Here is a 57671-nt window from a genome sequence, read left to right as displayed (position 1 = left end):
TATAGCCGTTAACAACATTGGTACTACCATAAAAGGAGATGCTTCTTCATTATGTCCATCTTCTTCAGCTTTATTAAAATATGCTCTGATAAATATCGGAACGAAATAACCAGCATTCAACAGAGCACTCACCAACAACACTATCAGAATCCATAAATTTCCACTTTCCACACCACCGTTTGCGATATACCATTTACTGACAAATCCACCCATTGGAGGAAAACCGATCATTGAAATGGCACCTATTGTAAAAGCAAACATCGTAAGAGGCATACTTTTGGCAATACCATTCAGTTCACTTACCTTAGTTTTATGGGAAGCAACATAAATAGCTCCTGCCCAGAAGAAAAGTGTAATCTTGGCAAAACCATGGGCAACAATGTGCATAATGGAACCTATGACAGCTTTATCGGATAAAAGAGAAACCGCCAGTACTATGTATGAAAGCTGACTGATTGTGGAATAGGCAAGCCTTGACTTTATATTGTCCTGCCTCAAAGCCACCATTGATGCAACAATAATCGTAAAAGCAGCCAAAATTGAAACAACTTCTGAATAAGAAAAGTTCTTTAAAAAATCTACCCCAAAAATATGTAGAAAAACTCTAATTACAACGAATACTCCTGTTTTAACAACCGCCACCGCATGCAGCAAAGCACTTACAGGTGTAGGAGCCACCATTGCGGAAGGCAACCATAGATGAAATGGCATTACTGCGGCTTTTGCTGAACCAAATACAAACATCAAAAGAACAGATGTAATCACAAGCTTACCGCCAATGTAATTTGTAAATAACCCCAATGACGAAAATTCCAGACTTCCAGTCTTGAGATACACATATATCATTGCTGGCATAAAAAATAGAACCGATGTTATAAGTAGATAAGCAAGATACCTATGAGCACCTTCTATAGCTTCTTTAGTTTGCTTATGTGCCACAAGAGGGTAGGTGGAAAAGGTGATTATTTCATAAAAAATGTATAGCGTTAATAAATTACCTGAAAAAGCCGCCCCAACTGTCGCTGACATGGATAATGCAAAAAAAGCATAAAATCGAGTTTGATTTTTCTCACCCCCATCCCTCATGTATCCAATAGAATAAAATGTTGTCAGAATCCACAAAAATGATGCCATAAGAGCAAAGAATATTCCAAGAGTATCCACCTTAAACTTAATAGACAAGCCTGGAAAAAACTCAACAATTTGATATTCTATTATTTTCCCATCCTTCACCAGGAAGTAGATATTTACTATGATCAAAAATTTTATGACGGCTGCCAAAATGGAGAAAAACTCCCTCAAGTTGGGTCTTTTATCATTTAAAACGATAGGGATAATAGCTATAAGCGATACCAATACAGCATAAACCGGAAGGGATGATGATACTTTATCGATCATTTTCCTATCTCCATCAGAATCTTAGACACCTTCTCCAGATAATCGATCACCTGATATGGATAAACACCAAAAATAAATGTAGCAAATGCTAATGCATACGTTGGTATCATAAGTGACAGCGGCTCTTTAAGTCTTTCTATGTTACCTTCAGGTTTATAGAAAAAGATATTATCAACTACACGCCAGAAATAGATGGCTGTAAGTAATGAGCTTAATAAAATACCCACCGCACCCACAATCTTACCTGTCTCTAGAGCCCCTTTCACCAGATACCATTTGCTAATAAATCCTGCCGTTGTGGGGATACCTATCATTCCGAGAGCAAAAATTAAAAAGGCAAATGATGTAAAAGGCATCTTTTTATAAAGACCTTTCAAATCTACAATTTTTACAGTAGTCATGTTGTAAAAAATGACACCCACAACTAAAAACAACCCACCCTTTAATATAGCATGGGTCATAAAATGGTACAATCCACCTATCATACCAGCAGAAGATTGCATAGTGGCACCCATTACAATATACCCTATCTGCCCCACCGATGAGTAGGCAAGCATTTTTTTGATATTATCCTGCCCTATTGCCAAAAAAGATCCTGATATAACCGCAGCTATTGACATATAAAAAAGGATATCCATCACTGGCAAAACTTTTATATCAAAACTTGTGGTAAACACAGAATACATAAATCTAACCATTACATAAGCCATTACCTTTGTACTTGTGGCTGACATCAGTGCGCTCACAGGGGAAGGGGAATCGGCATAAGCCCCCGGAAGCCAGCTATGAAGAGGAAAAAGAGCCATCTTCATACTCAATCCAACAAAAATAAAAGCAGCACCAACCATAACAATTTTCGAATCATACATAGGTACAAGTCTCTGCTGCATATCAAGCAGATTCAAGGTACCTGTGGCCATATAAAGATAACCTATCCCCAATACCACAAATGAGGCACCGATCGTACCTAAGACTAAATAATTGAAGCTTGACACGTAAGACTCTTTTTTCCCACCGATTGCAATTAGAGCATAGGCGGTAATGGAAGCTATCTCCATAAAAACGTATATGTTAAAGAGGTCCCCTGTTATCGTTATCCCCAAAAGACCAGTCATAAACAAAGTGGTGACGGCATAGAAGATGTGAGATTTCTCTTTTGGTATCTCCTTTATCACAACTTTAGGAAAATAAAAACTCATAACTGCAAAGATTAAAGACAAAACCAATATACAAAAAGCATTAAACATATCGACATGGTATTCAATACCAATAGGTGCAGCCCAATTACCAAAAAAATATCTAATTGCCCCCTCATTATAAACTTTCAGAATCAGGTGATATGAAAAAATAGCAGTCAAAATCGCCACCAATTGAAAAATATATGAAACCAGCTTTCTATTGAAAATTCCCACCAATACCATTATCATTGAGCTTACTAAGGGTACCACAATGACAAGCGCCGGAAGATTGAGATTGTAATTAAAACTCATTTTCTTCTCTATCCTTTACAGATCTCTGATTATAATTTACAATTTCATCCTCTTCAACAGTACCATAAAATTCGTTGATTTTAATAATGATAGAAAGAGCAACCGCTGTAACGGCAACCCCCACAACTATAGCAGTAAGCATCAAAACATGTGGTAACGGATTGTCATATCTAATAACATTTTCAGAGTATATCGGAGCAGATCCATCTTTGACCTTGGATATAGATATGTAAAATAGAATTATAGAGGTTGACAATATATTAAGACCCACAACTTTTTTGAAAAGATTGCCATTTACAATCGTAGTATAAAGACCTATCAACATCAGGATAATAGCAATAATGTAGTTGTATTTGCCCACAATAAAATTGATAATATCAACCATCTTTTTTTCCCACTTCAAAGAAGAGTAACAACATAACACTAAAAACCGTTATGAAAACACCTATTTCTATTAAAAGTAATCCGATGGAATTACCTGTTTTCATATCCAACCCAGGCAGTTTTGCATACTCAAGATATGTTCCCCCATTAAACATCGAAACATACCCCACCAATGTGTATATCATCACACCGATTGCAGTAAATGCCAAAAGCATATTTCTGCTTATTCTCCTATAAAACTCTTCCTTTCCAAAAACCATGGAATACAGAATCCATCCGGCGGCAAAAATTACTCCTCCCTGAAAACCTCCTCCAGGACTTATCTCCCCATGAGCAAGGACATACAAAGAAAAGATAAGTATAAATGGAACCATAATCCTGGTGGCCATCACCAAAACGATATGTCTTTTCATTTCGACTCTCTCCCCAAGATCATATATACACAAAGTCCTGCTATGAAAATTACCGTTGTTTCACCATTTGTATCATATCCTCTGTAGCTACCTAAAATTGCTGTAACAATATTAGGTGCCCCCGTTTCCCTAAAAGTCCTTTCAATATAATCTGGTATAAGATATCTGTTTGTCACCCAGCCTGGATCCCCGAAATTTGGCATATCCTGTGTGGCGAGTAGTAAAAGATATCCCGTGATAAATATAACTGTTAAAGCAATTATCTTTCTATCTTTAGTAATCTGATTTTTTTCCACTCTATCGATTTTAGATAAAACCGCCAGGAGCAGTACTGTACTTACTCCAGCACCAACGGCAACCTCTGTAAAGGCAACATCCACGGCATTCAAAGTAGTCCACAAAACTGCAACAAAAAAGGAATAAGCACTTAAGGAAATCGTAGAATTCAGTAAATCCTTAAAATAAACAGATAAAAATGCCGAAATAATTAGAAATGTCAAAAAAAGTATATCAATTATCACTGTCATACTTTTTTCTCCACCATGGTACTCCCATACGATAAGCAGCCTGGGCAAGGGCATGAGTTGCTGTAGGATTTGCTATGAATACAAAAGCCAATATAAACAAAAGTTTAACAGAGATAAGAGAAAACCCCTTATACAAAATAAGACCAAGAAGTATTAAAATCTGACCAAGAGTATCTGTCTTACCTGCTGCATGTATCCTTGTATAAAAAACAGGCATCCTAATGAGTCCTAATGATGAAATGAATATCAAAATCGACCCAGTTATCAACAATACACCTGTAACAACTATCAATCCAGCCTCCCTTTCTCCTTTAGCTTTAAAATGGCGATTGTACCAACAAAATTTATCAAAACATAAGCAAGAGAAATATCCACAAACTCAGGCCTATCGTATAGAAAGTCTATAAGTACAAGTAAAACAACCACTTTTGTTCCTATAAGATTTACGGTCAATACCCTATCAAAAAAAGTAGGACCTTTTATCAGCCTGTACAAACTAAAAAATGATGCCAACAAAATTATAACCATGCTAATTTTCAACACTATAGATATTTTTCAATTTCCAAAATCTTTTTCTCCATCTCACCACCACTTAATCCCTCGGCAAATTGAGGTCCAAGCGCATGAACAAAAAAATGATCCCTATCTGCAAATATTGTAACTGTACCAGGTGTCAGTGTGATAGAATTAGCAAGTAAAGTAATACCGATATCCGACTTGACCATCGGCTCAAATTCCACCATACTGGGGTCTATATCAAGTTTTGGCTTTATCAATATCTTAAACACCTCAATATTAGCAAGGACTATCTGCCAAAATAACCAAGGAACATATAAAAATATTTTGAAAATAAGTTTTATATTTACCTTTTCCGGGAAAAAAAGATCTTTGGTTAGAGAAGAAACGATAATGCTTGAAATTATTGCCAGAACAATCAGAATAGGTGTAAACTCTCCTGAGAGTAAAAACCAGTATCCAAGAAGTATAACTAATGTAGCAAAAAATCTCATTTCTACACCTTCAAACAATGTTTTATATTGTATATAATGATTAAATTAACATGTCAAGATATTTATTAAAAGTTAGATCTAATGTAACCTATTGCTAAAAAGTAGTAACACTCAGAAAATTTCACATATGAAATATTTTTTAATTTTATTTTAACCAGCTTATAATAAAATCAACCCTTCTGAAACCTAAATAAATTTAACTAATTCTTATTTTAACAAATAGTATCTTACATAAATATAAATTGAAGATACAATAACCGTCAATAACATCGTGGGCATGCCATATTTTAAAAATTTCAAGAATGTAATCTTCTCTCCAGCCTTGTTGGCGATACCCACAACTATGACATTGGCTGAAGCACCTATCATAGTGCCGTTTCCCCCAAGACATGCTCCTAATGCAAGGGACCACCATAAAGGTAAAAGTTCTGGATGGTGCAATAGGGCGACCCCTTTTTCATCTGGCCATAATTGGGCAGCCATATTTATGATCAATGGATTCATTGTGGCCACATAAGGGATATTGTCAATAAATGCAGAGGCAAAAGCCGAAAACCAAATGATTAACATGCTCGTTGCCATAAGATTTCCCTGAGTAATTTCGAGTATTTTGATAGATATTAATTTTATAAGTCCAACTTTCACAACACCACCAATGATAATAAAGAGCCCAATGAAAAAGAATATGGTAGACCATTCAATCTCACTAAAAATATGTTGAGGATCGTGAATCCCAGCTAATAATAAAAGTAATCCTGCTCCAAATAATGCTATAGTGGCAGGTTCATAATGCAAGATACCATGTATTACAAACCCTAACAGTACAAGCCCAAGAACAAATAACGATTTACTAAGTAGTACAGGATCTTTTATCGCTTTGCTCTCATCCATAGATAAAATTCTCTGTTTTTTCTCATCACTTATCTTCAATTTTTCTTTAAATACAAACTTTAATATAAAAAGAAAGATGATCATAGTTATCAACACAACAGGAGTAAGGTGTATCAAGAAATCCACAAAACTCAATTTAGCCTTTGACCCTATCATGATATTAGGTGGGTCACCTATGAGAGTAGCTGTACCACCTATGTTAGAAGAGAGGGCCTCCACAATAAGAAAAGGTATTGGTGAAATCTCTAATGCATTAGCAATTAAAAGTGATACAGGTGCAATCAATAACACTGTGGTAACATTATCCAGAAAAGCACTCAGTACAGACGTAACCACAGCAAAAATTAACATAATTTTAATTGGATCACCCTTACCAAACTTAGCACTTTTTATGGCAATATATTCAAAAAAACCTGTAGGCTTCATAATATTTATTATTATCATCATAGAAATCAGAAGAAAAATCACATTCCAGTCAACTCCAAGCTCTTCAAAATAAAAAGCCTCTTTTTGGTCTACAAGATGTAGTATTATCATCAAACTTGCACCAAAAATTGATACTATCGTTTTATTGATCTTTTCTGAAATTATTATTATGTATGTAATAATTAATATGGCTGTTGCTGCCCAAAACTTAATATTTATCACCACATCCGTCTGTATTTCCATTCAATCACCCCAAAATATTATTTATCACAACATTATACAAATCCCTGATTAAAATAATTCCTACAACTTTTCCTTTTTCAACCACAGGTAGTCTCTGCAAATTATATTTTACAAGCTTTTCAGCACATTCCATTAAAGAGTCATCTGGTTCCGCAAATATTAAATTTTTATTCATTATATCTTTGACTTTTTTATTACACATTCTGGAAGCCATATTCAAAAGCATCCCCTCCCATGTAAAATCACTCAAAAGAGGGTTTATATAAAAAGTATAACTGATCTTAAAACATCTTCCATAGAAAGAGTTCCCACAACTTTATCTCCACTCATCACCAGCATCCCTTTCACACCAACCGTTCCATCATTCTTCCAATAAAAGTTCATAAACTCCACTGCTTCCTTTAACCACATTTCCGGATCTAATGCTATTCCATTAAATGGTGACATTATATCTTTAGCTTTCATATTACCTAATTAACTATGTTATTTCATTCTTTTATATCATAATAATTAAAAAGTCAAGTGATAATGTTAATTATCTATTTTTTTTGTTTTGATAACATCGATAAACCTTTCGCAATTTTCCTGACCCGGGCAATTTCCAATTTCACATGGGTCTATATGGATAATTACATCAAGATCAGATATCTTCTCCTTTAAATCCTTTTCTATAAAGTCAGCAATATGATGAGCATCATTTAAACTCATATTTTTACACAAGGTTATATGCATATCCACAAACTTTGTTTTTCCAGAACTTCTTGTCCTCATTTTATGATAATCTACAAAGCTGTTATCATAATCTTTAAGTATATCTCTAATTTTTGTTTGATCTTCCTCAGACATCTCTCTATCCAATAAAATGGATGAGACGTCGCGGGCAAGATCAAATGCAGAATATATTATATATACGGATATTAAAGACGAAACTATGAAATCTATCTGATAAAACCCGGTATATCTTACTAAAAATAATGTCACTAAAACACCAGTATTTGTAATAAGATCTATCTCATAGTGCATAGCATCGGTAAGTATTATTGTAGAATTATATTTTTTAGCATAATATCTTAGAGAAATTGTTAAAAGAAGGGTCATAAACATAGAGAACAACATTATGTATATTCCGGTATTAAGGTCCGTCAAATCTTTTTTATCTATTAATCCCATAATAGACCTATAAAACAAATAAACACCTGTAGCCATAATAATAAGAGCCTGAACAAAAGCAGCAAGCGACTCAAACTTACCATGGCCATAGGGGTGTGCTTTGTCTGGAGGCTCCTCCGAGGCTTTTAGTGCAAAATAATTTACTCCAGATGCAACTATATCAAGGATAGAATCGAGTGCAGAAGATAAAATAGCCATAGACCCTGTATACAAAGCCACAATCAGTTTAGATAAGGCAAGAATGGCGGCCATAGTTATCGAGAGTATTGGGATTTTAGTTTTTTTGATCATCTTCAGCCACCGATGCAAAATTAAACCAATTATCGAATAGACCTATGAATGCTATTGCAATAATAATATACGGATGTATCAAAAGAAGTATCAAAATAATTACTCTAAGCCAGATTAATTTTTTCCTTGTCAAAATTATCGAAATGAGGTTACTACCCTGTATAAAAAAAAGATATGTAAATATAATGAATGTATTATAAGATATTGCTTTAATCTCCAGCCTATCGCTCAAAAATGTGAAGCCACCTAATATAAGTAACCAAACCATATGGAAAGGCACCCTGAACACCTCAGAAAACCTCCCAAGCTTAAAAAGTATCGCCCTTTTGGCTATTAATGTCATAAACGAAATATATACATAACTTACTGCAGGGATGATATAGAGTATTATAGATGCAAATTCCTCTTTACGTTTTATTAGCTGCTCCGGATTTATATTGACTTCACTATTAGGAATATTTTTCAAAGAATTTATAACTATATCTAAATTGCCTAATATATATTTGTAAAAGCTCTCCCGAATCTCCCCCACAAACAATAAAATAAAAACTGTAACTATAAATGCAGGTAATGGTGCGAAAATCACAGGTTCAAGCTTTATTTTATTTTTAATATATCTAAAATAGATAGATATAGCCGGAATTCCAGCCATTAGAAAAATATTAATTGCCACCTTGTAACTGTATATCGACAGAATGAAAAATGATATCATAAAAATTAAGAACTTCTTTTTGTCGGATAAGGTGTTATCTGAATCATAAAAAAATAATACAAAAAACAGAGGGATAAATAGATTTACCAAAAACGCTAACTGAGGATACAACAGATTCAAAGAGTAAAGCAGATAAGAAAAAACGAGATAAACGATACTTTTCATAATAAGAAAAAGGGGGTTATTGCCCCCCAAAAATCTATTTTGTTATGGAAAATGGAAGCAAAGCTATAATTCTTGCTGTTTTGATTGCTGTGGCAAGTCTTCTCTGATGCTTTGTGCAGGTACCTGTAAGCCTTCTGGGAAGAATTTTTCCTCTTTCTGTGATAAACTGCCTCAAGAGAACTGAATCTTTATAGTCTATTTCTATCTTATCTGTGCAGAATCTACAGCTTTTCTTTTTCTGAAATTTTTTTCTTGCATTAAGCATTTATAACCCCCTAAAATGGTATATCTTCTTCGTTTATTTCTGCAGAGTCGTATGACCCCTCAACAATATCGTTCACATCACTACGATCTTTTTTCCATACGAGCTGAATATTTTCAGCAACTACCTCATGCTTGCTTTTCTTAACACCATCCTGTTCCCAGGTCCTATAAGACAATCTCCCTTCCACCAAAACCGAAAGACCTTTTGTGAGAAATTCCCCACAAAACTCACCCAACTTAGAAAAAGCAACAATGTCAATATAGCAGACCTCATCCTTTGTTTCATTACCAGATTTGTACCTTCTATTTACAGCTAATCCAAATCTTCCAACTGCAGTTCCATTGCCTGGAATGTATCTAACTTCCGGATTCCTGGTTACATTCCCCAAGAGGATGACTTTGTTAAAAAATCCCATAATATGCTCCCAGCTTTAAGCCTTCTCCTGAGTTGAATTTTCTTCAGCCTCAGCATTCTGATCCACAACGGCTCCATCGGCATTAACTTCCGTTTGCGGTTTTTCTTCATACCTTCTACTTCTTGGCTTGGTCATTTCATCTCTTTTCCTGAGTTTGTAGGTCTTACCATCAAGCTTCACCACCACAAACCTTAATACATTTTCGTCATACTTGAATCTGGTCTCAAGCTCACTATTAAACTTTCCGTCAGCCTTGTATTGGATAAGATAGTAGCACCCATCTTTATGCTTGTTTATGGGGTATGCCATCTTTAATTTTCCCCAGTACTCACTATTTAATATTTCTCCACCATTTGCGGAGATCAGATCTTTGAATTTTTCAAAGATAGCGTTAGCATCATCTAGCGGTATTGCAGGGGACACTATAAAAACGGTTTCGTAGGTATTCATTTTTCCTCCTTATGGTTTTTTAGCCCATAGACCTACACTGCTATGAGCAAGGATTGAATCATCTAATACATAATCAACTATTTGTCAAATATTTTTTACAAAAACCTGTTTTTAAATATTAAATACCTATTCTTTAAAAATCTGTTGAAAAAAAATTTAATCTAAGATAATTTAACGGAAATTTAAAAAAGGAGTATGTGAATGTCTGAAAAGAAGTTGCCATTTACAAAAGATCAGATTGAAAATATAATCGAGAAATACCCTACCCCTTTTCACATCTATGATGAAAAAGGGATAAGGGAAAATGCCAGAAAATTAAAAAATGCCTTCTCCTGGAATAAAGGTTTCAAAGAATTCTTTGCTGTAAAGGCATGCCCAAATCCGTATATATTAAAGATATTGAAAGAGGAAGGATTTGGAGCAGACTGTAGTTCACTACCAGAGCTTGTTTTATCGGAAAAGGTTGGTATCGTTGGGGAAGAGATCATGTTTACCTCAAATGAGACCCCAGCCCATGAGTATAAAAAAGCATATGAACTTGGAGCTATTATCAATCTGGATGATATTACACATATCAGCTATCTTGAAAATACCCTTGGGAAACTACCGGAGCTTCTCTGCTTTAGATACAACCCCGGCCCTTTAAGAGAAGGAAATGCAATAATAGGAAAACCTGAAGAGGCAAAATATGGCTTTACAAAAGCACAGCTTTTTGAAGGATATAAAATTATCAAAGAAAAAGGTGTTAAGAGATTTGGTCTACATACGATGGTGGCATCAAATGAGCTAAATCCTGATTATTTTATCGAAACTGTAAGGATGCTTCTGGAGCTGGTACTCGAGATTAACAGAGAACTCGGAATTAAATTCGAATTCATAAATATGGGTGGTGGCATAGGGATTCCATATCGTCCCGGTCAGAAAGCTGTTGATTTACAGTACGTTTCAAGCGGCATAAAAGTTCTTTTTGAAACAATGTTAAAAGGTTCTGGAATGGAAGATCTAAAGCTATATATGGAAAATGGCAGAATGATCACAGGACCTTATGGCTATCTAGTAACAAAAGCAATTCACAGAAAAAATATCTACAAAAATTATATAGGTGTAGATGCCTGCATGGCAAACCTTATGAGACCCGGCATGTATGGCGCATACCATCATATAACCATCATGGGTAAAGAGAATGCAAAGCATGACAAAGTTTACGATGTCGTTGGTTCCCTCTGTGAAAACAATGATAAATTCGCAATAGATAGGAATTTGCCGGAAATAGAAATTGGGGATATTGTCGTAATTCACGATACAGGCGCCCATGGATACGCAATGGGATTTAACTACAACGGTAAGCTTAGATCAGCAGAGCTTCTATTAAGAGAAGATGGAACGGTTGAACAGATCAGAAGAGCTGAAACAATAGATGATTATTTTGCCACCCTTGACTTTTCGAAGTTATAAGAATTAACATGGCGGGTAACCCCGCCTTTTAAATCTTATGCAAAATTTCAGTATAGCCATATTGGCAGGAGGAATGTCCAGAAGATTTGGTAGTGACAAATCACTTGCCACCATCTACGGTCAACCTTTCTATAAGCTATGCTTTGAAAAAGCCTCACGGATCACCAATGATGTCATGTTGGTGACAAAAGATATTTCAAAATATCCAGATTTAATAGGTTTAAAGAAAGTTGAAGATTTCAGTCAAAAGATACAAACACCTCTTATGGGTATCTATTCCTCTCTTTTAAATGCACTATACGATAAGGTATTCATATGGTCCGTAGATGCACCATTATTAAAAACTGAGATAATAAAAACAATCGTGGAAAAAATTGAAGGCTACGACGCTTCAGTACCAGAAATATCAGGGAAAGTACACCCATTGCTGGCTTGTTATAAAAAAGATACTGCATACAGATTACAACATTTTTTAGAAAGTGGTAACCCTAAAGTAATGACTTTTCTGGAGATGATTAAAACGAAATATATTGATGAACAATATTTTATTTGTACTGACCCAGAGTTGATATCTTTTTCAAATATTAATACAAAAGAAGATCTGTTACATCTTGAAAACAAAATCTCTATTGAAAAATGATATTTTTAAAATTATAATCTACCAATGAAATATATCCAGATTGTATCAGATGATCAAACAGTTATATAAGAGACTAAACCCATTTGAGATATTTTTGATATTATCATTACTCCTTGTTCTACTTATTACACTACTTATATATATCGACAAAAAAAGTAGCGAGAAACTAAACTTTTATGTATTCAAAACACAGGAAAAATCAATACTCAGGCTCATTACTGCTATGGAAGAAGAGCTTGCAAATCTCAATTTATTACTAAATAAGACTATACAGGATGAGACCAATATATCAAAAATTACAGACAAATTGATAATTATCAGTAATAACAAAACAATTCTGAAAAATTTTTCAGAACAATACGAAATCCATGAATCTTTCTTTCAAAAATCTGAAGATATTTTTATAGATAACATTGCAGATGTTGGTTATCTGGGTTTATACATAAAAAGAGATGATAAAATTTACATAGCCTTTTCAAATCTCGAAAAAATTATAAGTGAAAATTTATTCAGCGAAAATATCTTCATCACCTACAAAAGCGATAGAATTGTATATGCCTCTGAGTACAAAGATTTTTTTAACAAAGTCAAAGATGTAAAATCAAAATCTCAGTTTTCTATTATAAGTAACGAAGAAAAATTTGCCATAACCTCAGCGTCCTTCTACAGAGATTACAAGATATTTATTTATGCCCCCTTCAAATATTACTACACAGGATTTACAGATAAAGATGTAAAAATAGGTTTGTCAGCTTTCATATTAGGGACGATAATATTGGTGCTTCTGTTTTTGATAAAAAACTCAATAAATAGATTTATTTATGAAAAAGAGAAATTCGAAAAACTATTCCAGCTGGAGCATGAAAAATTTCAAAGAATCGTTGAGTCGATTGAAGAAGGGGTTGCCCTAATTGATAGGAATTACAACCTCATCTGGGCTAATAGCTATTTAATTAGAAAGATACCAGGTATTAAAAGCGGATTATGTTTTCTGGAGATCACAGGAAAGGGTTCAAAATGTGAGTTTTGCATGTTTGAAAAAGTTTTTGAACAAAAAAGTAGCTTCAGCATATCTACAACAAACTTTTTAAAAGAATCAAAAGGTCACTTTGAGGTAGTCTGGGCACCTCTTTTTGATGAAAAAGGTGAAGTTACCGCATGTGTAGAATTAATAAGAGATATAAGCAAAATAAAAGACCTTGAGGCACAACTTATTCAGTCAGAAAAGCTTTCTGCCCTTGGGCTTTTAGCCGGTGGTGTAGCCCACGAAATAAACAACCCACTTGTTGGGATATTGAATATTTCACAGCTTTTAGCCAGAAGATTTGATAAAAATTCAAAAGAGATGCAAATGCTAAATGTCATCATAGAAGCAGGTAAAGAAACCAAAAATATCGTTCAAAATCTCCTGGATTATGCAAGGCAAGGTATAGAAAAGCATGAAGAATTTGATATAAGAGAGTCTATAGAATTCGCCACAAAAATCTTTGGAAGTAGATTAAAAGCTAAAAAGATAACTCTAGAAAATAGATTATCCCAGCAGATAAAAGTAAAAGCAAGTAAAGGAAAAATTCACCAGGTATTTCTGAATCTTATGTCCAATGCCATTGATGCGATAACAGATAATGGTGTCATCACCATCGATAGCCTTGAAAAAGATGGCATAAAAACAATCATATTCAAAGATAACGGTACCGGAATCAAACCTGAGCATATCGATAAGATCTTTGATCCATTCTTCACTACAAAAGACATTGGCAAAGGTACAGGGCTTGGATTAGCCGTCATAAGTGGAATTATTCACGACATCGGCTGGGATATTAAAGTATATTCCAAATTTGGAGAGGGAACAGAGTTTCATATTATCATAAACCAATAAATATATTATAAATAAAGATTAAATAAAAAAATATTGTTTATTTTATCTAATTTCATTAATATATTAAGATTTCAACTTATGGAGGTAATTTTATGATACAGATGTTAGATATAAAAAGAGAATTGGCAGATATAGGTGATGAAATTAAAAAAGAGATAGATAAAAGCCTGAATGCCACCCAATTTATTCTGGGCCCAAATGTAAAAGAGTTTGAAGAAAGTGCTGCCAAATACCTCGGATGTAAATATGCCATAGGTGTTGCAAGTGGCACAGATGCCCTACATCTTGCACTAAAAGCGATAGGTATTAAAGATGGTGATGAAGTGATTACTACTCCATTTACCTTTATAGCCACAGCCGAATCTATAGTTTACTGCGGTGGCAAACCTGTATTTGTGGATGTGGACGAAGAAACTATGAATATAGACGTAAATCAGATAGAATCAAAAATCACAGATAGGACAAAGGCAATAATTCCAGTACACCTTTTTGGTAATCCATGTAATATGGATAAAATTAAGGAAATAGCAAAAAAATATAATCTTAAAATCGTTGAAGATTGTGCCCAGTCATTCGGTGCCACATACAGAGGAGTAAAAACAGGTAACATAGGGGACGTGGGGTGTTTCAGCTTTTTCCCAAGCAAGAATCTCGGATGTTATGGTGACGGTGGAATGATTACCACAAATGATGAAAATATTTACAAGACTGTTTTAGCCCTAAGAAATCATGGATCTTACGTAAGATACTACCATGAGATGATTGGATTCAACTCAAGACTGGATGATATGCAAGCTGCTATTCTCAAAGTAAAATTGAAATATATAGACAGGTTTAACAATGAAAGAAGATCTGTAGCAAAACTTTACCAGAAAACAATTGGAAACTGTGTGGGTTATCAGAAAGAGACAGCAAACGGGATAAACGTATTTCACCAGTACACCATCACAAGCGATAAAAGAGATAAAGCAATCGAAGCTTTGAAGCAGGCTGAGATTGCATCAGCAATCTATTACCCCGTTCCTCTACATCTCCAGAATGCCTTCAAATATTTAGGTTATGTAGAAGGGGATTTTCCTGTGAGTGAAAAGCTTGCAAAGACAGTTTTTTCCTTACCAATAAATCCATATCTTGAAGAATCTGAAGTGATTATAATAGGAGAAATTGTTAAAAAAGCAATTCAATAATGAAAAGTTTATTGGTGTACATATTTGTTTTAATAACAAAGTTGATATTAAAGACTATAAAATATGAGGTAATTGGTCTAGACAGATATCAGGAATTAAAAGCCAGCGGTAAGCGCGTCGTATTTGCTATATGGCACGGCCAGCTGGCGCTTTTTTATCCTATGGCACACTACTCAAAATCGTGTGGAATAGTTTCCCGCAGCAGGGATGGTGAGCTTGCCGCATCAGTAATAAAGCACTTCGGTTTTGCGTCCGTAAGGGGATCATCCTCAAAGGCTGGTGCCATAGCTATAATTGAGGCAGAAAAGTACATTAAAAATGGGTATGACATAGTGGTGACTGTAGATGGCCCAAAAGGACCACGCTTTTCTGTCAAAAATGGTGCAATATACATTTCAAGGAGATTCAATTGTCCAATAATTCCTGTAATAGTCTACATAAATAGGTATAAAATGTTTAAAAGCTGGGATAGATTTACCTTTCCTCTACCTTTTGCCAATATAAAAATTTTCCTTGGTGATCCAATAATACCAAATCCCGATATAAAAAAAGATGAGATAAAAAAAGAGACTGAATCATTAAGAAAAATAATGTTAGAGATGACAGAAAAGTATGCTAAGTTTTATTTATAATGTAATTTTACTATTACTAATTCCGATAATCATCCCATTAGGGTATATAATAGCTTACAGAAAAGGGGAATATAAAGACTATTTTGAGCGCATTGGTTTTATCAAAATAGATAAAACCATAAAAAAATCGATATGGATTCATTGTGCAAGCGTAGGTGAAGTTAGAAGCATAAAGACTCTATATACTACCATAAGAAGAGAATTTCCGGATCTTTCGATCATAATCTCCACCACCACAGCTACGGGAAAAAGAATAGCTATAGAGGAACTTCAACCTGATCTATCCATTCTTCTACCTATAGAGAATAGATGGGCTATTTCATACCTACTGGACATTTTACAATGTAAATTATTTATAATAGTTGACACAGAGATATGGCCAAACCTTATTAATACGGTACACAAAAAAATCCCCTTAATATTGATAAATGGTAGGATTTCCGATAGAAGTTTCAAAAGATATAAAATGCTAAAATTTATCTTTAAGCCATTACTAAACAAATTTACAAAAATCTTCACTAAAAGTCCTGAAGACACTGATAAATTTAAAGAGCTTTTAAACTCAGAATATAAACTGGTAACGTTAGGAAACATCAAATTTTTGAACTTTTCCCGCCCCCAAGATCTTGGGATAATACCTCCAAACAAAAGAATATTAGTGGCTGCAAGTACCCATGAGGGTGAAGAGGAACTGGTAATTGATGCATTTCTGGATATCATCGATTTAGATATATTCGACCAACTAATAATAGCCCCAAGACATCTAAACAGGATAGACTCAGTAAAAGATTTATGCACCAAAAAAGGCTTAAAAATATGTACCCTTACAAAATACAACTCTGATGTAGATGCCGTAATAGTGGATAGATTTGGCTCACTTGAGTATTTGTATTCTCTATCTTTAAAAATCTTTGTTGGTGGTTCGATTGTTAATATAGGTGGTCATAATATTTTTGAAGCTCTTCAATTTAAGAAAGTTATTGCCATAGGGCCTCATATGCAAAACTTTCAAGAAATCTTTACCCTTGCATTAAAATACAATGTCGTAAAAGTAATAGAAAACAAGAAAGAACTTATTGACTATCTAAAATCCCAATACAATAATGCTGATTTTGAAAATTTTTTCAAAGCACTTGACTTCTCTTCAAGAGAAAAACTAAAACCGATAATTGAGGAGATAAGAGATGCTATTGATTAAAATAATAGTTTTTTTATTAACCAGATGCAATCTTAAAACTCTCCATACGATCGGAAGTTTTTTAGGCATAACTATATATTACCTTCTACCCGGAAGAAGAAGAATTGCCAGAAAAAATCTTAGAATAGCATTGGGGGAAAATTTCAATGAAAAGATTCTGAAGGAAAGTTTTAAAAATAGCTTTAAATCTATGATGGAGATATTTTATACCAACAGAATAGATGAATCATTTATTGCTAAAAATATCAGATTAAACGATCTAACGTATCTAAAAGAAGCATTAGAAAAAGGTAAACCTATCTTTTTGATAACAGGCCATATAGGCTCATGGGAGTTTTTGCCAGCAGTATATTCATCAATCACAAAAGGTAAAATAGCGATTGTTGGAAAATCCACTAGGAGCAAAAAGATAGATGACATCCTCCACAGACTGAGAACTAGGGAAAATATACATTTTATTTCCCATTCAAACGCAATTGTAAGCATTCAGAGATTTTTCAAAAAAGGGATCCCGGTGGGGGCTTTACTTGATCAGGGTGGACTGGAAAAAAACTGTTTTTTTATAGATTTTTTTGGTATAAAAACCACCTTTGTAAAAGGACTACCTATTTATGCATCAAAAATCGGTGCAGTGATACTTATCGGTTTTCTCATAAGGGAAGATGATAAATATACCATCAAGATATACCCACCGATTGAACCTGCCGAAACATTGGATCAGGTGGCAGCGGCAGAAAAATTGGCGTACCAGATAAATCAAATTTATGAAGACATTATAAGGAAATACCCAGAACAATGGTTTACATTAAACAAAAGATTTAAAAGAGTTTTGGAGAATGAAAATGGAAAGATCGGTAGTATTTATTGATAGAGACGGCACTATAAATGAAGAGGCAGGCTACATCAATCATATTGATAGCTTTAGAATCTTCGATTTTGTACCCCAGGCGATAAGACTTTTGAATATCCACAACATATTAGCAATCATTGTAACCAACCAGGGGGGAATAGCAAGGAACTATTTTTCTGAAGACCTTGTAAAAGAGATACACAAAAAAATGGCTAATGACTTAAACAATAAAGGTGCAATTTTAGATGGAATCTATTACTGCCCCCACTATCCTAAAGCCAAACATCCATTATATGGGATAGATTGTGATTGCAGAAAGCCAAAAGATGGACTGATAAAACAGGCTTTTAGAGATTTTCAGATCGATAAAAATCGAATGTTTGTCGTTGGAGACAAATGGACTGATGTGGAACTTGGAGAAAAGATAGGTGCAAAAAAGATACTTGTAAGAACAGGTTATGGAAAAGGTGAGATTTTATCCAATCAAAATAATCCCATCCAACCAGACATAATAACTGAAAACCTACTTTATGCTGTGTATGAAATCTTAAGCATCTTAAAGAATAATTAAAAAATTCTCTTTTTAGAGCATAAAAAATATTTCAAATTTAAATAAAAAAACTTTTATTTCTTAACTTTTATTTATAGTTAATTAAAGAAACTTAAAATCACCTTACAAGGAGGACTTAATGTCAAAAATATTAAAAGCTTCTTTAGTGATAATCATATCTTTTTTTCTTTCCCTCGAGCTATATGCAACCACAGGAAAAGATATTATGCAAACGCAGAAAGACAGACAAAAAACAAAAAATGAATACTCTTATGAGCAAATGGTTTTGGTCAATTCTGATGAAAGTAAAGAAGTAAGGCAGGTTATACGCAAAGTTAAAGAAGTTGGCAACGATTTGCATAAAGCAATTGTTACTTTTCTTTCTCCAGCTGATATAAAAGGAACAGCCCTACTCACCTGGGAACAAAAAGACAGAGATGATGATCAATGGCTTTACATGCCCAATTTAGGAAAAATGCAAAGAATTGCAAAAGGGAGCAAGAAAAACTACTTTATGGGTACTGATTTCACATACGAAGATATGACTAGTGAAGATATTAATAATTTTAACTATACAATATTAAGAGAAGAGAATAAACAAGGTAAAGACTGTTGGGTAATTGAGGCAACTCCAGTTGCAAATTATTCAAAAGATACCGCCTATTCAAAAAGAATCTTATGGGTTTCAAAAGATGTATATGTTACTGTTCAAATAGAATTTTATGATAGAAAGGGAGAACTAATTAAAACTCAGATGTCATCTGATTTTAAAAATATCGGAGGAACTATCTGGAGGGCAGAAAAAACTATAATGAATAACTTTAAAGAAAAACATAAGACTCTTATAAAAACTATTAAAATAGATGCCTCAACAAACATTGATGAAGAAAGTTTTACAGAAAGATTTATTTTGAAAGGATTACATACTGAGCTAAAGTAGGCAAAAGATGAAAAAACTTCTGATATTTGCCAAAAATAATTACATAGCTGTATTAATAGTCATTTTTATAATCACTTTGCTCTTTGCTTCTCAGATTCCAAAAGTTGTCATAGACCCTTCATCAGATGGATTCATGATTAAAGGGGATCCAGAAAAAACTTATTACGAAAAAATAATAAAAGAATTCGGATCAGACAACAGGATGATAATTTTTTTAAAAGATAAAAATCTTTTCAGTGAAGATAAAATCAATGCAATATCAAAAGTTTTAGAAAAGCTTGAAAAATATAAATATATTTCTAAAATCGAAACTGTATATAATCAAAAAAATATAAAGTGGAGGGATGGGGGACTTATTACTGAGGATTTCTTGGACCCTTTTAACCTCCCTTCAAAAGAAGAAATATTGCAAGCCAAGCGGGATGCAATTGAAAATCCTATACTGAACAGCAATCTTATAAACAAAGATGGCACTGCAATGGCCATAAACATCATCATAGAAAAACACCCAGAAATTAAAAGTTATGACACAATTGTATCTAAAGAAATAGAATCCTATCTTAAACCACTAAATGGTGTAATCGAAGAGTATTTTCAGATAGGTGGTCCTTATTTCAAGAAAAGTTTGGTGGAATATATTATTAAAGATCAAATAAAACTCGTACCATTAGCAGTTTTAGTATTATTTATAGTAGTGATTATAAGTCTACGATCTCTTTATGGAGCTTTATCACCCTTAGTAACGGCTGGTTTAAGCGTGGTTTGGACATTTGGTTTTATGGGTTTGATTGGTATACCTATAAATATAATCACAGTTATCATTCCAGCTCTTGTTATAGTTATTGGTTCAACAGAAGACATACATATGATCTCAGAATACTTTGAAGGACTTGAACATAAACAAGATAGGCATTTTGCAATAGAATTTATGGCAAATAAGATGGGGATCGCTATATTTCTTACAGCTTTTACTACTATTGCTGGATTCTCATCAATAATAACAAATGATATTACAGTTTTAAAACAATTTGGTATAGTAACGACATTTGGTTTAATAGCAAACTTCATAATAACAGTTTTTTATACACCGGCAATGTTAAGATTAAGGGGACCATTGGAAGCTCCAACTCATTCTGATAGATCAGATTCAAATATATTTCAAAAAATAGCTAATCTTGCATTAAAAATTATATATTTTAACAGAGGTTTTGTTTTTGGAGTTGTAGTTGTAATCACAGTAGCAATAGGTTTTGGGATGAATTTTTTAAGGATTAATAACGATACCATAAGCTATTTTAAAAAAACCTCAGAGATTAGACTTAGATCAGATATAGTAAAAGAACATTTGGCTGGGGCACAAAATTTTTACATAGTTGTTGATGCTGGTAAACCTGGTGCATTTAAAAATCCACATTACCTCAAAGAAATATACAAAATAGTAAACCACCTAAATGAAACTAAATATTTTTCTAAGTCTATAGGTATAAGTGATTTTATTGCATTAGTGAACCAGGAGATGAATGAAGGTAATAAAAAGTTTTATGTAATTCCAGAAAGCAAAGAACTTATCGCTCAATATTATCTTCTGTTTCATAGAAAAGATATTGAAAACAACGTAAACGCAGATTTTAGTAAAGCTAATATTATCGTCAAACATAATTTAACTTCATCTTATGAACTTAAAAATGCTATTCAAGAAGTTCAGAATTATATAAAAAACAACGTAGACTCTTCACTAAAAATCAAGTTTACAGGTGAAAATGTACTTGTTAACGCTGCGGCAGACACAATTGCCATAGGACAGCCATGGTCTATCACTCTAATACTTTTTATAATATTTTTTATCATGTCTATATTGTTTTTAAATTTAAAAGCTGGGTTACTAAGTCTTATCCCAAATATCATACCTATATTTTTTGCTTTTGGCACAATGGGATACCTCGGCATAGATCTAAATGTAGGAACAGCAATGATAGCAGCCATATCTATAGGCATAGCAGTCGATGATACTATCCATTTGATGGTTAGATATAATTCAGAACTAAAAAGAATGAATGATCAAGATTTAGCAATTCAAGAAACAATGCATAGTGAGGTTAGAGCAGTTGTATCAACTTCTATAGCTTTAACACTTGGTTTTAGTGTACTTGTTTTATCGAATTTTTTACCCGTAATACATTTTGGGTGGCTAAGTGCAATGGTCATGGTAATTGCACTTTTAGCAGATCTAATAATAACACCTCTGCTTTTATCAAAAACAAGATTAATTACCCTTTGGGATATGCTAAACATCAAGTTGAAACAAAGTGTTTTCAATTCAGTCCTTTTTGAAGGGATGAAAAAATGGCAGATAAAAAAGCTTGTATTGTCATCGAAAATGAAAGAATTTAAAGAAGGGGAATATATTATAAGACAGGGGGATAAAGAAAGAACTTTTTATCTATTACTTGATGGAAAAGCAGATGTTTTTAGAAACATAGAAAATGGCGAGAGTATAAAAATAACAACTTTTGAAGATGGACAGTTTTTTGGTGAAATTGCCCTTTGTGGAGATATTGAGAGAACAGCAAATGTCATAGCAAAAACAAATTGTCTTACATTAGAATTTGACTGGGAATCACTGGAAAGGATTAGAAAATTTTTACCCAACATTACAGCAAAATTCTTTATGAATCTTTCTAAGGTAATGAGTATAAGGCTCAAAGAAACAACAGAAAAAATTACCAAAGGAGTATAAGTATGATGAAATACTTTTTGCCAATATTTTTATTATTTTTTGTAACTATATCATTTGCAGACGATTTTGATATCTTTAATGAAATTGAGGTAAAAGAACCAAAGACTGTTGAAACAAAAGATAAAAAATTCACAGATATTTTATTCTCAGGTATGGATTTTAACCTAGTTTTTAAATATTACCATTTCCTCAGTAATTTTGAGGATTTTCAAATTTTACAATAAAAATACAAAAAATTTTAAAGATGATATAATTATTAGCTAAATACAATAAAATTTAAAAAAATAAAACCCTCCCCCTGATATTATAATAATACTACTCTACCACTTCATACCCTGCTTCGTCGATAGCCTCTTTTATCTTTTCTAAATCAGCTTTTGTTTCGTCGAATTCAACTTCCACCATATTCTCTTTTGGAAATGCCACAACGGATATTACTCCATCAACATTTCCCACCTCTTTTTCCACTGCCATTTTACAATGATGGCATGTCATTCCTGTAACTTTCAATACTTTTTTCATTTTACACCCCTTTTTTTAATATATTAGCTTCATTTTTCGCAACCTTAAGGCATTGGAAACAACAGAAACAGAGCTAAAAGCCATTGCGGTACCTGCTATTATGGGATTTAAGAACCCAAAAGCAGCAAGAGGAATACCCAAACTATTATAAAACAATGCCCAGAATAGATTTTGCTTAATATTTTTTAAGGTATATTCCCCTATTTTAAATGCATTATAAACTGCTCCTAAGTCACCTCTCATTACCACCACAGATGCAGATTCTATAGCAATATCTGTCCCATTACCCATTGCTATAGCTATATCCGCTGTAGCAAGTGCTGGAGCATCGTTTATTCCATCACCTACCATCGCCACAAATTCTTTTTTCTCTCTTATTTTACTTACATATTCAGCTTTTTCTGAAGGTAGCACTTCGCTTATGACGTTATTTCTATCAAGACCTATCTTTTCCGCAAAAAAATCGGCAGTTTTTCTATTATCTCCCGTTAGCAGAAATACTTCCACACCATCTTTCATAAATCTACCAACCACATCTGCTGCATCATCTTTTAATTGATCCTGCAAAAGAAAGTATCCTTCAAGTCTACCTTCTATATAAATCGCCACGATACTACCAGGCTCCTCTTCAATCGGAGTGTAAGGTTTACCCACAAAAAGCTCTTTTCCAAACCAATATCCCCTCATACCAGATCCACTCTTTTCCTCTATATCTAAAACATCAATATCATCCATTAATAAGCTTGATTTATTCGAAATATATTCAACAATAGCTGAAGCCAGAGGATGGGATGAATGCGATTCTACTTTTTTTACCAGAGAAAATAAGAGATTTTCATCTAAAACACCTGTACTTTGAAATTTTTTAACATATATTTTCCCTGTAGTGATAGTACCGGTCTTATCAAAAATTATCGCCTTAATCTTGTTTATATTTTCAATGGCAGCTGCATCTTTAAAAAGAATCCCTTTTTTTGCACTTACACCGCTTGATACCATTATAGATGTGGGTGTAGCAAGTCCCAGAGCACATGGGCAGGAGATTACAAGAACCGCCACAGCATTTATCAGAGCAGTACTCAAATTGTGTGAATAGGTATACCATCCCAAAAATGTTAAAATAGATACCCCCACAACAGAAGGAACGAAAATATTTGACACCTTATCGGCAAAGCGCTGTATAGGTGCTTTTGAAGTCTGCACATTTTCTATTAATCTGATTATCTGGCTTAATATTGTCCCTTCAGAAGTGGTGGAGGCAATCATTTTAAAAATATAATGTTTATTTATCGTGCCACCTATTACCCTATCCCCTACTGTTTTATCTATAGGAAGAGATTCACCAGTAATCATAGACTCATCAATCAATCCTTTACCCTCAACGATCTCACCATCAACCGGGACTTTATCACCACTACCCACCAACAATAAATCACCCACTTTAATATCCTTTATATCAATTTCATAAATAATACCATCTTTTATAACTTTAGCTTTTTTAGGAGCATAATCAATCAACTTCTTTATTGCATCAGATGCCTTTCCGGTGGCTTTTGCTTCCATATACTTACCGAATAAAACGAGTGTTATCAGTATGGCAGATGTTTCAAAATATAGATCCCCACCTTTAAAGATATTAAATACACTAAATATATAGGCTGTACTCGTACCAAGCGCCACCAGAAGATCCATATTGGCTCCACCAGTTTTTAAGTTGTGATATGCACCTTTATAAAATTGAAAACCACAATAAAACTGCACTGGTGTAGCAAGTATCAATTGAACATATGGGTTCATAAGAAATTCAGCAGAACTTATATGTAATAGGTGAAAAATCATTCCAAGAAAGAGAGGTGTACTAAAAATAAAACCCACAATAATTTTTATTAAAATCCACTTTTCAAAGCTTTCTTCATTGAGATTTTTGTTAAAAAGTTTAGCGCCGTAACCAAGATCTTCAATAATTTTTATAATTTTATCAAGCTGAATTTTCGTTTCATCAAATACTACTTCCCCCGTTTGCAAAGGAAGGTTTACACTGACATTTAAAACTCCATCAGTTCTTTTGAGTTTTTTTTCTATCCTTCCGGAGCATGCAGCACATGTCATTCCTGAAATCGACAATTTCACATTCTTCACCACTCTACCTCCTGGCTTTGCTAATTTATAATTTTAGCTGAAAAAAACAAGATTTTTTAAAATAGGTTATAAAAAAGTCCCCAATTAATTAGGGGACTTTTTAATTTATCGTGTATCTATTGATTAATTCTTTTTATCTAAAAACATTTCAGGCGTCAATCCCACCCTTACTGCCCCCCAATGCTTATCATTGACATAAATAGGCATTGAAAGGTCTGCTATTATCTCTCCGGTGTCCCTGAGATAGATCTGTAATAAGAATTTCTTTTCATTCTTAGCTGCTTTAATACCTGTACTATCATTAAATATCCTCTTATCTCTGCTATAAATCAAATCAGTCTGATAATCCCCTGTAGGTTTTTTGGAGTATTTACTGCAATGGGTGGGGGCATATCCATTTGTATCAACGGCAAGGGCAAATATGGAACCTGGTAACTCACTCATAAATCTATCGTATATATATTGAATGTCGGTTTCAAAGTATTTATCATAATCTGTTTTATATTTTTGAGGGTTTGTATTCGGAATCTTTTTATAATTTTTATCAAAAACATTAATACCCTTATTTGCAAGATTTTTTATGGCATTTGTAACCTCATTCCGGAAGGAGTCAACTTTTCCCAATACCTCTTCAAACATTCCAGAACCAGTTTTAAACCTTGTGACTAATTCCTGCATATTTTGTGTTTGATCATTAAGTATAATCGAATACTCTGTGGAATTCCTGGCATTTTTCAATGTTTCTTCACTTAAATGGCCGACTTCCCCAATACTGTTATTTATATTTTCATTCGTTGAAGACAGCTCCTCTATTGCAGAGGCCATAGATATAAGCTTTTCTCCAATCCTCTCAAAATCCTGGATAAAAAGGTTAAATTTACTCGCTGTATCTGCAACCGTCTCTTTAGCATTAGTTACATTTTCGTAAATCTGTTCAGTTTCTTCTTTTGTTTCATTCACATTCTTAATCATAACTTTTATACTTGAATTTATATCCTGGGCAGCATCTTTTACCTTTTCAGCCAACTTACGGACTTCGTCAGCCACCACTGCAAATCCCCTACCATGCTCACCAGCTCTGGCAGCCTCTATTGCGGCATTGAGGGCAAGAAGGTTTGTCTGATCAGAAATGTCGGTAATTAGATTTATTACTTCCATTATCTTTTGAGAATTTTCAGCAAGCATATTTGTTGTATTTACAAAATTACTTATTTTCTCATTTATCACTTCTACACTATTTATTATTTCATTCATCTGATCTCTTGATTGTCTTGCAAATACTAGATTTTTGTTTGTGGCGTCGGAGATGTTGTTTGTATTTTGAGATATCTCATGAAGGGCTAAGTTGCTCTCATTACTCGCAATAACAATTGTATTGACAAGTTCACTCTGTCTCTGGGCTGCGTTGGTCGTAACCTCCAAATTCTTTCTAACTTTGGCAGCCTCAGTAGCCACAAATATGGTGGATTCTCTTATTTTCGTCATCATATCTCTAAATTTACCAAGAAAACAGTTGAAACTTTCAGCAAGGGTCTTAAATTCATCATATGTACTGACCTGTAGCTCTTTGGAAAGATCCCCTTCCCCTGTACACGCATCATTAAAAAAGAAGACAAGGTGTTTTACTGGAATAACTATTAAATACCTCAAAAATAAAACGACAAAAACTGAAACTAAAAAAGAGATTATTGTCAAAATGATAAAAAATATATATGCCAAATCGATATCAGAATATATATGTTTCATCTGATCTAAAGGAAGATTCAGTGAATGCAGTTTTTCTTTTAGATTTTGCACAAATCCTAAAAAAACAAATATCGCCATTGCCTGAAAAAACACAAAAACCAAAACATTTCCAACTAATTTCTTCGTTAGAGAATTAAAATACTTTCTTTCAAGAAATATGTATATATTTTTAAAAAATTCCATAAAACAACCCCCAACTTTTTTTATTTGTATATATCGGCAAAATACAGCATTTATTTAGTAAAATCAAGAAAATATTTTTTATTTAAAAATACCTTATAATTAGAATATATAAATTTTCATATCATTTTAAGCAGTTTTATCTTCCTACCTTCCATCTCAATGATACCATCATCTTTCAGTTTCTTAAGCATTCTTGAAAAAGCCTCAGGTGTAGCCCCTAAAAGAATAGCCAGATCACCCTTTTTCACTGGCAAAACGATCTCATCACTTTTTTTCTGCTCGGCAAGTGTTTTTATATAATTTAGAAACCTTGTTGAAAGATCTGATAATGTAAGATTTTCGAGCATATTTATAAGATATTTGATTCTTTTTGATAGGGCACCAATCAGTTTCATCGCAAACTTAGATTTTTTACTAATTAATTCTTCAATCTTCTTTGAATCTATTGAAAGAGCAATACAATCTTCCAGAGCAACGGAAGTTACAGGGTATCTATTCTGTAAAAAAAATAATATCTCAGCAAAGATCTCACCACTTTTGACGAAATGGATAATCGCCTCTTTACCCTCATCATTTGTTTTGTATAGCTTTATAAGACCTGATATCAAAAAAAACACATTAGATCCATGCTCACCTTCAATAAAAAAAATTTCCCCTTTCTTTTTAGTAACTACTGCAGTGACAGTTTCCATCATACTACAAAGTTCTTCATCAATTCCACCAAGAAAAGTGTTACAGAATATTCTTATGGCATCTATCTTTTTCATAGTTTAAAAATATAATTTTTTTTTGACCTAAGTCAATTCTTTTTAAGATAAAATGAGTATTATTACCATCAGAACAAAAAAACAAGGAGGACAAGATGAGTATGTTTTGTTATCAATGTTCCGAAGCTGCAAAAAATATTGCATGTACCACCAGAGGTGTATGCGGAAAAGATGATAAGGTGGCCAAACTGGAGGATATGTTAGTTTATAACCTTAAAGGACTTGCTTATTGGACAAAACTTGCCAGAGAAAAAGGTGTCACAGATGAAGAAGCAGATCTTTTTCTCCTGGAAGGGCTTTTTTCCACCATCACAAACGTAAACTTTGATCCACAAAGATTCGTAGAATACAACAATAAGGCAATTGACCTGAGAAACAGGATGAAAGATTTAGCAGTATCAAAAGGAGCCAATGCTAATGCCCCTTACGATGCAGCCACCTGGAAACCGGAGAGAACAGAGGCAGATTACCTCGCCAAAGCAGCAGCCGCATCAATCTTAGCTGAAGAAAATGAAGATATAAGATCCCTCAAAGAACTCCTTACCTATGGATTAAAAGGGATAGCTGCTTATGCAGACCACGCTTATGTGTTGAAATTTAAATCTGAAGAGATATTTAAATTTACAGAAGATGCTTTAGTAGAAACACTGAGAAAGGATATAACCGTAAATGAGCTTATCTCACTTGTCTTAAAAGCTGGCGAAATTGCTGTCAAAACCATGGAGCTTTTGGACAGAGCAAACACATCCACATATGGAAAACCTGAAATTACTCAGGTTTTTACAGGTTTAGTTGATGGGCCCGGAATACTTGTATCTGGTCACGATCTTTTAGATCTGGAAGAGCTACTCAAACAAACAGAAGGCAAAGGAGTAAACATTTATACCCATGGTGAAATGTTGCCTGCACACGCATATCCGGAGCTAAAAAAATACAAACACCTGATAGGAAACTTTGGGACAGCCTGGTACAATCAGAGGGAAGAGTTTGAACAATTTAATGGTGCTATATTATTCACCACAAACTGCATTGTACCTCCGAAAGATAGCTATAAAGATAGAGTATTCACAACAGAGCTCGTTGGATGGCCTGGTATAAAACACATTCCAAATGCAACTAATGGAAAGATGAAAGATTTCTCACCTGTGATTCAAAAAGCTATAGAATGCGGTGGTTTGAAAGCAAAAGATGGTAAAAAAATCACCATAGGTTTTGCCCACGATCAGGTGATGGCTCTGGCGGATAAAGTAATCGATGCCGTAAATAAAGGTGCAATAAAAAGATTTGTGGTTATGGCTGGTTGTGATGGCAGAGCTAAAGAAAGGGAATACTATACAGATGTGGCCAAAAATCTACCAAAAGATACCGTAATACTCACAGCTGGTTGTGCTAAATATAGATACAACATGCTTGATCTTGGGGATATAGGTGGAATACCAAGAGTTTTGGATGCTGGCCAGTGCAATGACTCTTACTCACTTGCTTACATTGCATTAAAACTGAAAGAGGCTTTTGGACTGGACGATATAAATAAACTACCAATATCATACGATATAGCATGGTATGAGCAGAAAGCTGTTTGTGTATTACTTGCCCTTTTATATTTAGGTGTTAAAGGGATCAGGCTTGGGCCAGTCCTTCCTGCCTTTCTATCACCAAATGTTGCAAAAGTGTTAGTAGAAAATTTCAATATTAAACCTATATCATCAGTAAAAGAAGATATAGAAGCAATGATGGCTGGAAAATAAGAACCAAATATTTCAAAATGCTAGGGGGTGGTCATCCACCCCTTTTTTTATTATAAAAAAAATAAACCACAAAAAATAATATATTAAAAATCATATAGACTCTTTTTGTGTTTGAGTTGCTTCTTATTATAGATTATATCTATCAATAAATACAATAATTGACACTCTTTCTACATTTACAAATAAATCAATTAAATAAATCTACAAATGATGTGACTAACAAAAAAATGTGTTCAATCATGGAATACATTATCTATATTTATAAATTATTTACTAAAACATATTGACAATTACCTTATTCTATAATAATAAACTTTAGAAATAAAACGGGGGTTGATATGAAAATAAAAAAACTTATGTGTGCAAATAGAGGCGAAATAGCAATTAGAGTTTTTCGCGCCTGTACCGAGCTCGGCATTAGAACAGTTGCGATATATTCCGAGGAAGATAAATACTCTTTACACAGATACAAGGCGGATGAGGCTTATTTAGTGGGAAAAGGATTAGATCCAATCTCTGCCTATATGAATATAGACGAATTAATTGATCTGGCAATAAGACGAGGTATAGATGCCATCCACCCCGGGTATGGATTTTTAGCCGAATCATACGAATTTGCAGAAGCTTGTGAAAAGGCTGGGATAATATTTATTGGACCAAAGCCAGAGGTAATGAAAATTTTCGGAGATAAAAAATTAGCAAAAGATATTGCAAAAAAATGCAAAGTCCCAATTATTGAAGGTTCTGAAGATATAGTTGCAGATTTAGAGGATGCAAAAAAGATATCTAAATCAATAGGTTACCCAGTGCTTTTAAAAGCCACGGCAGGTGGAGGTGGAAGAGGAATAAGAATATGCCACAATGAAAAGGAACTTGAAGAAAATTTTGATTCTGCTTCAAGGGAAGCAATCAAAGCATTTGGTAAAGGTGATATAATAATTGAAAAATATATAGAAAATCCAAAACATATTGAAATTCAGCTTCTGGGAGATAAACATGGAAATATAGTCCATCTTTATGAAAGGGACTGTTCCATACAGAGGAGACATCAAAAACTAATTGAAATAGCTCCTTCAATCAATATTCCGGAAAAAACTCTCCAGAAACTTTACCAGAATTCTGTGGACATAGGAAAAGCCACCGGCCTTTATTGTGCTGCCACTGCGGAATTCCTTGTAGATTCAAAAGGTAACCATTATTTTCTTGAAGTAAACCCCAGAATACAGGTGGAACATACTGTTACTGAGTTGATCACTGGTATCGATATAGTACAGGCTCAAATATTGGTATCAGAAGGTAAGGCACTCTCAGATCAGGAAGTAGGGATAAAAAATCAGTCAGAAATATATAAACATGGCTTTGCGATTCAATGCCGTGTAACAACTGAGGATCCAGAAAACGGTTTTCTGCCTGACACTGGAGAAATAGAGGCGTACCGAATTGCAACTGGTTTTGGAATAAGGCTTGATGCTGGCAACGGCTTTGCTGGTGCCAAAATCACCCCTCATTACGACTCTCTATTAGTGAAGGTCTGTAGCTGGGCAACATCTTTTGAGCAGGCAACAAAGAAGATGAATAGAGCCTTAAGTGAATTCAGGATACGTGGAGTAAAGACAAACATCCCATTTTTACAGAATGTTATTACCAATAACAACTTCATCTCAGGCAATTTTAATACAAACTTCATCGATACTAACCCAGATTTATTAAAATTTCCAAAACCACAGGACAGAGCAACAAAAGTACTAAAATTTTTGGCAAACAATATAGTAAACAACCCTTCCGGCGTTAAGCTTGAAGACAATACGGTTCTTCCTCCCATCAGGATCCCGGTTGTAAAATATGGGGAGCATATTCCCGCCGGAACTAAAGATATCCTGAACAGACATGGTGTAAAAGGTGTCATAGACTATATCAAACAGAGTAAAGAGGTACTTTTCACAGACACCACAATGAGAGATGCCCATCAGTCCCTCCTTGCAACAAGGCTCAGAACAAAGGATATGCTGGCCATTGCCGACGCCTATGCCCATCATCTAAACGGATTATTCTCTCTTGAAATGTGGGGTGGTGCAACATTTGATGTATCATATAGATTCTTAAAGGAGTCCCCATGGGAAAGGCTCAGGTTATTGAGAGAGAAAATTCCAAATATTCTATTTCAAATGCTTTTAAGAGGCTCCAATGCTGTGGGATATACAAATTACCCGGATAATGTAATAAAAGAGTTCATCAGATTAGCATCTAAAAATGGTATAGATATCTTCAGGATATTCGATTGTTTCAATTGGGTGGATCAGATGACCCTTGCCATAGAAGAGGTAAAAAAGAACGATAAAATTGCCGAGGCAGCCATCTGCTACACTGGAGACATACTAGATCCCAAAAAGGTCAAGTACAGCCTGAAATATTATATAAATCTTGCCAGAGAGCTTGCAAATGCTGGTACAGATATAATAGGGATAAAAGATATGGCAGGGTTACTCAAGCCGTATGCCGCAAAGATTTTAGTAAAAGCCATAAAAGAGGAGACGGGGCTACCACTTCATTTCCACACCCACGACACCAGCGGTAACGGAGAGGCTTCGGTATTAATGGCTATTGAAGCAGGAGCTGACATAGTAGACTGTGCAATATCTTCAATGAGTGGACTGACCAGTCAACCGAATTTAAATTCTATACTCTACGCCATAGAATCTACAGAAAGGCATTCTTCGATAGATAAAAAATGGGCACAAAATGTTTCAGATTATTTCGAAAGGGTAAGAAGATATTACTTCCCATTTGAAAGCGGTTTAAAATCAGCCACAGCAGAGGTATATGAACATGAGATACCAGGAGGACAGTATTCCAACCTTGTTGTGCAGGTGGAGGCAACTGGTTTAATTGATCGCTGGGAAGATGTAAGAAAAATGTACGCAAAAGTTAACAAAGAACTTGGTGACATTATAAAAGTTACCCCTTCGTCAAAAGTGGTGGGTGATCTGGCCATATTCTTAGTGAGAAACAATCTTGATATTGAAGATCTCTATGAAAAAGGGGATCAGTTATCTTTACCCGAATCTGTGATATCTTTCTTTAAAGGGATGCTTGGCCAGCCTTACGGTGGATTCCCGGATAAGCTACAAAGCATAATTTTAAAAGGTGACAACCCTTTAAAAGTTAGACCTGGAGAAATGCTTTCCCCATACGATTTTGAAAAAGCCAGAAGTGATTTACAAAAGGATTTTGGTAGAGAGTTTAGTGATGAAGCGGTAGTTAGCTACGCACTTTACCCACAGGTGTTCAAAGAGTATCTAAACTTTGTTAATGAATATGGAGATGGATCAGTATTTGATACAAAAGATTATTTTTATCCTTTGAGAAAGGAAGAGGAGATAGAAGTCAATATAGAGGAAGGGAAAACTCTCATCATCAAGTATCTAGGTCTCAGTGAGCCTGACGAAAAAGGTTACAGAAAAGTGTATTTTGAATTTAACGGTCAGGCAAGAACTGTAAGAATCAAAGATGAAAAATTAACAGACATAATAAAAGCAAATAGAAAAGGTGACATAAACAATCCAAAAGAAGTATGTGCATCAATGCCTGGGAAAATCACCAAAATAAACGTCAAAAAAGGTGATAGTGTAAAAAAAGGTGATCTTCTGGCCATAACCGAAGCAATGAAAATGGAAACTAAAATTGTTGCAAATACAGATGGAATAATAGAAGAGATCTTTTTAAATCAAGGAGATAAGATTGAAGCTGGTGACCTTTTAATCAAGATCGCTTGACTTCCATAAACAGCCGCCTAAGGGCGGCCCCCCCTTTTTTTATATATTAAGAGGAACCTTTTGATAAAGTTTTGTTATAAAATTATAGCGATCTTTAACTTTGTTATAATAACTCTTCGGTAAATTTATTTTTAATGTCATCAATGAATATACTTTGTTTACACCTATATTATAAGCTATAAGTGCATATTTGTGGTTACCATCAAATTTTTTGAGAAGATATGAATAGTAGCTGATTCCTAACTTTACGTTAATCAGCAGATCATTTATTCTCCTTGTTGAAACTTTTATATTTTCCTTTACTGCTATATACCTTGCAGTATCATCTTTTATCTGCATCAAACCTTTTGCACCTTTTATCGACTCGCTGTCAGCTCTAAAATCACTTTCCACATCCATAATGGCAACTACGAGATAAGGGTCAAGCTTCTTCTTATAAGACTCTTGAACTATCGCAAGGGCAAGTTCATAGTTATTAATTTCATTATGATAAAAGTCGTTTCTTTTTATGTAATCTGATATGTTAATCACATCGTTGTAAAAATTAACCTGATTTTTTAGTAAGTTATGATATGTAATCTTCTTCATATACTCTAATTCAATTTTTTCTTTCCTAACGAGATAATATTTAAATGTAAAATAATCAACACCAACTTTTACCAAAAATAACAATACAATTGTTATAGCTATCGATATTAAAAATTTAACCCAAAAAGATATTTTAGATTCCATTTTCATAAAAAGAATATATATTATAGTTGAATAAATTTCCATACAAAAGGTGCTAATTGTTGTATTTTGGTAGATTTATCAAACGATATAAAAGATTCTTTGTGGATGTTGAATATGAAAACAACATAATCACATGTCACAATCCCAATACAGGTTCCATGAGAAACCTTTTGGTTAAAGGGGCGCCCGTTTGTTTTTCCAGATCAAACAATACGAAAAGAAAATTGCAATACACCCTTGAAGGGATATACCTTGATAACCAATGGATACAAACAAACACTATAAAAACAAACAGAATTGTTTACAATGCTTTGAAAAAAGGTGAAATTGTTGAATTTACAAATATAACCAAACTTGTCCGGGAATACTCCATCGGAAATAATAGAATCGACTTTTATTTGGAATCAAATAGCCAAAAGATCCTTATTGAAGTAAAATCTGTATCTTTATTCGATAGGGAATATGCTATGTTTCCCGATGCTAAAACCGAAAGAGGCTTAAAACATCTAATAGTTTTAAAAAATTCCATCGATCTTGGCTACATACCTTATCTTTTATATCTGATACAGAGCAATAGAGGAAAGTTTAGGTGTGCGGAAGAGTTTGATAAGAGATATTGTGAAATCTATAAAGAACTTGTTCCAAAATTTATAAAACCTTTGTTTTATCAGAATGTTTTTGATCCTTACAATAACACAAACTCACTCCACAGGTTAGATATTTTAAAATAATTTGCAAAAAATATAAAATAGTTGATTTTATGAAAAAACAATGTATAATATATGAAAAATCTATATACAGGAGCTTTAATTGATAGCAAAAGAAGGATTTCCATACGTTGCCATTGCTGGTGGGCTTTTTCTCATAGTATTTTTTCTTCCTAAATGGTTTTTTACCCTTTTATTTTTATCTTTAACAGTTCTATTCATTATCTTTTTTAGAGACCCTGAGAGGGATATACCGGTAGAAGATGGTATCGCTGTTTCAGGTGCAGATGGTAAAATAGTAGAAATCTCAGAAGAAGAGATAGATGGTGAAAAATTTAAAAAAATATCCGTTTTTATGAATATATTCAATGTCCATGTAAACAGAGTACCTGTGGATGGTGAAGTGATAAGTGTGTTACACAAACCGGGCAAATTTTTATCTGCCGACAAAAAAGAGAGCTCTTTTGTAAACGAACAGAATATAATTACAATTCAATCTAAATACGGTAAAGTAATCGTTAAACAGGTGGCGGGGTTTGTGGCAAGAAGAACAGTATCATATCTTGAACCTGGAGATAAGGTAAAGCTTGGTGATAGACTTGGTATTATAAAATTCTCTTCAAGAGTCGACCACTATTTACCAATTTCTGCAAAAATAAACGTTGATATTGATGACTTAGTATATGCAGGTGAGACAATCATAGCAAGATTTCAGGTGGATGAGGAATTTTAATGATCCGTAGAAATCTTATATTTCCAAACCTGATTACCATAATGTCGATGTTCGCCGGATTTTATTCAATAGTTGCCTCTTTAAACGATCTCTATGTGAATGCTGCATATGCAATACTAGTTTCCTTTATATTTGATGGATTGGATGGTAAAATTGCAAGGTTATTAAATGCCACCAGCGATTTTGGAGTACAGCTCGACTCTTTAAGCGATTTGTTGGCCTTTGGTGTTGCTCCAGCTGTTTTGGTGTATAAATGGTTGCTCATCCCTTATGGAAGAATAGGATGGATGGCGGCATTCTTATTTGTTGCGTGTGGTGCACTTAGATTAGCACGTTTCAATGTACAGGCGGGAAAGATAGATAGCAGTTTTTTTGTGGGTTTACCAATACCTGCTGCCGCAGGTGTGATAGCCTCAAGCGTTCTGTTTGTGAAGGAATTTTTTGGTGATCCATACTTTTTTTCAATACCGATCACTTATGTTCTTTTGATTTATGTTCTTGCCTTTCTTATGGTGAGTAACTTCCCTTATTACAGTTTTAAAAAACTTGAATGGGTATCTGTTAAGCCCTTCAACATACTTGTTATTTTTGTTCTTTTCATATTTTTAATGGGTCTCTATCCACAGTTGATGCTATTTGTATTCTTTGTTTTGTTTGCCCTTTCAGGTATCGTTTTAAAGCTCCTCCGACTCCACAACAAAAAACCTGTATATTCTGAGTCTGGGACCAAAAAGGTATTATAAATTTTAATTAGGATTAAAACAGGGCCCCGACTTAGAAGAAGTTGGGGCTTTTTTTTATACAAATTATATGGAGGTAAAAAAAATGAGTAGAAAAATTATGATCTTCGACACAACGTTAAGAGATGGAGAGCAGGCACCAGGATTCAGTATGAATGTTGAAGAAAAGATTAAAATGGCATTACAGTTGGAAAAGCTTGGAGTGGACGTTATAGAAGCTGGTTTTCCGATTTCATCCCCCGGTGATTTTGAAGCTGTTACAAAGGTAGCCAAAACAGTAAAAAAACCGATAGTAACCGGCCTCTGTAGGGCAAACGAAAAAGATATACAGGTGGGATGGGATGCCCTCAAACATGCAGTTAGACCAAGGATTCACACATTTATTGCGACATCTGATATCCACATGAAATATAAATTGAAAATGACTCCTGAAGAAGTACTTGAAATTGCAGTTAATGCAGTTAAATTTGCAAGGAATCTCTGTGACGATGTGGAATTCAGTGCAGAAGATGCCACAAGAAGTGATCTCGACTTTTTATGTAAAGTAGTGGAAGAAGTGATAAAAGCCGGTGCAAAAACTGTAAACCTTCCGGATACCGTTGGTTACACTGTACCGATGGAATATGAAAAGATAATTTCCACAATAATGAATAAAGTGCCAAACGTGGATAAAGCAGTCATTAGTGTCCACTGTCATAATGACCTTGGCCTTGCGGTTGCAAATTCTCTTGCAGCCGTTAAAGCAGGTGCTGGACAGGTGGAGTGCACAATAAATGGTATAGGTGAAAGGGCGGGCAACTGCTCTCTTGAAGAAGTGGTAATGGCACTTTATGTCAGAAAGCAACTTTTTGATGTTGAAACAGGTATAAATACAAGAGAGATATACCGTTCAAGCAGACTTCTTACATCCATAACAGGCGTAGATGTACAGCCAAATAAAGCGATCGTAGGTAAAAATGCATTTGCCCATGAGGCAGGTATCCATCAGGATGGTGTATTAAAAGAAAGAACAACATATGAAATCATGACCCCAGAAAGTGTGGGATATCCATCTAATAAACTGGTACTTGGCAAGCATTCAGGCAGACATGCATTCGTGGCAAGATTAAAAGAGATCGGTTTCGAACTGAACAATAACGAAATCGAAATAGCTTTTGCAAAATTCAAAGAACTTGCCGACAAAAAGAAAGAGGTATACGATGAAGATATTGCTGCCATAGTAGAAAATCAAATATCATCCCACAAAGAGTATTTTTCTCTCGAATACCTCAACGTTACAAGTGGTAATACATCTATACCCACAGCAACCCTACAGGTTTCCAATGAAAAAGGAGATATTCTGACGGATGCATCTATAGGTGATGGCCCAGTGGATGCTTCATTTAGAGCCATTGAAAGGGTAACAGGTGTGGAAGGTAGACTAAAAACGTATAAGATTCAGGCTGTAAGTGCTGGTAAAGATGCGCAAGGGGAGGTTTCCCTCACCGTAGAATTTGAAAAATCTGGCTACGATATCTCAGGCAAAGGGTATTCCACTGATATAGTACAGGCAAGCGCATTGGCCTGGATTAATGCGTTAAACAGATATCTAACAAGAAAAAATATTGGTAAAAACATCGAAGATAAAGGGATTTAAAATTAAATATTGAATTATCTTAAAAAAAGTATATATTAAATATATCCGTGGGGGTGCTCTTTTAAAGGGCTGAGAAATACCCCTCGAACCTGATACGGGTAATGCCGTCGAAGGGAACGGGTTTAAAAATGCCATCCGTTTCTATCGGCGGATGGCATTTTTTTATACTAAAAAATATGGAGTCAATCATGTTTACAAATGAACTAATTATTGCAGGTCGAAAATTTCGAAGTAGATTGATGCTTGGTACTGGCAAATTCCCATCAAGCAAAATCATGCAGCAGGCACTTGAAGAATCTGGAGCAGAGATAATAACCGTAGCATTAAGGCGAGTGGATATTAATGACAAACAGGATGACATATTATCACACATAGATACCAATAAATACCTTCTTCTTCCTAATACATCAGGTGCAAGGGATACAGAGGAGGCAGTGCGTCTTGCAAGATTGGCAAGAGCTGCCGGTTGCGAACCTTGGGTAAAGCTGGAGGTTACTCCTGATCCCTACTACCTTCTGCCAGATCCTATAGAAACATTTAAGGCTGCTGAGATCTTAGTCAAAGATGGTTTCAATGTTTTACCTTACATAAATGCTGATCCGGTACTGGCCAAAAGACTTGAAGAGATTGGTTGTGTAACTGTGATGCCCCTTGGGGCTCCAATTGGTAGCAACCGTGGTATAAAAACTATAGAAAACTTAAGAATAATCATTGAGCAGTCAAACGTACCAGTCGTGGTAGATGCTGGTATCGGAGCCCCCAGCCATGCCGCATTAGCCTTAGAGATGGGGGCTGATGCAGTACTCATCAATACCGCTATTGCCACAGCAGACAACCCTGTGGAAATGGCAAAGGCATTCAGATATGCGGTGGAAGCCGCCTGCCATGCTATAAATGCTGGCATGCCCACCGAAAAATTAAGGGCTGAAGCATCAAGTCCATTAACTGGTTTTTTGAGGGATTAGTATGAGCTTTTTTGATATTATAACTAATTATAAATGGGAAGATATAAAATCGTACATATATAGCAGAACTGCAGATGACGTGATTAAATCCTTAAACAAAACAAAACTCTCCGAGGAAGATTTTGCATCTTTACTATCGCCTGCTGCAGAGTCTTTTCTCGAAAATATGGCAAGGCTATCAAAAGCCATTACGTTGCGGAGGTTTGGTAAAACCATTCAACTTTACGCTCCACTATATTTGTCAAACGAATGCATCAATTCCTGTGTCTACTGCGGATTCAACAGAAAAAATGTTATCCCAAGAAAAACCCTTACATTTGAAGAGATTGATAAAGAGGCAAAAGCCATATCTTCTGAAGGGATAAAGCATATACTTCTTGTTTCTGGAGAATCACCAAAACATGTTAGTATGGAATATCTCAAAAAGGCTACAGAAATATGTAAAAATTATTTCTCTTCAATAAGTATAGAGATTCAACCTCTTTCCACAGAAGAATACAACACCCTCTATCATCACGGAGTAGATGGCCTTACAATCTATCAGGAAACATACAATATGGAATCATACAAAAAATACCATTTGGGCGGGAAAAAGACAGATTATAGATGGAGACTTGATACCCCCGAAAGAGGTGCCGAAGCTGGATTTAGAACAGTAGGTTTGGGAGCCTTAATGGGGCTTGAAGATTTTAGAGTGGAAGAGTTTTTTGTGGGACTACATGCCAGATATCTTATGAAAAAATACTGGAAAACACATATAAAAGTATCCTTCCCAAGAATAAGACATGCGGAGGGTGGATTTAAACCTGAATATCCGGTAACTGATAGAAATCTCCTTCAATCCATGTTTGCCTTAAGGATATTTTTAAATGATGTGGGGCTTGTGATATCCACAAGAGAACCTTCTGAATTCAGGGATAATATCTTAGGCCTTGGTGTCACACAGATGAGTGCGGGATCCAAAACAAACCCTGGTGGATATACAGAAAAAACAGCTTCCGGTCAACAGTTTTCAATGGAAGATACCAGAAGTGTAAAAGAGTTTGTGGAATCCCTGAAGAAAAAAGGTTTTGATCCTGTATTTAAAGATTTTGATCAAACATTTATGGGTGGGGTTGCCTGATTTGAATTGCTGAGCCTACACCCACTAAAATTAGAGCTGACAGCAGGATTAAAAATGCGTTCCATCCAAAAGATTTATACAAATATCCTGGCAGGAATGTACCTAAAACTCCGCCAGTGTAGTAAAACGAGACATATAAACCATTCACAATACCTTTGTTGGTAATGGCAAGCTTATTTAAAAAACCTGAAGCTATTGAATGTGTCGTAAACATACCGGTGCAGAATACAAACATAGCAAAGAAGATAAAAAAGATGCTCTTTACGCTAAATAATGGTATGCTCATTATATATATCACCAAACCATATAGTATGACTTTTTTTTCTGTTTTAAAAAACTTTATCAGCAACATTGAAAAAAGTGAAACGATAATCCCCATTACGTAGCCGGAATAGCTCAAACCGATGATAAATTCACTTACATTGTCTGAAATCTCTTTTAATCTGAAAGGGATAAAGTTTAACATCGCCGCAAAAACAAAAAATGTACAAAATATTGTGATATAAATATTTAAAAAAGGGTGTGTTTTGATAACGTTCATGGCATTCTTTAATGTTATCCGCTCCTTCACCTGAATTTTGTAATCAGAGATGAAAAAAAGCAAAATAAAACTTATGGCAAGGCTAAACCCAAGTATAAGAAAACCATACCTCCATCCAAACAATTTTGAAATAAGTCCTGAAATAAATCTACCAAGGAATCCACCCAATATCGTTGCCGCTATGTAATATGACATAACCCTCTGTATCATTGATTTTTCAGAAGCCATGGAAACAAAGGTCATGAGAGATGTTAATACTCCTGGAATTGAAAAACCCTGGAGTAGTCTAACAAATATAAGAAGGTAAAAATCGTTTATGAAATATATTGAAATTTCCAGCACCACAAGTATACTTATTGCAAAAGACATGACTCTCTTGGCGGTGAATTTTTCCAGCACAAAACCGTAAATTATAGGGGAAAGGCTTAAAGGGAGCATCGTTACAGTTGTAATCAATGCTGCACTGGATTTATCAACCCCAAATTCTTTCATCAATACAGGCAGTAAAGGTTGAGGTGAATAAAGCACAGAAAAAGTAAGCACCGCAGTATATACGACAAAGGATATATCTTTTAAACTCATATTTCTAATTAAAGCCTTTAGATAGAAATGTCAAATGAAAAAACATCTACGATATTTACAGTGGATTACAAAAAAAGTGCCCGGGACCGGAATCGAACCGGTACAGCCTCAACGGCCGCAGGATTTTAAGTCCTGTGCGTCTACCAATTCCGCCACCCGGGCAACCAAAGAAACCCTTTAATCGGTTGAACTATATATATGTTTTTACTTTATTTGTCAACATGAACTTTGAAAAAACAACTCTTCGTTCCTTTCCTACATCCCACCATATGAGTGTAGCCCTGATAATAATAGATTTACACCTATGTATGTGAAGATAGTTACGATAAATCCTATTACAGCGATTGCAGATGCAGAAACACCATCACGACCTTTGATAAATCTCATATGAATATAAAATGCATAAACCAGCCAGGTGATAAATGCCCAGGTTTCCTTCGGATCCCATGCCCAGTATCTCCCCCAGGAGATATCAGCCCATATAGCACCAAAGATCAATCCGCCTATTGTAAATATCATAAAACCTATCGTTATCATTTTGTATTCTACGGTCTCAAGTAATTCTGACTTTATGCCAAATCTATCCACCACAGAACCCAGTTTACTGCCAAAAATATAGAATAATACTATAAAGCAGATAAGGACTATCAAAAGTAAAATTTTCCATTCGTTAGGAAGCAATTTCAATAAAGAAAATGGTTTATAACCATCTTTGAGCCTATTTAGTAGATTAATTATGAAATCTATTATAAGTAGTAGTGTAGTGTATACAAATATACCCAATGCAGCCGTCCAATAGATGTAAAGGATGCTCTTTTTATTTCTGATATTGTATGCAAGATTCAATATTGCAGCTGAAAACGAAAGTGAGAAGGCAGCATAAGCCACAAAACTAAGTGAAGCATGGGCTAAAAGCCAGTTACTCTTGAGGGCAGGTAGAATTGGCTGAACCATTTTATTAGCACCAACAGCATCCACAAAAGCTATCGACATACCTGCAATTGCAGTAATAATAACTCCAAATATTTTTGTGTTAAACTTATACTCAATAAATATATTACCTAAAATCAAACACCATGCAAAAAAAAGTAACGATTCATATAGATTCGTAATCGGTATGGAGTGGGCTATGGGAAGAGAAAAAGCTTTAGAAAAGATATACCATCTAATAAAAAAAGCCATAGTGTGAACTACAAACCCAACATAAACAGAAACTGAAGCAATCTTACCCAGTAACTCTTTCTTAAGAATTATAAAAAAAACATAAAACAGCATTGCCATCAGATATAATATCGATGCAACTCCAAACAATAATGGATCATTCATTCAGAAACCTCATTAAATTAATATAATCTATATTTTATCAGCAATTTCATTCAACATCCTTGCGACATCCTTTTTAAATCTGTGTTTATATCCGCATAATTCCAAAATAGATCTATCCTGCACAGGCGTAATTCTTATGTAAACAAGCTGATGTTCGGTACTAAACGATATCAATACCCCTACACTTAGAATAATAAAGCCTATGTAAATTAGATTTATAACTGGATTATAATTGATTGAAAAAACCGAAAACTGCACTCCATAAGCCTTCAAAAAATGTAGCTCAAACCCGTCAAAAATGCCGGTCTGCTGATAATTGGCTAATATAGGAACACTCCCTTTAGATTCATTGTCTACAAAAAACTCCACAACCACAGCAGGATTTACCATCATATCGTTCAAATTAATTAGTCTTCCTTCACTGTCAAGACTTAGGGAAGGGGCGAAATCCCTTACGGCAAAACTCAAGTTTTCATTTATACGATAAATCTCATCCATTTTAACCTGTATTTTCTTTTCCACCCCGTTTGCTTTAAACAAAAACCTGAATGTTACATCTTTTGATGGATAAAACCCATAACTTGCCTGGTAAATTTTTAAGTTTTCATACCTTGCCAATTTGTTTACCCCCACAACAAACGATTCATCGGGTTTACCTGTTTTACTGATAATAATCTCCGATTTGTATTCCTTAGCTTTTGTGGAATTATCATAATAGGATACACTGAAATCATTTAATTTTATATAAAAAGGTAATTTTAACGTCTTATTATCTTTTAAAATAATTGTGTCATCAGCATCACCCTCAAGGATAGCTATCTTCCCATTGTACCCGAAAATCCCTCCCAATATACCTGATATCAATATGACAATTATACCTAAATGTACGATGTAAACCCCCACTCTACTAAAAACCCCTTTTTCAGCAGTGAAGAAATATTTATCTCCATCTCTTTCTTCTACGATTTTATAACGTTTAAAGATTTCATCTAATCTATCTTTTAAGCTTTCAACATCAATATTTTTTTCTATTTTGATACAGCCCTGCTTTTCAAAAACAGCCTTATTAACTTTGACCTCTCTTTTAAGAAATTTGAAAATATTTGGTAATTTATAAAAAGTGCAAACAGTTAAGTTTATAGTAAAAAGTATAAGCATTCCGATAAATAAACTTGAATGGTATGTATCGAGCAATCCCATCTTGTCAAAAACTGCCATAACATCCTGATGCCCCCTACCTGTAAGCTTAGAAACAAGCCCCAAAATCCCTGAATCAGGGTTGGATACAGAGATAAAAGAACCGATTGATGACAGAATGATGATTAATACTATAAGCCAGAGAGTTAGCTTAACGGAACTAAAAATATCTAAAATTTTACGCATGATATATAATTTATACTCCTTAATTTCTAAACTTTATACGTATATGACTCTTTTACACCACAACAAACCCTTTGGCAAGACAAAATAAAGGCGGCTTTTTGCCGCCAATTTCTCAATAAGCAGACAGGCTCATAAGCCTGTCCACCTACATTTTGATTTATAAATTTCTATTTCTGAGCCTGTGTCTGCTGAGCTGAGGTTTTTTTTGCCTTCAAAGCATCATCTATCAATTTCACCCCAGCCATAGAGGCATCTATCGACTGAGCCAGAGACTCACGGGCCAATTCTGGGTTGTGGAAGCCATCTGAGTTTTCAGCTGTCCAGTATTCCCACAAGATATGTGCTTTTACATGATAATCCTGAGCTTTTGCTATTACATCTGCCGGAAGATCTGCATTTTTACCTTCAACTATCTTATCGATCAATCTGTCAAGCCAAAACTCAGCTTTTCTCATCTTACCTTTAATATAAGCTTTTACAGAATCGATGGCATATTTAGCATCCTCTTCTGTCCAGTTGTTATGGCACTTAGAAGTCAAACATGAAGCTTTAAGATCATGCTTAGGTGTAACAGCATAGTGGGAAGTGTAGACTTTACCAGTCTTTTTATCTTTTACCTTAGGAGTATGGCAACTATCACACCCTGCTCCTGCTTTTGCGTGTTTTGAATTATAGAATGTTTCAGATTCTGGATGCTGGAATTTAATCAGTTTAGCACCTGTTAAAGGATGGATGAAATCTGTAAAATGCAATTGGTTTACGTAGTGATCGTATAATTGTAATACATCTTTATATGGGAAATGATTTGTGAGTGGGCTATCATAACCAATTTTCGCCCCGGTATTTCTATCCTCTCCAGGGTTACATACATATTCTACGTGGCACTGACCGCAAAGAAGTCTTGAGTCATATTTTTCAAGAATAGCTATCTTTCTTGTATAACCCCTCATACCCATATCTATTACTTTAATATTTGTCCTGTTTGGATCCTTGTGCCATAATGTATCCGCTTCAGGCCTTGTTAATGCTGCAATGAGAGCATCCCTAACTATCCTTGGTTTTGCTGCGTGAGGATCATGACATTGATAGCAATTTAACCCATGCTGCAATTTTTTAGACTGTATCATAGCAGTTGGATTACTCTTTCTGTTAAATGGTGCAGAGGTGTTAGGATCCCCAAGGTAAGGCCAGTCGAGGATATGATCCTGCGTTTTACATTGAATACATACAGGGTTAAGTGCTGCTGCAGTTTGCTTCATAAAAACCTTATGTTCACTACCGGGCTGTGTATCCACTATAATATCCCATATTTTCTGTGGCTTTTCGTTTACATACATCCAGCCATTTTTTGGTTGAAATCTTCCACCTGCCGCCCTGTCCACAAGTACTTGATCCAAAAGCATGAAAGGATGGCTTCTGGTAAGCGCATGCTCCTTTGTAAATGCATGTCCCATCATCAGCTTATCCCAGAAAGGATTAGGGGCTCTGTTTGTTAACTGAGACTTTTCATCCCTCGCAGGTCTATGTTTGCTAACAGTCATAAAAGATTCAAACTGCTCTTTATGACATTTGCCACAAGCCTGCCATTCAGTATAGACAGTAGGATGATTGGTGGGTTCTTTAAGGTGGGCTTCAATATTACCGTGACAATTTTCACAGGCAAGATTAGAGTGTTTACCCATACCCCTTAATTCCTTGATGGTATCATGGCATTCGTAACACTGGTTATAATCAACACCTTTTTTTACCACCTTGGCATAATCAGGAGTGGGTGATTTTGGTGTTGATTTCGCTGCAAATGCCACACTACCAAAGGAAACCAACATAAAACTAAGTGCAAACAAAAAAACTTTTCTCATCATTTGACCTCCTATGGTTTTTTGATCCTAATACTATTTATAACGATATTTTAGTAAAGATGTTGTAAAAGTTATTAATAAGATGTAAATTTTGTAAAGAAGTTGACGGAATAAAATAAAAATGATAATAAAATTTAACTACATCAGACAAATTTCTAAATAAACAAAAAATAAAAAACTACGTCATCAAGTAAAACTATTTATTACCCTCTGATGCTTTATTCTGCTGTTTCAGTAGCTTTTGGTAGGCAAAGGTACCTCTGAGGGCAAACATAAGAGCAATTACATAAAATATTGCCAGAATATTGCTCTGCCACATGATAGTCATTCTAAAATAAGCACCACCTAAAATATACATTATAAATGTATTTATGACAGCCAATCTCGAATTCTTGTATATACCTATTCCTAAAACTCCCCATAATATTAAATCTAAAAAACCCAAAAACATCAACTCAGGCAAGTAAACTATTGAATGTATAAAAGATATTACCCCAATAAAAATTGTAAAAATTGAAGCAGGGATGGAAAATTTATGGGCTTTCTCCAGAGAATCGATCTTCTTAGCTACAAAAAATCCATTCGCCATAACCTTATTCATTTTACGCCCCTTTAATTTTTTGAAATAGGGGGCTTAATCGCCCCCCAATTACTAAGCTTCTCTTGGATAACGTACGTTCTCCACCATATCCTGAATCTCTTTTGGAGGAGGAGGAGTCATGAGAGATACCACCCACATAACAACAAAGTTTATTATCATTCCTATAGTACCAATACCTTCAGGAGATATACCAAACCACCATCCTTTAGGATCAGTATTTACAAATCTAAAGTAGATTATGTACCATGCAGTGAAAATTATACCCACAAGCATCCCTGCGATAGCACCCTCTCTAGTTGCCCTTTTCCAGAAAATACCCAGTATTATCAATGGAAAGAAGGAAGAAGCCGCAAGTCCAAAGGCAAATGCTACCACCTGAGCAACAAATCCCGGAGGATTGATACCAAAATAACCAGAAATTATTACAGCTAAACCAGCAGCAATCCTTGCCCAGACAAGTTCACCCTTTTCTGAAATATTTGGAGATATTACCCCTTTTATCAGGTCGTGAGAAATAGCCGCAGATATAACAAGAAGTAGTCCCGCAGCTGTAGAAAGAGCTGCAGCAAGACCACCAGCAGCCACAAGAGCAACAACCCATGCAGGAAGCTTGGCAATTTCAGGGTTTGCAAGAACCATTATATCTCTGTCAACGTCGACTTCATTAACCTGAGGATCTTTAGAAATTGTCATAACACCATCAAAATCTTTTACAAGCGTCATACCTTCAGGGTTGAATGGTTTTTCTTCCTTCTTTTCAAGATATTTTAAAGAACCATCTTTGCCTTTAAATACACCTATAGTTTTGCCATCAGCTGTTTTGTATATTGCCTTATCTTTAAATCCAACTAATTTTGTTTTCTCCCAGTTTTTAAACCAGCTTGGAGCTTCTTCATACTTTTTACCGTTGATAGTTAGGAGGAAGTTTGTCCTTGCAAATGCTGCCACTGCTGGAGCTGTAGTATAAAGAATTGCTATGAAAAGAAGAGCCCACCCAGCTGAGCTTCTTGCATCTCTAACTTTTGGCACTGTAAAGAACCTTATGATAACATGAGGAAGCCCAGCTGTACCCACCATAAGAGCAAATGTTATGCAGAAAAGGTCTATTAACGGCTTTTGTCCGGCAGTATAAGCTTTGAATCCTAAATCTGTATGTATCTTGTCAAGGAGATCCAATATATACATCCCCTGACCCTGACCTAATATCTGTGCACCACCAGCTGAAACTGTGGAACCATAACCCAGCTGAGGAATAGGGTTACCCGTAAGCATAATTGATATGAAAATAGCCGGAATTAAATAAGCTATTATCAATACACAGTACTGAGCAACCTGAGTATATGTAATACCTTTCATACCACCTAAAACCGCATAAAAGAAAACTATACACATACCTATAATAACACCTGTATTAATACTGACCTCAAGGAATCTTGAAAAAACGATACCAACACCTCTCATCTGACCCGCAACATAAGTAAAAGACACAAATATAGCACTTAAAAGTGCCACGACCCTGGCGGTATTGGAGTAGTATCTATCACCAACAAACTGAGGTACAGTATACTTTCCATATTTCCTCAAATAAGGAGCAAGTAATAGGGCAAGCAAAACGTATCCACCAGTCCATCCCATAAGGTACATAGAACCATCTCTACCCATAAAGGAGATAAGACCAGCCATAGAGATAAATGATGCTGCAGACATCCAGTCAGCTGCTGTCGCCATACCGTTTGCGATGGGATGTACTTGCTTTTCCGCAACGTAAAACTCACCCGTTGATGATGCTTTTGACCAAATAGCAATACCTATATACAGCGCAAAAGAAAGACCAACTATAATCCAAGTCCAGGTTAATATACTCATTAGGCACCTCCCAATTATTCTTCATGAACATCGTATTTCTTATCTATTGCATTCATCCAAACAACATAGATATAGATAAGAATTACGAAAATTACCTCAGACCCCTGGTTGGCAAACCAGAAACCGAGCTTAAAACCAGCAATCTTAATGCTGTCCAGTGCATCCGCCATCAAAATGCCAAAAAGATAAGACACCACAAACCATACCACCAGAAGGATGAAAATTACTTTCAGGTTTTCCTTCCAGTACATCTCGAGCTTTTCTTTGTTGCTCATCTTTTACCCCCTTTTATTTTTTATTTATGGCTTTTAGCCATAAATCCCTTATAAACCATACCTTCTTTTTAATGTGTCCTGAAGCTTTTCCAAAAGCTGACAAGCCAACTTTAGGTTTCTATTTTCAATACTGCTCAAGTTAGTTATCTTTATAAGATTATTCACCTCTTTACCCGAAACATATTGGATAATCTGATTTTTCATCCGCAAATCCAGTAAAAAATTGAAAGCTTGCTCTATCTCTCTGTGATATTCCAATACAACCTTATGTCGGATCTTTATCAGGTCATTTACCCGTTCCATAGTTGAAACACTTCTCAAACCTTCTTCAATGGCAAATAACCTGAGAATACCCACAAGAGGTGCCAGCACCCTCTTCTTTATATCAAAGAGATCATCCTCATTTTCATCCTTTTCGGTAATGAATGAACCAAAGAAATTTAAAGGTGAACCATAATTTACAAATCCTCTTGCCATAAAATTTATAAAAAGAGATTTGTTTTTAATGGAGTTTACATAACTTCTTAGTTCAGAAGCCAGCATCCTTTCACCGTATACACCTCTGAAGTCGAAAATTATCTGCCCTTTTAATACAGCCTCATTTGTAGGAGTTGAAAAAAACTTATCAAAGTATTTTTTCCATTTAGACAACGGTTGACACCATTCTGGATTTTTTGCCATATAATTTCCCGGGCAAGGTGGAAAGCCGCATTTCACAAGGGAATCGTTTACAAATATTGCCAATTGACTAAAATACTCGGATACTTCTTTTTTATCTTTACTATCATCGAGATCCTCATAAATGATCCCATTATCCTGATCCGTTTTAAAAGTTTGTTCCTTTCTACCCTCACTCCCCATAGCAATCCAACAAAAATTTACAGGAGGTTTACCATATTTCTCTATACCCAAATCTATTATCCTTCTTAAAACTCTATCATTTAACTCTGATATAATCTTAGTAATATTATCTGCCCTTAATCCATCCCTGTACATTGTGGAGGATATACTTATAATTTTTCCGGAAAGCTCCGCCAACTTATCCACAGAATTCTGCATTTCAATCTCTTTAGCAAATGAAAGGGGCGAAGAAGTTTGTAAATTCATCAATGATTCACTATCTATAACACCAAAAACGGCATCGTTGCTTGTCACAACAAGGTGATTTACCCCCAACGAAATCATCTTAACGATAGCTTCAAAACATGTGGCGTCATCTTCCACCGTGTAAACAGGGGCACTCATAATATCAGATACGGGTGTTGAATAATCAAGGGATTTTGCCACAACTTTTTTCCTCAGATCTTTATCTGTGATTATCCCCATAGGCCTACCATAACCAATAACCGCACAGGCACTATAGTTCTTCAAAGACATCTGCTTCCCTGCTTCTGCCACAGTAGCATTGATATCCACATATGGATAATTTACATTAGTTACATAGGATACTAAAGACGTAAAGAAGAATCTTTCTATACTGTTATAATAAAGAGAATTTTGTTTAAACTCTGAACTAACTTTGGTTAAATATTTTTTTACATATATATTTAAAAAATTATCCAGTAAATTTATATTATTCTTAAAAAGCTGGTAAAGATCTTCCTTGCTAAGCTCATAACAGATAATATCATCCACTACAATAACATTTACAAGAGAATCCCCCAAAGTAGCTATGGAAAGTAGACCGATTATATCCCCTTTACATCTGTAATCAACAACTACCTCATCACCAGTATCTGTAGTAACAAAAACCTTTGCAGAACCCTCCACAACAATCTTGATATTTTTGACAACAGGCTCCCCTTGTCTAACTAAAAACTCTCCTTTTTTATAGCTTTTAAGAGCTAACCTATCCACTAAAAAATCTAACTGTTCCGGAGTCAATACAGAAAACAGGTCAGATCTTGATAATATATCTTTCAAGCTATCCGTATTAGATTGCTGATCCATAACTAAGATCATAAGTTAAACTCCAAAACAGTATTCTATTTATAATTGTATAACAAAACTTCCATACTCTGTCAAGCTTTTTTAGTAAATAAAATTTGACTTTTATAATAGTTTAATACAAAAAAATTGTTTTTTTAATTTTATAACAATATATTATGTGGTTATTTAAGATCCATATCAATTAAATAATATGCAGTCAAACGAAGTTTTATTATTTGAAAATTTGAATATACTGATTTTTTAATAATTAATTATACTATAGATTTTAATTTAATCTTCTGAAATTGAGATTATCTAAAGTTTCCTATCGATTATGGCCACAAATGGGGATTTAATATTTTTCTTATTCAACAAACAATTAGATATATCTTCCATAGTACCCCTGATATAATAAAAATCAGGTTTACCAATGTTAAATATTATACATATTTTTCTCTGTTTAATTAACTTCACGAACTCAATAATATTCTTCATCCCGTATGGCCTTTCAAAAATAACAGTAGTCTCACCTATTATCTCTATTTTTTCGGCAAATTTTTTATATAATGATCTATCTTTAGGTAAAAAACCTGCAAAATAAAATCTTTCTGCATAAAATCCACTAATTGAAAGAGCAGCCGTTATACTGGAAGGACCGGGGTAGGGGACTATACTCACACCTGCATTGTGACATAAATCTATAAACTTATACCCAGGATCGGCCACACAGGGGGTACCGCCATCTGAAAAAAATAGCACCTTCCCTGCATTTTTAACCCTATCAACTATATCAAAATAATCATGTTCTTCTGTATGTTCATTTAATAAAATAAATTCTTTTCCCCTTGCATCAGATCTTGCAAGGAACTTTAACACATTTTTTTTCTCTTCACCTATTACAAAATCAGATGAGCGAGCTATATCTTTTAAATCGTCTGGTAAATTATGATACTCCTCATCCAACGGGATACCTGCAACGATAAGCATACTATTTTATAATATCTATCCCACCCATGTAAGGCTTTAAAACATCGGGAACCACCACAGAACCATCCTCCTGCTGATAATTCTCTAAAATTGCCAGAAATGTTCTCCCAACCGCAAGCCCCGAACCATTTAATGTATGTGGGAATACTACATTTTTATTTTTATCCCTATACCTTATCTTTGCTCTTCTGGACTGAAAATCCTTGAAATTACTACATGATGATATCTCCCGATAACAGTTTTGCCCCGGCAACCAGACCTCGATATCATAAGTTATGGAAGAAGAAAATCCAAGATCACCACTACAAAGCTTAATGATTCTGTATGGCAAACCCAATAATCGCAATATTTCTGCAGCGTTGTCCGTCAAAATCTCCAATTCTTCCATAGATCTTTCAGGCTCAACTATCTTAACCAATTCCACTTTATTAAACTGATGTTGTCTGATCAATCCCCTAACATCTTTACCATATGAGCCGGCTTCCCGTCTAAAACAGGGGGTATAAGAAACAAAATTCAAAGGAAGTTTGTCGTAATCTATTATCTCATCTGCATAGATGTTTGTTACAGGCACCTCCGCCGTAGGTATGAGATATAATTCATCCCTTTCACACTTAAAAAGCTCTTCTTCAAACTTCGGCAATTGGCCGGTCCCGGTCATGGTCTTAGCATTAACTAATAGTGGTGGTATAATCTCCGTATATCCTTTGGCAATGTGGGTATCAAGCATAAAGTTTATCAATGCTCTTTCCAACCTTGACCCCAGGCCTTTATATATCGAAAACCTCGACTTGGAAAGCTTTGCCCCTCTTTCAAAGTCAACGATATCAAGCTTTTCAGCAATCTCCCAGTGGGGCTTTGGGGTAAAAGTGAAAACCCTTGTTTCACCCCATTTTTTTACTTCAGGATTGTCATTCTCATCATTTCCTATTGGTACAGAATCATCAATTATATTTGGAATCATAAGCATTATATCATTCAATTGCTGCTGAACTTCAAAAAGTTCCTTATCTAGTTTATCAATCTCATCGGATATTGATCTCATTTTAGAAGAAATCTCACTTATATCTTTCCCCTCTTTTTTAAATATTCCAACCTGCTTTGACACTTCATTTCTGTATTTTTTGAGCTCTTCAACCTTTTGAATAAGACCCCTTCTTTTCAAATCCAGTGCTACTATCTTTTCAAAATCGAATTCGTAATTTCTTTGTAAAGTTTTTTGTTTCACATAATCGATATTATTCACTACAAATTTTAAATCCAGCATAACCTCTCCGACATCTATTTTTTACTTATTACCTTTTCAAGCTTTGCCAACACAGACGATATTCTGCCCAAATAAGTCATCCCTTCTTTTGTTTTGGCAAGTTCAGTTAAAAGATTTACCACTTCCTGAGCTTTGTCTGGCTTATCCACATAACTCTCCGCCAGCATAATCAAACCCTCCGGATAAGCCTTTGTATCTTTGAAATTTTTTACTAAATACTCAAGCCTTTTTATGGCTGAAGCCGGTTCTTTTATCCTGAAATAAAATTTCGCAACGTAAAGCTCCTTTTCCGCCAACAGATTTTTTAATTCTACTATCTTTTTATCAACCTTATTCTCTTTTGCAAAGTCTGGATATTTTTCTTTCAACTGGGTGAAAGTTTTGAGTGCAAGCTCAGCATTTTCAAGATCTCTATCCACCGTATCCACTTGATTATAATAACAAAGTCCCAAACGGTACATAGCTCTTTTGGCATCTGGCGAATCAGGGTAGATATTTAAATATTCCTTATACGATGGTATCGCCTGTTCGTACTCTTTCATCAAAAAATAGGAATCCCCTAAAAGCAACTGTGCCTGAGCAGCAAGATCCGGAGATTCAGCCTCGATAATTGCATTTTCAAGTGCTTCAGCAGCCTTTTGATATTTCTTTTTCTGAAAGTATTGGGTTCCTTCCTTTAGCCATTCTTCGGCCGGTTTTTTGGGTGGCTCTTTGGAAGAACACCCCACCACTATAAATATGAATATCAAAAATATTAATATTTTTTTGGCAAACTTCATAATACCTCCGCTCAAATTCATTCTAAAATCTCACAATATATATCAGGGTAGATCACCCTTTTTATTTTAGCTTTATACGGACCATACCCCTTATCCGCCACACCACCCAGAATATAAGCCTTACCATCTATCTCCGGAGCCTGAAATTCCGCTCTACCTTCCAATAAAAATGGGTTTTCTTCTGATGGCTGCTCCACATATAAGGTAATTGTACCTTTCTTTAGTCTTTTCAACCTTTCTAATGTATTTATCTTCTGTATCTTCTGGATTCTTGAGATCCTCTTAGAAATCTCTCTACTTTTACAACTACTTTCAAAATTGTAAGCCTTAGTCCCCTCCTCGCGGGAATATGGAAAAAAGCCAGCAAAATCCGGTTTATATTCTTCCACAAATTCTACCATTTTTTCGAATGATACATCATCCTCTCCTGGAAACCCCACAATAAATGTTGTTCTTATAATAGCCTCAGGTATCCTGCTGCGTATATATTCAAACACACTTTTAATCTTTCTGCTGTCAGACTTTCTATTCATCTTTTTCAGGATCTCATCATCAATATGCTGCACTGGTATTTCAAAATATTTGATCATCTTATCCTGATTTGCCACAAAATCCACCAGTTCATTTGAGACACCATCGGGATTTAAATACAATAATCTGATCTTAAATTCCCCATCCACCATCACAAGATCATTTAAAAGCTCTATCAATTCTGATCTGCCTTTGTCAATTCCATACTTTGTAGTGTCCTGAGAGATAATTATCAGCTCTTTTACACCATTTTTCACAAGATCTTCTGCCTCTTTTATAATACTTTCCCTCGGTCGACTAATCAAATTACCCCTTATGAAAGGTATTGTACAATACGAACATCTATTGTTACAACCTTCTGCAATTTTCAAATATGCATAATAGCTGTGATTTACGAGTATCCTATTTTCTCCGTAAAAACTTTTTTCTTCCAATTTTCTGGTAAGTTTACCCTTTTTTAAATACTCTGCAATCTCTTTTAATGTACCAACACCAGTCCAGAAATCCACCTCTGGTAGTTCCTTAGCTATCTCATCTTTGTACCTTTCCACCATACAACCAGAAACGATTAACTTTGCCTTTTTCTTTTTATTGTACGCCACATCCAGGATATTTTCCACAGCCTCACTGACGGCAGACTTCAAAAATCCACAGGTATTCACCACAATAGCATCGGCTTTCTTAATGTCTGTGACCACTTCAAATCCATCAACAACAAGATCACCTATAAGGTATTCTAGGTCTGTCTGATTTTTTGGGCAACCCAAGCTAATAAAGGCAACTCTCATTTCAGATTATCCAGAATATTTTTAGCAACTTCACAATCGATAGCGATCCTATTTTTTAAGTCATCAAAGTTTTCAAATTTCATTTCATCCCTTATAAACTGCACAAAAAACAACTCCACATTTTTATTGTAAATATCATCATAAAAATCAAAGATGAATGACTCAATCCTCAGTTCATTTTTGCCCGGAATAGTTGGTCTTACACCAACATTTGTAACACAGGGGTAAATTTTACCATCAATATCTATCAAAGTGGCATAAACACCATACTTTGGTATTAAAAAATCTGCAACAACAATATTCGCAGTGGGATAAGAAAGCAATCGACCAATCCCATCCCCCTTTACCACCTGACCTAAAACTGAATAATAACGATCCAACATCTTGTTGGCAAGTGAAAGATTACCTTCCTTTAAAAGCTTTCTAATATTACTACTTGATACCGTCATATTGTCGACAACTACTCTATCATATCTATAAGCTTCATAACCATATCTTGATGAAAAGATCTTAAGAAGCTCAAAATCACCCTTTCTTCTTGAACCGAATTTATAATCATACCCCACAACAACATATTTAGCTTTTAATCTTTTTACAATAATTTCCCTGATAAAAACTTCGGGATCCATCATCATCAATTCCTTGTTAAATGACATCACCATATGAAAATCCACTCCCATCGTTTCTAATATCTGGTTTTTCTTTTCAAGATTTGTCAATAAATCTACCCTTTGGCCAAAAAAGGCTATCGGATGTGGATCAAAAGTAACAACAACTGATTTTATCCCATATTCCCTGGCAATATTAACAGTTTTTTCTATAATTCTTTTATGCCCTATGTGGACACCATCAAAGTTTCCCAACGTAATTGACGTCTCAAAATCTATATCGATATTTTCAATCCCTTTTATAATTATCATAAAGAGTAAATTATCATTATTATTGAAACTTATCAACTGTTTTATCAATAAAAATTGTCCCATCATCAAGAAACTTATTGATAACAATCTTAATGAATGCAGCAAGTGGAATGGATAGGATCATCCCACCAATACCCATTAGATAACCACCAGCAAAGAGGGCAAAAATAACCGCAATGGGATGTAAACCCAGATGTTCCCCCACAAGCTTTGGGGTTAAAAAGTAGCTTTCAAATGATTGCACCAACATAAATCCCACCACCACCAGCAAAGGGTGAAGAATATCCCCAAACTGTAAATAGGACATAATGATAGATGAAACAAATCCAGTGATAAAACCTAAATATGGGATAAAGCTCAAAAGCCCGGATATAAAACCTATGGCAAATCCACCTTTTATACCAACCAGAAGATCCACAACCCCATAAAGAATCCCCAAAATGAAGCAAACCATCAGCTGCCCTCTAAAATACCCCTTTAAAATAGAATTAAATTGATAGTTGTAATAATCTATATCAATTCTTAACCTTGTTTTTATAAAACTTACACCTTTCTTGAATATAAACTCAAAATCTTTCAAAAAGTAAAACACTAGTATGGGAATGACAAAAAATCCAAGCAGCGTGGATATTGAAGTAATTATGCTGGTGATAATATTCAGAGATCCTTTAAAAAGTTCCGATCCATGCTCATTCAGCTTACTCAACATTGACTGTTTTAATGCAGTCAAATCTACCTGGTAATTATATTTTTCAAAAATGTTGTTGATTTTTTCAATAGAAATAGCGGCATAGGACGGAAGATTCTTAAATAAATTAAATATTTCCGCATACAATAATGGAATAACGATAATTAAAAACAGAACAACAATTCCAGAAAATACAGAAAAAATTAATATAACCGAAAATACTCTGCCTATTTTAAGCTTATCCTCCACAAAATGTACAAGGGGAATAAGGAGATATGAAATTAAAAATGCTATGGCAAACATATTTATGACTGATTGCAATTTAATATAAAAAATCACCAACAAAAAAAGGAGTGATAATGTCACAATTGTCTTCAGATTAAAATCTATTCTCACTTCCATATTAAAACCCCTTTAAACTATACTTGACTAATAGACAAAAATATATAACATACAGGGCTATGTTTATCAACTTAAAAAACTTTTTTATCTTAATTTTTTTTGCAAACCTTTCATATGCAGAAATTATAGATATATCTTCACTTAATCATTACATCTATACTCACACTGAATATTCAGCTGACCTTGAACATTTTCCAGCTAATACAGAAAAAGATATTAAAAAGAGATTGCTGGAAAAAGAATCTTTTGACCAAAGGATAAAATTTATAAACAATCAACCTATTAATAGTACCATAATAGAAAATCTATTACAAAACAGAAACCTGTCTGCAATAACATCTGTTAACCACTTTGGTTTTACAAAAAAAAGAAGTAATATTAAAATGTTTCCCACCAATGCGGCCCTCACATACAAGCCAGATGATAAAATTGACCGGAATCAGTATTCTCTCATAGAGCCATTTGAGCCTGTAATTATCCTACATACCTCAAAAGATGGGGAGTGGTTTTTTATACAAACATTTTTTACAAGAGGCTGGATAAACAAAAATGATGTATACAACGTTTCTTACAACAACTTTAAGAGATATTTCAACACAAAAAAAATCGTAATAGTAATAGATAGAGTGAAGATGGGTGATCTTATCTTCGGTGCCGGTAGTAGAATCCCCATTGAAGATGAAGATGAACAATACTATACAATTATAATGCCAGATTCAAAGCGTATAAGACTCAAAAAAGATGATGGTTTGTCGATTTTTCCTGTTGTCTATAATTCTGAAATTGCTAAAAATTTTTTAGAATCTTTACTCAACCAGCCCTATGATTGGGGTGGGAAAAATGGTTATAGAGATTGTTCATCTCTTGTGATGGATCTTTTTAGAATATTTGGCGTCGATCTTCCCAGAAATTCCAGACAACAGGCAGAGGTGGGTGAAATTATATGGGGGAGGGGTGATAAAAAAAGTTTTTTCATTGCATTAGGTAAAGCAGAGCCATTTTGCACTTTTATTCATATGAAGGGACATATAATTATTTACGGTGGAAAAGATAAAGATGATTACCTGATATATCATGCAGTAGAAAGATTCGGTAATATTTCATACAACAAAGTG

Annotated in this window: 55 protein-coding genes, 1 tRNA gene and 1 riboswitch (2 of these 57 running past the window's edge); of the genes, 20 read left to right on the top strand and 36 right to left on the bottom strand. The window is 34.7% G+C overall.

The genetic code is table 11. The features are described from left to right. The 16 genes from ACP5Q2_RS01885 to rpsF form a co-directional block, all read right to left on the bottom strand. On the bottom strand, positions 1-1398 hold the 5' portion of the coding sequence (locus ACP5Q2_RS01885; RefSeq protein ID WP_428096625.1) for a monovalent cation/H+ antiporter subunit D family protein. Its footprint begins 84 nt before the window's first position; the window shows 1398 of its 1482 coding nt (coding positions 1-1398); its start codon is at positions 1396-1398; the stop codon falls past the left edge of the window. Then, complete coding sequence (locus ACP5Q2_RS01880; RefSeq protein ID WP_424604867.1) at positions 1395-2888, bottom strand: monovalent cation/H+ antiporter subunit D family protein; 1494 nt, start codon at positions 2886-2888, stop codon at positions 1395-1397. The genes ACP5Q2_RS01885 and ACP5Q2_RS01880 overlap by 4 nt, the downstream gene beginning before the upstream one ends. Then, entirely contained in the window at positions 2878-3273 is a 396-nt protein-coding gene (locus ACP5Q2_RS01875; protein WP_424604866.1) for a cation:proton antiporter subunit C, read from the bottom strand. The genes ACP5Q2_RS01880 and ACP5Q2_RS01875 overlap by 11 nt, the downstream gene beginning before the upstream one ends. Further along, complete coding sequence (locus ACP5Q2_RS01870; RefSeq protein ID WP_424604865.1) at positions 3266-3685, bottom strand: Na(+)/H(+) antiporter subunit B; 420 nt, start codon at positions 3683-3685, stop codon at positions 3266-3268. The genes ACP5Q2_RS01875 and ACP5Q2_RS01870 overlap by 8 nt, the downstream gene beginning before the upstream one ends. Then, entirely contained in the window at positions 3682-4212 is a 531-nt protein-coding gene (locus ACP5Q2_RS01865; protein WP_424604864.1) for a DUF4040 domain-containing protein, read from the bottom strand. The genes ACP5Q2_RS01870 and ACP5Q2_RS01865 overlap by 4 nt, the downstream gene beginning before the upstream one ends. After that, positions 4196-4504 carry a monovalent cation/H(+) antiporter subunit G gene (mnhG, locus tag ACP5Q2_RS01860; protein WP_428096621.1) on the bottom strand — a complete coding sequence of 103 codons (309 nt, stop codon included), beginning with the start codon at positions 4502-4504 and terminating at the stop codon, positions 4196-4198. Before mnhG ends, ACP5Q2_RS01865 begins: the two co-directional genes overlap by 17 nt. After that, a complete protein-coding gene (locus ACP5Q2_RS01855; RefSeq protein WP_428096618.1) occupies positions 4501-4740 on the bottom strand; it encodes a monovalent cation/H+ antiporter complex subunit F in 240 nt (79 codons plus the stop codon). Before ACP5Q2_RS01855 ends, mnhG begins: the two co-directional genes overlap by 4 nt. A 14-nt stretch (positions 4741-4754) precedes the next feature. Continuing rightward, on the bottom strand, positions 4755-5222 hold the full coding sequence (locus tag ACP5Q2_RS01850) for a Na+/H+ antiporter subunit E (protein ID WP_428096615.1): 468 nt from the start codon (positions 5220-5222) through the stop codon (positions 4755-4757). Positions 5223-5429: 207 nt separating this feature from the next. Further along, on the bottom strand, positions 5430-6782 hold the full coding sequence (locus ACP5Q2_RS01845) for an ArsB/NhaD family transporter (protein ID WP_428096612.1): 1353 nt from the start codon (positions 6780-6782) through the stop codon (positions 5430-5432). Between the two features lie 4 nt (positions 6783-6786). Continuing rightward, complete coding sequence (locus tag ACP5Q2_RS01840; RefSeq protein WP_428096609.1) at positions 6787-6996, bottom strand: CBS domain-containing protein; 210 nt, start codon at positions 6994-6996, stop codon at positions 6787-6789. 44 nt (positions 6997-7040) lie between these two features. Beyond that, the gene (locus ACP5Q2_RS01835) at positions 7041-7247 is read right to left on the bottom strand and encodes a hypothetical protein (protein WP_428096606.1); all 207 of its coding nucleotides are present in this window, start codon (positions 7245-7247) and stop codon (positions 7041-7043) included. 66 nt (positions 7248-7313) lie between these two features. Then, complete coding sequence (locus tag ACP5Q2_RS01830) at positions 7314-8243, bottom strand: cation diffusion facilitator family transporter (RefSeq protein WP_428096604.1); 930 nt, start codon at positions 8241-8243, stop codon at positions 7314-7316. Continuing rightward, a complete protein-coding gene (locus ACP5Q2_RS01825; protein WP_428096601.1) occupies positions 8227-9120 on the bottom strand; it encodes a DUF2232 domain-containing protein in 894 nt (297 codons plus the stop codon). The genes ACP5Q2_RS01830 and ACP5Q2_RS01825 overlap by 17 nt, the downstream gene beginning before the upstream one ends. A gap of 34 nt (positions 9121-9154) precedes the next feature. Next, positions 9155-9385, bottom strand: a complete 231-nt coding sequence (gene rpsR / locus ACP5Q2_RS01820) for a 30S ribosomal protein S18 (protein ID WP_424604856.1) — start codon at positions 9383-9385, stop codon at positions 9155-9157. A 10-nt stretch (positions 9386-9395) separates the two neighbouring features. Next, positions 9396-9800: a single-stranded DNA-binding protein gene (gene ssb, locus ACP5Q2_RS01815; RefSeq protein WP_424604855.1), complete on the bottom strand. Its 405-nt coding sequence runs from the start codon at positions 9798-9800 to the stop codon at positions 9396-9398. A gap of 15 nt (positions 9801-9815) precedes the next feature. Continuing rightward, positions 9816-10250, bottom strand: coding sequence for a 30S ribosomal protein S6 (gene rpsF, locus ACP5Q2_RS01810; RefSeq protein ID WP_428096598.1), 435 nt, complete (start codon positions 10248-10250; stop codon positions 9816-9818). A 201-nt stretch (positions 10251-10451) separates the two neighbouring features. Between rpsF and lysA the strand changes: the two genes are divergently transcribed. The 11 genes from lysA (at position 10452) to ACP5Q2_RS01755 (ending at position 22542) form a co-directional block, all read left to right on the top strand. Beyond that, entirely contained in the window at positions 10452-11705 is a 1254-nt protein-coding gene (gene lysA / locus ACP5Q2_RS01805) for a diaminopimelate decarboxylase (protein ID WP_424604853.1), read from the top strand. Between the two features lie 37 nt (positions 11706-11742). Continuing rightward, positions 11743-12345, top strand: coding sequence for a molybdenum cofactor guanylyltransferase (mobA, locus tag ACP5Q2_RS01800; protein WP_428096595.1), 603 nt, complete (start codon positions 11743-11745; stop codon positions 12343-12345). Positions 12346-12394: 49 nt separating this feature from the next. Continuing rightward, positions 12395-14224 carry a PAS domain-containing sensor histidine kinase gene (locus ACP5Q2_RS01795; protein WP_428096592.1) on the top strand — a complete coding sequence of 610 codons (1830 nt, stop codon included), beginning with the start codon at positions 12395-12397 and terminating at the stop codon, positions 14222-14224. 92 nt (positions 14225-14316) lie between these two features. Beyond that, positions 14317-15411: a DegT/DnrJ/EryC1/StrS family aminotransferase gene (locus tag ACP5Q2_RS01790; protein ID WP_424604850.1), complete on the top strand. Its 1095-nt coding sequence runs from the start codon at positions 14317-14319 to the stop codon at positions 15409-15411. Continuing rightward, a complete protein-coding gene (locus ACP5Q2_RS01785) occupies positions 15411-16043 on the top strand; it encodes a lysophospholipid acyltransferase family protein (RefSeq protein WP_428096589.1) in 633 nt (210 codons plus the stop codon). The genes ACP5Q2_RS01790 and ACP5Q2_RS01785 overlap by 1 nt, the downstream gene beginning before the upstream one ends. Continuing rightward, on the top strand, positions 16024-17241 hold the full coding sequence (locus ACP5Q2_RS01780; protein ID WP_428096587.1) for a 3-deoxy-D-manno-octulosonic acid transferase: 1218 nt from the start codon (positions 16024-16026) through the stop codon (positions 17239-17241). The genes ACP5Q2_RS01785 and ACP5Q2_RS01780 overlap by 20 nt, the downstream gene beginning before the upstream one ends. Then, the gene (locus tag ACP5Q2_RS01775) at positions 17228-18109 is read left to right on the top strand and encodes a lysophospholipid acyltransferase family protein (RefSeq protein WP_428096584.1); all 882 of its coding nucleotides are present in this window, start codon (positions 17228-17230) and stop codon (positions 18107-18109) included. The genes ACP5Q2_RS01780 and ACP5Q2_RS01775 overlap by 14 nt, the downstream gene beginning before the upstream one ends. Beyond that, positions 18084-18662: a D-glycero-alpha-D-manno-heptose-1,7-bisphosphate 7-phosphatase gene (locus ACP5Q2_RS01770; RefSeq protein ID WP_424604846.1), complete on the top strand. Its 579-nt coding sequence runs from the start codon at positions 18084-18086 to the stop codon at positions 18660-18662. The genes ACP5Q2_RS01775 and ACP5Q2_RS01770 overlap by 26 nt, the downstream gene beginning before the upstream one ends. 118 nt (positions 18663-18780) lie before the next feature. Next, positions 18781-19581: an outer membrane lipoprotein-sorting protein gene (locus ACP5Q2_RS01765; RefSeq protein ID WP_428096581.1), complete on the top strand. Its 801-nt coding sequence runs from the start codon at positions 18781-18783 to the stop codon at positions 19579-19581. A gap of 7 nt (positions 19582-19588) precedes the next feature. Next, on the top strand, positions 19589-22318 hold the full coding sequence (locus ACP5Q2_RS01760; protein WP_428096579.1) for an MMPL family transporter: 2730 nt from the start codon (positions 19589-19591) through the stop codon (positions 22316-22318). A gap of 2 nt (positions 22319-22320) precedes the next feature. Further along, positions 22321-22542 (top strand): hypothetical protein, encoded by a 222-nt coding sequence (locus tag ACP5Q2_RS01755; protein ID WP_428096576.1) that lies wholly within the window; start codon positions 22321-22323, stop codon positions 22540-22542. Positions 22543-22633: 91 nt separating this feature from the next. Here ACP5Q2_RS01755 and ACP5Q2_RS01750 read toward each other — a convergent pair whose 3' ends face one another. The 4 genes from ACP5Q2_RS01750 to ACP5Q2_RS01735 form a co-directional block, all read right to left on the bottom strand. Continuing rightward, positions 22634-22840 (bottom strand): copper ion binding protein, encoded by a 207-nt coding sequence (locus tag ACP5Q2_RS01750; RefSeq protein WP_424604840.1) that lies wholly within the window; start codon positions 22838-22840, stop codon positions 22634-22636. A 15-nt stretch (positions 22841-22855) separates the two neighbouring features. Then, positions 22856-24979 carry a heavy metal translocating P-type ATPase gene (locus ACP5Q2_RS01745; RefSeq protein WP_424604839.1) on the bottom strand — a complete coding sequence of 708 codons (2124 nt, stop codon included), beginning with the start codon at positions 24977-24979 and terminating at the stop codon, positions 22856-22858. Positions 24980-25102: 123 nt separating this feature from the next. Next, positions 25103-26908, bottom strand: a complete 1806-nt coding sequence (locus tag ACP5Q2_RS01740; RefSeq protein WP_428096572.1) for a methyl-accepting chemotaxis protein — start codon at positions 26906-26908, stop codon at positions 25103-25105. Positions 26909-27024: 116 nt separating this feature from the next. Continuing rightward, complete coding sequence (locus tag ACP5Q2_RS01735; RefSeq protein ID WP_428096569.1) at positions 27025-27675, bottom strand: Crp/Fnr family transcriptional regulator; 651 nt, start codon at positions 27673-27675, stop codon at positions 27025-27027. A 95-nt stretch (positions 27676-27770) separates the two neighbouring features. On the opposite strand from ACP5Q2_RS01735, the gene hcp reads away from it, so the two are divergent. Then, on the top strand, positions 27771-29423 hold the full coding sequence (hcp, locus tag ACP5Q2_RS01730; protein ID WP_428096566.1) for a hydroxylamine reductase: 1653 nt from the start codon (positions 27771-27773) through the stop codon (positions 29421-29423). Between the two features lie 338 nt (positions 29424-29761). Beyond that, complete coding sequence (locus ACP5Q2_RS01725) at positions 29762-33196, top strand: pyruvate carboxylase (protein ID WP_428096563.1); 3435 nt, start codon at positions 29762-29764, stop codon at positions 33194-33196. Positions 33197-33235: 39 nt separating this feature from the next. Here the strand turns inward: ACP5Q2_RS01725 and ACP5Q2_RS01720 are convergent, their stop codons facing one another. Next, positions 33236-33934, bottom strand: coding sequence for a lytic transglycosylase domain-containing protein (locus ACP5Q2_RS01720; RefSeq protein ID WP_424604834.1), 699 nt, complete (start codon positions 33932-33934; stop codon positions 33236-33238). 53 nt (positions 33935-33987) lie between these two features. Between ACP5Q2_RS01720 and sfsA the strand changes: the two genes are divergently transcribed. The 6 genes from sfsA (at position 33988) to thiH (ending at position 39832) form a co-directional block, all read left to right on the top strand. Then, positions 33988-34659 carry a DNA/RNA nuclease SfsA gene (gene sfsA / locus ACP5Q2_RS01715; protein WP_424604833.1) on the top strand — a complete coding sequence of 224 codons (672 nt, stop codon included), beginning with the start codon at positions 33988-33990 and terminating at the stop codon, positions 34657-34659. A 79-nt stretch (positions 34660-34738) separates the two neighbouring features. Beyond that, positions 34739-35368 (top strand): phosphatidylserine decarboxylase, encoded by a 630-nt coding sequence (locus tag ACP5Q2_RS01710; RefSeq protein WP_428096559.1) that lies wholly within the window; start codon positions 34739-34741, stop codon positions 35366-35368. Next, on the top strand, positions 35368-36111 hold the full coding sequence (gene pssA, locus ACP5Q2_RS01705) for a CDP-diacylglycerol--serine O-phosphatidyltransferase (protein WP_428096556.1): 744 nt from the start codon (positions 35368-35370) through the stop codon (positions 36109-36111). Before ACP5Q2_RS01710 ends, pssA begins: the two co-directional genes overlap by 1 nt. Positions 36112-36178: 67 nt before the next feature. Continuing rightward, positions 36179-37744, top strand: coding sequence for a 2-isopropylmalate synthase (locus tag ACP5Q2_RS01700; protein WP_428096553.1), 1566 nt, complete (start codon positions 36179-36181; stop codon positions 37742-37744). A 39-nt stretch (positions 37745-37783) separates the two neighbouring features. Beyond that, a riboswitch (TPP riboswitch) is annotated at positions 37784-37877 on the top strand. 55 nt (positions 37878-37932) lie between these two features. Beyond that, entirely contained in the window at positions 37933-38709 is a 777-nt protein-coding gene (locus tag ACP5Q2_RS01695) for a thiazole synthase (protein ID WP_424604829.1), read from the top strand. Between the two features lies 1 nt (position 38710). Next, the gene (gene thiH / locus ACP5Q2_RS01690; protein ID WP_424604828.1) at positions 38711-39832 is read left to right on the top strand and encodes a 2-iminoacetate synthase ThiH; all 1122 of its coding nucleotides are present in this window, start codon (positions 38711-38713) and stop codon (positions 39830-39832) included. Here thiH and ACP5Q2_RS01685 read toward each other — a convergent pair. The 15 genes from ACP5Q2_RS01685 to ACP5Q2_RS01615 form a co-directional block, all read right to left on the bottom strand. After that, entirely contained in the window at positions 39813-40955 is a 1143-nt protein-coding gene (locus ACP5Q2_RS01685; RefSeq protein WP_428096549.1) for an MFS transporter, read from the bottom strand. The genes thiH and ACP5Q2_RS01685 overlap by 20 nt on opposite strands. A 77-nt stretch (positions 40956-41032) precedes the next feature. Continuing rightward, a tRNA-Leu gene (locus tag ACP5Q2_RS01680) sits at positions 41033-41117 on the bottom strand. A gap of 93 nt (positions 41118-41210) precedes the next feature. Beyond that, a complete protein-coding gene (ccsB, locus tag ACP5Q2_RS01675; protein ID WP_428096546.1) occupies positions 41211-42281 on the bottom strand; it encodes a c-type cytochrome biogenesis protein CcsB in 1071 nt (356 codons plus the stop codon). A gap of 27 nt (positions 42282-42308) precedes the next feature. Then, positions 42309-43664, bottom strand: a complete 1356-nt coding sequence (gene resB, locus ACP5Q2_RS01670) for a cytochrome c biogenesis protein ResB (protein ID WP_428096543.1) — start codon at positions 43662-43664, stop codon at positions 42309-42311. A gap of 167 nt (positions 43665-43831) precedes the next feature. Beyond that, positions 43832-45523, bottom strand: coding sequence for an ammonia-forming cytochrome c nitrite reductase subunit c552 (locus tag ACP5Q2_RS01665; RefSeq protein WP_428096540.1), 1692 nt, complete (start codon positions 45521-45523; stop codon positions 43832-43834). 196 nt (positions 45524-45719) lie between these two features. Continuing rightward, positions 45720-46124: a hypothetical protein gene (locus ACP5Q2_RS01660; RefSeq protein WP_424604823.1), complete on the bottom strand. Its 405-nt coding sequence runs from the start codon at positions 46122-46124 to the stop codon at positions 45720-45722. Positions 46125-46175: 51 nt separating this feature from the next. After that, positions 46176-47990, bottom strand: a complete 1815-nt coding sequence (locus ACP5Q2_RS01655) for a sodium:solute symporter family protein (protein ID WP_428096537.1) — start codon at positions 47988-47990, stop codon at positions 46176-46178. Between the two features lie 14 nt (positions 47991-48004). Continuing rightward, positions 48005-48265: a DUF4212 domain-containing protein gene (locus ACP5Q2_RS01650; protein WP_428096535.1), complete on the bottom strand. Its 261-nt coding sequence runs from the start codon at positions 48263-48265 to the stop codon at positions 48005-48007. Positions 48266-48313: 48 nt separating this feature from the next. Continuing rightward, complete coding sequence (locus tag ACP5Q2_RS01645; protein WP_428096532.1) at positions 48314-50227, bottom strand: DUF294 nucleotidyltransferase-like domain-containing protein; 1914 nt, start codon at positions 50225-50227, stop codon at positions 48314-48316. A 282-nt stretch (positions 50228-50509) separates the two neighbouring features. Then, on the bottom strand, positions 50510-51181 hold the full coding sequence (gene rsmI, locus ACP5Q2_RS01640; RefSeq protein ID WP_428096529.1) for a 16S rRNA (cytidine(1402)-2'-O)-methyltransferase: 672 nt from the start codon (positions 51179-51181) through the stop codon (positions 50510-50512). A gap of 1 nt (position 51182) precedes the next feature. Further along, on the bottom strand, positions 51183-52448 hold the full coding sequence (gene serS, locus ACP5Q2_RS01635) for a serine--tRNA ligase (RefSeq protein ID WP_428096526.1): 1266 nt from the start codon (positions 52446-52448) through the stop codon (positions 51183-51185). Positions 52449-52462: 14 nt separating this feature from the next. Continuing rightward, positions 52463-53227, bottom strand: coding sequence for an outer membrane protein assembly factor BamD (locus ACP5Q2_RS01630; protein WP_424604818.1), 765 nt, complete (start codon positions 53225-53227; stop codon positions 52463-52465). Positions 53228-53244: 17 nt separating this feature from the next. Then, positions 53245-54546: a 30S ribosomal protein S12 methylthiotransferase RimO gene (gene rimO, locus ACP5Q2_RS01625; protein WP_428096523.1), complete on the bottom strand. Its 1302-nt coding sequence runs from the start codon at positions 54544-54546 to the stop codon at positions 53245-53247. Next, positions 54543-55466 carry a bifunctional riboflavin kinase/FAD synthetase gene (locus tag ACP5Q2_RS01620; RefSeq protein WP_424604816.1) on the bottom strand — a complete coding sequence of 308 codons (924 nt, stop codon included), beginning with the start codon at positions 55464-55466 and terminating at the stop codon, positions 54543-54545. The genes rimO and ACP5Q2_RS01620 overlap by 4 nt, the downstream gene beginning before the upstream one ends. A gap of 19 nt (positions 55467-55485) precedes the next feature. Further along, entirely contained in the window at positions 55486-56556 is a 1071-nt protein-coding gene (locus tag ACP5Q2_RS01615; protein ID WP_424604815.1) for an AI-2E family transporter, read from the bottom strand. A gap of 59 nt (positions 56557-56615) precedes the next feature. On the opposite strand from ACP5Q2_RS01615, the gene ACP5Q2_RS01610 reads away from it, so the two are divergent. Beyond that, positions 56616-57671, top strand: the 5' portion of a protein-coding gene (locus ACP5Q2_RS01610; protein ID WP_428096518.1) for an SH3 domain-containing protein. Its footprint extends 183 nt past the window's final position; the window shows 1056 of its 1239 coding nt (coding positions 1-1056); its start codon is at positions 56616-56618; the stop codon falls past the right edge of the window.

The sequence above is a fragment of the Calditerrivibrio sp. genome (genome assembly GCF_049968475.1).
GTDB classification, from domain to species: domain Bacteria; phylum Chrysiogenota; class Deferribacteres; order Deferribacterales; family Calditerrivibrionaceae; genus Calditerrivibrio; species Calditerrivibrio nitroreducens_A.
The sequence above is the reverse complement of the archived record's forward strand: the minus strand, read 5'-3'. Positions and strand labels throughout refer to the sequence as shown.

Excerpts from the sequence above, each read along its gene's own strand:
- ACP5Q2_RS01770 (WP_424604846.1), top strand. The coding sequence starts at position 18,084 with ATGGAAAGATCGGTAGTATTTATTGATAGAGACGGCACTATAAATGAA.
- ACP5Q2_RS01765 (WP_428096581.1), top strand. The coding sequence starts at position 18,781 with ATGTCAAAAATATTAAAAGCTTCTTTAGTGATAATCATATCTTTTTTT.
- ssb (WP_424604855.1), bottom strand. The coding sequence starts at position 9,800 with ATGGGATTTTTTAACAAAGTCATCCTCTTGGGGAATGTAACCAGGAAT.
- ACP5Q2_RS01775 (WP_428096584.1), top strand. The coding sequence starts at position 17,228 with ATGCTATTGATTAAAATAATAGTTTTTTTATTAACCAGATGCAATCTT.
- ACP5Q2_RS01740 (WP_428096572.1), bottom strand. The coding sequence starts at position 26,908 with ATGGAATTTTTTAAAAATATATACATATTTCTTGAAAGAAAGTATTTT.
- ACP5Q2_RS01695 (WP_424604829.1), top strand. The coding sequence starts at position 37,933 with ATGTTTACAAATGAACTAATTATTGCAGGTCGAAAATTTCGAAGTAGA.
- serS (WP_428096526.1), bottom strand. The coding sequence starts at position 52,448 with ATGCTGGATTTAAAATTTGTAGTGAATAATATCGATTATGTGAAACAA.
- ACP5Q2_RS01830 (WP_428096604.1), bottom strand. The coding sequence starts at position 8,243 with ATGATCAAAAAAACTAAAATCCCAATACTCTCGATAACTATGGCCGCC.
- ccsB (WP_428096546.1), bottom strand. The coding sequence starts at position 42,281 with ATGAATGATCCATTATTGTTTGGAGTTGCATCGATATTATATCTGATG.
- ACP5Q2_RS01835 (WP_428096606.1), bottom strand. The coding sequence starts at position 7,247 with ATGAAAGCTAAAGATATAATGTCACCATTTAATGGAATAGCATTAGAT.
- rpsR (WP_424604856.1), bottom strand. The coding sequence starts at position 9,385 with ATGCTTAATGCAAGAAAAAAATTTCAGAAAAAGAAAAGCTGTAGATTC.
- lysA (WP_424604853.1), top strand. The coding sequence starts at position 10,452 with ATGTCTGAAAAGAAGTTGCCATTTACAAAAGATCAGATTGAAAATATA.
- ACP5Q2_RS01780 (WP_428096587.1), top strand. The coding sequence starts at position 16,024 with ATGCTAAGTTTTATTTATAATGTAATTTTACTATTACTAATTCCGATA.
- ACP5Q2_RS01630 (WP_424604818.1), bottom strand. The coding sequence starts at position 53,227 with ATGAAGTTTGCCAAAAAAATATTAATATTTTTGATATTCATATTTATA.
- ACP5Q2_RS01865 (WP_424604864.1), bottom strand. The coding sequence starts at position 4,212 with ATGACAGTGATAATTGATATACTTTTTTTGACATTTCTAATTATTTCG.
- mobA (WP_428096595.1), top strand. The coding sequence starts at position 11,743 with ATGCAAAATTTCAGTATAGCCATATTGGCAGGAGGAATGTCCAGAAGA.
- pssA (WP_428096556.1), top strand. The coding sequence starts at position 35,368 with ATGATCCGTAGAAATCTTATATTTCCAAACCTGATTACCATAATGTCG.
- ACP5Q2_RS01725 (WP_428096563.1), top strand. The coding sequence starts at position 29,762 with ATGAAAATAAAAAAACTTATGTGTGCAAATAGAGGCGAAATAGCAATT.
- ACP5Q2_RS01655 (WP_428096537.1), bottom strand. The coding sequence starts at position 47,990 with ATGAGTATATTAACCTGGACTTGGATTATAGTTGGTCTTTCTTTTGCG.
- ACP5Q2_RS01660 (WP_424604823.1), bottom strand. The coding sequence starts at position 46,124 with ATGAATAAGGTTATGGCGAATGGATTTTTTGTAGCTAAGAAGATCGAT.
- ACP5Q2_RS01825 (WP_428096601.1), bottom strand. The coding sequence starts at position 9,120 with ATGAAAAGTATCGTTTATCTCGTTTTTTCTTATCTGCTTTACTCTTTG.
- thiH (WP_424604828.1), top strand. The coding sequence starts at position 38,711 with ATGAGCTTTTTTGATATTATAACTAATTATAAATGGGAAGATATAAAA.
- rsmI (WP_428096529.1), bottom strand. The coding sequence starts at position 51,181 with ATGCTTATCGTTGCAGGTATCCCGTTGGATGAGGAGTATCATAATTTA.
- ACP5Q2_RS01645 (WP_428096532.1), bottom strand. The coding sequence starts at position 50,227 with ATGATCTTAGTTATGGATCAGCAATCTAATACGGATAGCTTGAAAGAT.
- ACP5Q2_RS01755 (WP_428096576.1), top strand. The coding sequence starts at position 22,321 with ATGATGAAATACTTTTTGCCAATATTTTTATTATTTTTTGTAACTATA.
- rimO (WP_428096523.1), bottom strand. The coding sequence starts at position 54,546 with ATGAGAGTTGCCTTTATTAGCTTGGGTTGCCCAAAAAATCAGACAGAC.
- ACP5Q2_RS01870 (WP_424604865.1), bottom strand. The coding sequence starts at position 3,685 with ATGAAAAGACATATCGTTTTGGTGATGGCCACCAGGATTATGGTTCCA.
- ACP5Q2_RS01790 (WP_424604850.1), top strand. The coding sequence starts at position 14,317 with ATGATACAGATGTTAGATATAAAAAGAGAATTGGCAGATATAGGTGAT.
- ACP5Q2_RS01845 (WP_428096612.1), bottom strand. The coding sequence starts at position 6,782 with ATGGAAATACAGACGGATGTGGTGATAAATATTAAGTTTTGGGCAGCA.
- ACP5Q2_RS01785 (WP_428096589.1), top strand. The coding sequence starts at position 15,411 with ATGAAAAGTTTATTGGTGTACATATTTGTTTTAATAACAAAGTTGATA.
- ACP5Q2_RS01665 (WP_428096540.1), bottom strand. The coding sequence starts at position 45,523 with ATGAGAAAAGTTTTTTTGTTTGCACTTAGTTTTATGTTGGTTTCCTTT.
- ACP5Q2_RS01720 (WP_424604834.1), bottom strand. The coding sequence starts at position 33,934 with ATGAAAATGGAATCTAAAATATCTTTTTGGGTTAAATTTTTAATATCG.
- ACP5Q2_RS01685 (WP_428096549.1), bottom strand. The coding sequence starts at position 40,955 with ATGAGTTTAAAAGATATATCCTTTGTCGTATATACTGCGGTGCTTACT.
- ACP5Q2_RS01795 (WP_428096592.1), top strand. The coding sequence starts at position 12,395 with ATGATCAAACAGTTATATAAGAGACTAAACCCATTTGAGATATTTTTG.
- ACP5Q2_RS01855 (WP_428096618.1), bottom strand. The coding sequence starts at position 4,740 with ATGGTTATAATTTTGTTGGCATCATTTTTTAGTTTGTACAGGCTGATA.
- ACP5Q2_RS01840 (WP_428096609.1), bottom strand. The coding sequence starts at position 6,996 with ATGGCTTCCAGAATGTGTAATAAAAAAGTCAAAGATATAATGAATAAA.
- ACP5Q2_RS01850 (WP_428096615.1), bottom strand. The coding sequence starts at position 5,222 with ATGAGATTTTTTGCTACATTAGTTATACTTCTTGGATACTGGTTTTTA.
- hcp (WP_428096566.1), top strand. The coding sequence starts at position 27,771 with ATGAGTATGTTTTGTTATCAATGTTCCGAAGCTGCAAAAAATATTGCA.
- ACP5Q2_RS01620 (WP_424604816.1), bottom strand. The coding sequence starts at position 55,466 with ATGATAATTATAAAAGGGATTGAAAATATCGATATAGATTTTGAGACG.
- ACP5Q2_RS01615 (WP_424604815.1), bottom strand. The coding sequence starts at position 56,556 with ATGGAAGTGAGAATAGATTTTAATCTGAAGACAATTGTGACATTATCA.
- ACP5Q2_RS01735 (WP_428096569.1), bottom strand. The coding sequence starts at position 27,675 with ATGAAAAAGATAGATGCCATAAGAATATTCTGTAACACTTTTCTTGGT.
- ACP5Q2_RS01700 (WP_428096553.1), top strand. The coding sequence starts at position 36,179 with ATGGAGGTAAAAAAAATGAGTAGAAAAATTATGATCTTCGACACAACG.
- resB (WP_428096543.1), bottom strand. The coding sequence starts at position 43,664 with ATGCGTAAAATTTTAGATATTTTTAGTTCCGTTAAGCTAACTCTCTGG.
- rpsF (WP_428096598.1), bottom strand. The coding sequence starts at position 10,250 with ATGAATACCTACGAAACCGTTTTTATAGTGTCCCCTGCAATACCGCTA.
- ACP5Q2_RS01750 (WP_424604840.1), bottom strand. The coding sequence starts at position 22,840 with ATGAAAAAAGTATTGAAAGTTACAGGAATGACATGCCATCATTGTAAA.
- ACP5Q2_RS01875 (WP_424604866.1), bottom strand. The coding sequence starts at position 3,273 with ATGGTTGATATTATCAATTTTATTGTGGGCAAATACAACTACATTATT.
- ACP5Q2_RS01650 (WP_428096535.1), bottom strand. The coding sequence starts at position 48,265 with ATGAGCAACAAAGAAAAGCTCGAGATGTACTGGAAGGAAAACCTGAAA.
- ACP5Q2_RS01880 (WP_424604867.1), bottom strand. The coding sequence starts at position 2,888 with ATGAGTTTTAATTACAATCTCAATCTTCCGGCGCTTGTCATTGTGGTA.
- ACP5Q2_RS01760 (WP_428096579.1), top strand. The coding sequence starts at position 19,589 with ATGAAAAAACTTCTGATATTTGCCAAAAATAATTACATAGCTGTATTA.